The sequence below is a fragment of the Oceanobacillus arenosus genome, assembly GCF_003369575.1.
GTDB classification, from domain to species: Bacteria; Bacillota; Bacilli; order Bacillales; family Amphibacillaceae; genus Oceanobacillus; species Oceanobacillus arenosus.
Genome location: NZ_PIOC01000033.1, coordinates 1 through 57,671 on the forward strand (window position 1 = coordinate 1; position 57,671 = coordinate 57,671).

The 57,671-nt window shown below is 38.9% G+C and carries 49 protein-coding genes and 1 pseudogene; 21 read left to right on the forward strand and 29 right to left on the reverse strand.

Annotation, left to right across the window (positions count from 1 at the left end; genetic code table 11):
- Positions 1 to 599 precede the first annotated feature (599 nt).
- From CWR48_RS19255 to CWR48_RS19270, 4 genes are all read right to left on the reverse strand, one after another.
- Complete coding sequence (locus CWR48_RS19255; protein ID WP_115774916.1) at positions 600 to 1,928, reverse strand: GntT/GntP/DsdX family permease; 1,329 nt, start codon at positions 1,926 to 1,928, stop codon at positions 600 to 602.
- A 245-nt stretch (positions 1,929 to 2,173) separates the two neighbouring features.
- Positions 2,174 to 5,077, reverse strand: coding sequence for a DEAD/DEAH box helicase (locus tag CWR48_RS19260; protein ID WP_115774917.1), 2,904 nt, complete (start codon positions 5,075 to 5,077; stop codon positions 2,174 to 2,176).
- A gap of 119 nt (positions 5,078 to 5,196) precedes the next feature.
- On the reverse strand, positions 5,197 to 5,595 hold the full coding sequence (locus tag CWR48_RS19265; protein WP_115774918.1) for a (deoxy)nucleoside triphosphate pyrophosphohydrolase: 399 nt from the start codon (positions 5,593 to 5,595) through the stop codon (positions 5,197 to 5,199).
- 300 nt (positions 5,596 to 5,895) lie between these two features.
- A complete protein-coding gene (locus CWR48_RS19270; protein ID WP_170140817.1) occupies positions 5,896 to 7,257 on the reverse strand; it encodes an MFS transporter in 1,362 nt (453 codons plus the stop codon).
- A 412-nt stretch (positions 7,258 to 7,669) separates the two neighbouring features.
- Between CWR48_RS19270 and CWR48_RS19275 the strand changes: the two genes are divergently transcribed.
- The gene (locus tag CWR48_RS19275; RefSeq protein WP_115774920.1) at positions 7,670 to 8,851 is read left to right on the forward strand and encodes a NupC/NupG family nucleoside CNT transporter; all 1,182 of its coding nucleotides are present in this window, start codon (positions 7,670 to 7,672) and stop codon (positions 8,849 to 8,851) included.
- Positions 8,852 to 9,047: 196 nt separating this feature from the next.
- On the opposite strand, the gene CWR48_RS19280 is transcribed toward CWR48_RS19275, so the two are convergent.
- Positions 9,048 to 9,896, reverse strand: a complete 849-nt coding sequence (locus CWR48_RS19280; protein ID WP_115774921.1) for an MBL fold metallo-hydrolase — start codon at positions 9,894 to 9,896, stop codon at positions 9,048 to 9,050.
- A 707-nt stretch (positions 9,897 to 10,603) separates the two neighbouring features.
- Between CWR48_RS19280 and CWR48_RS19285 the strand changes: the two genes are divergently transcribed.
- Positions 10,604 to 11,095, forward strand: coding sequence for a hypothetical protein (locus CWR48_RS19285; RefSeq protein WP_115774922.1), 492 nt, complete (start codon positions 10,604 to 10,606; stop codon positions 11,093 to 11,095).
- A gap of 431 nt (positions 11,096 to 11,526) precedes the next feature.
- Here the strand turns inward: CWR48_RS19285 and CWR48_RS19290 are convergent, their stop codons facing one another.
- Entirely contained in the window at positions 11,527 to 12,213 is a 687-nt protein-coding gene (locus tag CWR48_RS19290) for a DUF4386 domain-containing protein (protein WP_245976871.1), read from the reverse strand.
- A gap of 98 nt (positions 12,214 to 12,311) precedes the next feature.
- Here CWR48_RS19290 and CWR48_RS19295 point away from each other — a divergent pair, with 98 nt between their 5' ends.
- Entirely contained in the window at positions 12,312 to 13,181 is an 870-nt protein-coding gene (locus tag CWR48_RS19295; protein WP_115774924.1) for a helix-turn-helix transcriptional regulator, read from the forward strand.
- A 282-nt stretch (positions 13,182 to 13,463) separates the two neighbouring features.
- Here the strand turns inward: CWR48_RS19295 and CWR48_RS19300 are convergent, their stop codons facing one another.
- The gene (locus CWR48_RS19300; protein WP_115774925.1) at positions 13,464 to 14,066 is read right to left on the reverse strand and encodes a TetR/AcrR family transcriptional regulator; all 603 of its coding nucleotides are present in this window, start codon (positions 14,064 to 14,066) and stop codon (positions 13,464 to 13,466) included.
- Between the two features lie 184 nt (positions 14,067 to 14,250).
- Here CWR48_RS19300 and CWR48_RS19305 point away from each other — a divergent pair, with 184 nt between their 5' ends.
- A complete protein-coding gene (locus CWR48_RS19305) occupies positions 14,251 to 15,264 on the forward strand; it encodes a serine hydrolase domain-containing protein (protein ID WP_245976872.1) in 1,014 nt (337 codons plus the stop codon).
- Positions 15,265 to 15,320: 56 nt separating this feature from the next.
- Positions 15,321 to 15,611 carry a hypothetical protein gene (locus tag CWR48_RS20955; protein ID WP_245976873.1) on the forward strand — a complete coding sequence of 97 codons (291 nt, stop codon included), beginning with the start codon at positions 15,321 to 15,323 and terminating at the stop codon, positions 15,609 to 15,611.
- A gap of 101 nt (positions 15,612 to 15,712) precedes the next feature.
- Here the strand turns inward: CWR48_RS20955 and CWR48_RS19310 are convergent, their stop codons facing one another.
- The 7 genes and pseudogenes from CWR48_RS19310 to CWR48_RS19340 form a co-directional block, all read right to left on the reverse strand.
- Positions 15,713 to 17,380, reverse strand: coding sequence for a glycoside hydrolase family 13 protein (locus tag CWR48_RS19310; protein ID WP_115774926.1), 1,668 nt, complete (start codon positions 17,378 to 17,380; stop codon positions 15,713 to 15,715).
- A gap of 120 nt (positions 17,381 to 17,500) precedes the next feature.
- Positions 17,501 to 18,865 (reverse strand): SLC45 family MFS transporter, encoded by a 1,365-nt coding sequence (locus CWR48_RS19315; RefSeq protein WP_115774927.1) that lies wholly within the window; start codon positions 18,863 to 18,865, stop codon positions 17,501 to 17,503.
- Between the two features lie 369 nt (positions 18,866 to 19,234).
- Positions 19,235 to 19,717 (reverse strand): methylated-DNA--[protein]-cysteine S-methyltransferase, encoded by a 483-nt coding sequence (locus tag CWR48_RS19320; RefSeq protein ID WP_115774928.1) that lies wholly within the window; start codon positions 19,715 to 19,717, stop codon positions 19,235 to 19,237.
- Positions 19,701 to 20,618, reverse strand: a complete 918-nt coding sequence (locus CWR48_RS19325) for a DNA-3-methyladenine glycosylase family protein (RefSeq protein ID WP_115774929.1) — start codon at positions 20,616 to 20,618, stop codon at positions 19,701 to 19,703. Before CWR48_RS19325 ends, CWR48_RS19320 begins: the two co-directional genes overlap by 17 nt.
- Positions 20,605 to 20,865, reverse strand: a pseudogene (locus CWR48_RS19330) (helix-turn-helix domain-containing protein); the annotation flags it as partial. The gene CWR48_RS19325 and the pseudogene CWR48_RS19330, both read right to left, overlap by 14 nt.
- Entirely contained in the window at positions 20,816 to 21,163 is a 348-nt protein-coding gene (locus tag CWR48_RS19335) for a virulence RhuM family protein (protein ID WP_342772482.1), read from the reverse strand. The gene CWR48_RS19335 and the pseudogene CWR48_RS19330, both read right to left, overlap by 50 nt.
- Before the next feature lie 315 nt (positions 21,164 to 21,478).
- On the reverse strand, positions 21,479 to 22,441 hold the full coding sequence (locus CWR48_RS19340) for a helix-turn-helix transcriptional regulator (RefSeq protein WP_115774932.1): 963 nt from the start codon (positions 22,439 to 22,441) through the stop codon (positions 21,479 to 21,481).
- A 110-nt stretch (positions 22,442 to 22,551) separates the two neighbouring features.
- Here CWR48_RS19340 and CWR48_RS19345 point away from each other — a divergent pair, with 110 nt between their 5' ends.
- Both CWR48_RS19345 and CWR48_RS19350 read left to right on the forward strand, forming a co-directional pair.
- Positions 22,552 to 23,031, forward strand: coding sequence for a GyrI-like domain-containing protein (locus tag CWR48_RS19345; RefSeq protein ID WP_115774933.1), 480 nt, complete (start codon positions 22,552 to 22,554; stop codon positions 23,029 to 23,031).
- A 23-nt stretch (positions 23,032 to 23,054) separates the two neighbouring features.
- Complete coding sequence (locus tag CWR48_RS19350; RefSeq protein ID WP_115774934.1) at positions 23,055 to 23,519, forward strand: phage tail protein; 465 nt, start codon at positions 23,055 to 23,057, stop codon at positions 23,517 to 23,519.
- A gap of 83 nt (positions 23,520 to 23,602) precedes the next feature.
- On the opposite strand, the gene CWR48_RS19355 is transcribed toward CWR48_RS19350, so the two are convergent.
- A complete protein-coding gene (locus tag CWR48_RS19355) occupies positions 23,603 to 23,953 on the reverse strand; it encodes a DoxX family protein (RefSeq protein ID WP_115774935.1) in 351 nt (116 codons plus the stop codon).
- A 168-nt stretch (positions 23,954 to 24,121) separates the two neighbouring features.
- Here CWR48_RS19355 and CWR48_RS21060 point away from each other — a divergent pair, with 168 nt between their 5' ends.
- Positions 24,122 to 24,295 (forward strand): winged helix-turn-helix transcriptional regulator, encoded by a 174-nt coding sequence (locus CWR48_RS21060; RefSeq protein WP_342772484.1) that lies wholly within the window; start codon positions 24,122 to 24,124, stop codon positions 24,293 to 24,295.
- A 324-nt stretch (positions 24,296 to 24,619) separates the two neighbouring features.
- Here the strand turns inward: CWR48_RS21060 and CWR48_RS19365 are convergent, their stop codons facing one another.
- Together CWR48_RS19365 and CWR48_RS19370 are read right to left on the reverse strand one after the other, a co-directional pair.
- Complete coding sequence (locus tag CWR48_RS19365) at positions 24,620 to 25,504, reverse strand: VOC family protein (RefSeq protein ID WP_115774937.1); 885 nt, start codon at positions 25,502 to 25,504, stop codon at positions 24,620 to 24,622.
- Positions 25,505 to 25,596: 92 nt separating this feature from the next.
- Complete coding sequence (locus CWR48_RS19370) at positions 25,597 to 26,025, reverse strand: SRPBCC family protein (protein WP_115774938.1); 429 nt, start codon at positions 26,023 to 26,025, stop codon at positions 25,597 to 25,599.
- A 1,073-nt stretch (positions 26,026 to 27,098) separates the two neighbouring features.
- Between CWR48_RS19370 and CWR48_RS19380 the strand changes: the two genes are divergently transcribed.
- The 3 genes from CWR48_RS19380 to CWR48_RS19390 all read left to right on the forward strand — a co-directional run bounded on the left by CWR48_RS19380 (position 27,099) and on the right by CWR48_RS19390 (position 29,908).
- Positions 27,099 to 27,836 carry a lysozyme inhibitor LprI family protein gene (locus tag CWR48_RS19380; RefSeq protein ID WP_115774940.1) on the forward strand — a complete coding sequence of 246 codons (738 nt, stop codon included), beginning with the start codon at positions 27,099 to 27,101 and terminating at the stop codon, positions 27,834 to 27,836.
- A 143-nt stretch (positions 27,837 to 27,979) separates the two neighbouring features.
- The gene (locus CWR48_RS19385; protein ID WP_115774941.1) at positions 27,980 to 29,665 is read left to right on the forward strand and encodes a DUF2207 domain-containing protein; all 1,686 of its coding nucleotides are present in this window, start codon (positions 27,980 to 27,982) and stop codon (positions 29,663 to 29,665) included.
- Between the two features lie 18 nt (positions 29,666 to 29,683).
- The gene (locus tag CWR48_RS19390; protein ID WP_115774942.1) at positions 29,684 to 29,908 is read left to right on the forward strand and encodes a hypothetical protein; all 225 of its coding nucleotides are present in this window, start codon (positions 29,684 to 29,686) and stop codon (positions 29,906 to 29,908) included.
- Between the two features lie 11 nt (positions 29,909 to 29,919).
- Here CWR48_RS19390 and CWR48_RS19395 read toward each other — a convergent pair whose 3' ends face one another.
- From CWR48_RS19395 to CWR48_RS19405, 3 genes are all read right to left on the reverse strand, one after another.
- A complete protein-coding gene (locus tag CWR48_RS19395; protein WP_115774943.1) occupies positions 29,920 to 31,068 on the reverse strand; it encodes an ArgE/DapE family deacylase in 1,149 nt (382 codons plus the stop codon).
- A gap of 114 nt (positions 31,069 to 31,182) precedes the next feature.
- Positions 31,183 to 31,662, reverse strand: coding sequence for a CBS domain-containing protein (locus CWR48_RS19400; protein WP_115774944.1), 480 nt, complete (start codon positions 31,660 to 31,662; stop codon positions 31,183 to 31,185).
- Positions 31,663 to 31,752: 90 nt separating this feature from the next.
- Positions 31,753 to 32,955, reverse strand: coding sequence for an MFS transporter (locus CWR48_RS19405; RefSeq protein ID WP_115774945.1), 1,203 nt, complete (start codon positions 32,953 to 32,955; stop codon positions 31,753 to 31,755).
- Between the two features lie 172 nt (positions 32,956 to 33,127).
- On the opposite strand from CWR48_RS19405, the gene CWR48_RS19410 reads away from it, so the two are divergent.
- Entirely contained in the window at positions 33,128 to 34,030 is a 903-nt protein-coding gene (locus CWR48_RS19410; protein ID WP_115774946.1) for a LysR family transcriptional regulator, read from the forward strand.
- A gap of 568 nt (positions 34,031 to 34,598) precedes the next feature.
- Here the strand turns inward: CWR48_RS19410 and CWR48_RS19415 are convergent.
- The 3 genes from CWR48_RS19415 to CWR48_RS19425 all read right to left on the reverse strand — a co-directional run bounded on the left by CWR48_RS19415 (position 34,599) and on the right by CWR48_RS19425 (position 39,730).
- Positions 34,599 to 36,257: a right-handed parallel beta-helix repeat-containing protein gene (locus CWR48_RS19415; RefSeq protein WP_115774947.1), complete on the reverse strand. Its 1,659-nt coding sequence runs from the start codon at positions 36,255 to 36,257 to the stop codon at positions 34,599 to 34,601.
- 153 nt (positions 36,258 to 36,410) lie between these two features.
- Complete coding sequence (locus tag CWR48_RS19420; protein WP_115774948.1) at positions 36,411 to 38,972, reverse strand: beta-glucosidase family protein; 2,562 nt, start codon at positions 38,970 to 38,972, stop codon at positions 36,411 to 36,413.
- A gap of 503 nt (positions 38,973 to 39,475) precedes the next feature.
- On the reverse strand, positions 39,476 to 39,730 hold the full coding sequence (locus CWR48_RS19425; protein WP_115774949.1) for a zinc ribbon domain-containing protein: 255 nt from the start codon (positions 39,728 to 39,730) through the stop codon (positions 39,476 to 39,478).
- A gap of 269 nt (positions 39,731 to 39,999) precedes the next feature.
- Between CWR48_RS19425 and CWR48_RS19430 the strand changes: the two genes are divergently transcribed.
- From CWR48_RS19430 to CWR48_RS19440, 3 genes are all read left to right on the forward strand, one after another.
- Complete coding sequence (locus tag CWR48_RS19430) at positions 40,000 to 40,413, forward strand: RrF2 family transcriptional regulator (RefSeq protein ID WP_115774950.1); 414 nt, start codon at positions 40,000 to 40,002, stop codon at positions 40,411 to 40,413.
- Positions 40,414 to 40,437: 24 nt separating this feature from the next.
- Positions 40,438 to 41,340 (forward strand): NAD(P)/FAD-dependent oxidoreductase, encoded by a 903-nt coding sequence (locus CWR48_RS19435; protein ID WP_115774951.1) that lies wholly within the window; start codon positions 40,438 to 40,440, stop codon positions 41,338 to 41,340.
- Between the two features lie 202 nt (positions 41,341 to 41,542).
- Positions 41,543 to 41,956, forward strand: coding sequence for a class I SAM-dependent methyltransferase (locus CWR48_RS19440; protein ID WP_245976879.1), 414 nt, complete (start codon positions 41,543 to 41,545; stop codon positions 41,954 to 41,956).
- 289 nt (positions 41,957 to 42,245) lie between these two features.
- Here CWR48_RS19440 and CWR48_RS19445 read toward each other — a convergent pair whose 3' ends face one another.
- The 3 genes from CWR48_RS19445 to CWR48_RS19455 all read right to left on the reverse strand — a co-directional run bounded on the left by CWR48_RS19445 (position 42,246) and on the right by CWR48_RS19455 (position 48,424).
- Positions 42,246 to 43,382 carry an ArgE/DapE family deacylase gene (locus CWR48_RS19445; protein WP_115774952.1) on the reverse strand — a complete coding sequence of 379 codons (1,137 nt, stop codon included), beginning with the start codon at positions 43,380 to 43,382 and terminating at the stop codon, positions 42,246 to 42,248.
- Between the two features lie 580 nt (positions 43,383 to 43,962).
- Positions 43,963 to 46,011: a methyl-accepting chemotaxis protein gene (locus tag CWR48_RS19450; protein ID WP_115774953.1), complete on the reverse strand. Its 2,049-nt coding sequence runs from the start codon at positions 46,009 to 46,011 to the stop codon at positions 43,963 to 43,965.
- An 820-nt stretch (positions 46,012 to 46,831) separates the two neighbouring features.
- Positions 46,832 to 48,424 carry a long-chain-fatty-acid--CoA ligase gene (locus tag CWR48_RS19455; RefSeq protein ID WP_115774954.1) on the reverse strand — a complete coding sequence of 531 codons (1,593 nt, stop codon included), beginning with the start codon at positions 48,422 to 48,424 and terminating at the stop codon, positions 46,832 to 46,834.
- A gap of 851 nt (positions 48,425 to 49,275) precedes the next feature.
- Between CWR48_RS19455 and CWR48_RS19460 the strand changes: the two genes are divergently transcribed.
- Positions 49,276 to 50,181: an SDR family NAD(P)-dependent oxidoreductase gene (locus CWR48_RS19460; RefSeq protein WP_425453920.1), complete on the forward strand. Its 906-nt coding sequence runs from the start codon at positions 49,276 to 49,278 to the stop codon at positions 50,179 to 50,181.
- A 50-nt stretch (positions 50,182 to 50,231) separates the two neighbouring features.
- Positions 50,232 to 50,825, forward strand: coding sequence for a TetR/AcrR family transcriptional regulator (locus tag CWR48_RS19465; RefSeq protein ID WP_115774955.1), 594 nt, complete (start codon positions 50,232 to 50,234; stop codon positions 50,823 to 50,825).
- A gap of 203 nt (positions 50,826 to 51,028) precedes the next feature.
- Here CWR48_RS19465 and rlmH read toward each other — a convergent pair whose 3' ends face one another.
- Positions 51,029 to 51,508, reverse strand: a complete 480-nt coding sequence (gene rlmH / locus CWR48_RS19470) for a 23S rRNA (pseudouridine(1915)-N(3))-methyltransferase RlmH (protein ID WP_115774956.1) — start codon at positions 51,506 to 51,508, stop codon at positions 51,029 to 51,031.
- Between the two features lie 269 nt (positions 51,509 to 51,777).
- Between rlmH and CWR48_RS19475 the strand changes: the two genes are divergently transcribed.
- Complete coding sequence (locus CWR48_RS19475; RefSeq protein ID WP_425453921.1) at positions 51,778 to 51,942, forward strand: aspartyl-phosphate phosphatase Spo0E family protein; 165 nt, start codon at positions 51,778 to 51,780, stop codon at positions 51,940 to 51,942.
- A gap of 46 nt (positions 51,943 to 51,988) precedes the next feature.
- Here CWR48_RS19475 and CWR48_RS19480 read toward each other — a convergent pair whose 3' ends face one another.
- Together CWR48_RS19480 and CWR48_RS19485 are read right to left on the reverse strand one after the other, a co-directional pair.
- Complete coding sequence (locus CWR48_RS19480) at positions 51,989 to 53,242, reverse strand: MFS transporter (protein ID WP_115774957.1); 1,254 nt, start codon at positions 53,240 to 53,242, stop codon at positions 51,989 to 51,991.
- Between the two features lie 174 nt (positions 53,243 to 53,416).
- Complete coding sequence (locus CWR48_RS19485; protein WP_147294902.1) at positions 53,417 to 54,184, reverse strand: IclR family transcriptional regulator; 768 nt, start codon at positions 54,182 to 54,184, stop codon at positions 53,417 to 53,419.
- 414 nt (positions 54,185 to 54,598) lie between these two features.
- Between CWR48_RS19485 and CWR48_RS19490 the strand changes: the two genes are divergently transcribed.
- The 3 genes from CWR48_RS19490 (at position 54,599) to CWR48_RS19500 (ending at position 57,594) form a co-directional block, all read left to right on the forward strand.
- Positions 54,599 to 55,762 carry a Gfo/Idh/MocA family protein gene (locus tag CWR48_RS19490; RefSeq protein ID WP_115774959.1) on the forward strand — a complete coding sequence of 388 codons (1,164 nt, stop codon included), beginning with the start codon at positions 54,599 to 54,601 and terminating at the stop codon, positions 55,760 to 55,762.
- A 135-nt stretch (positions 55,763 to 55,897) separates the two neighbouring features.
- The gene (locus CWR48_RS19495; RefSeq protein WP_115774960.1) at positions 55,898 to 57,124 is read left to right on the forward strand and encodes an MFS transporter; all 1,227 of its coding nucleotides are present in this window, start codon (positions 55,898 to 55,900) and stop codon (positions 57,122 to 57,124) included.
- Positions 57,125 to 57,315: 191 nt separating this feature from the next.
- The gene (locus CWR48_RS19500; protein ID WP_115774961.1) at positions 57,316 to 57,594 is read left to right on the forward strand and encodes an ArsR/SmtB family transcription factor; all 279 of its coding nucleotides are present in this window, start codon (positions 57,316 to 57,318) and stop codon (positions 57,592 to 57,594) included.
- The last annotated feature ends 77 nt before the right edge of the window (positions 57,595 to 57,671 follow it).

Genomic DNA, 57,671 nt, shown 5'->3' on the forward strand with positions numbered 1-57,671 from the left:
ATGATAAAGATGTTGCGTTTTGGGATACTTTGGCGACTCAAACTACTAGAGCATCTGAGTAAAGTATTTGTTACTTAGGAAAGTATTAATACGAACCACAGGAGATTATTGACACTGCATTATTTGTTTCTTCTGATGAATATGGATATCATCATCATATTGCTGGGAATGTCTGGAACGGTTTAAACAATCCACATCCACCCCAAGATGCAACTGGGTTAAGCTATTTTACACTAGAACTAAAAGACTTCGAAGATTTAGAGAAAATAGAGGCTATTTTACGACAATATGACATTTCCTTTGAGCAGAAGGATAAAAGGTCGATTCAATTAAAAGACCCAAGCGAAAATCCAATTATTATTACAGTAATATAGAAATAGAGACAGTCTTGAATGATTTAAGCCTGTCTCTGTTTCATTATTTGTTTCGTTTGCATTTGCTCCTGTTGCTATCTTAGCTATGGTGTCAGTCCCAATACGCGAAGCAATTTCCTTAACAAAACTATAAATTAAATATAAAAAAAAAAAGGGGTTTTCCCTAAATCAGTGCTTTGGTTTAGGGAGCCCCTTTTACTTATTACTTAAATATAGGTTTTATCATCATACAAAAATGTCTAAAATAAGCACACCGATAAAGGTTGCAAAGGATAGGATTGTTTCTAGTGCTGTCCAAGTCTTGAATGTTTCTTTAACCGATAAGCCTAGATATTCTTTTACCATCCAGAAACCAGCATCATTAACATGTGAGAACATTAATGAACCAGCTCCAGTAGCAATAACTAGCAATTCTAAGTTAACACCAGTCATTCCTGCAATAATTGGTGAAACAATACCAGCAGCTGTTGTTAAAGCAACAGTTGCTGAACCGGTTGCAATTCGGATTAAACCTGCTATGGCAAAAGCCATGATGATAGGAGATAGGTTTAAATCTTGTGACATACCCCCTATGACATCACCGATACCGCTATCAATCAATACTTGTTTGAATCCTCCGCCAGCTCCAATTATTAAAATAATGGATGCAACCGGAAGTATACATTCATCAACGTATTTTTTAATGATATTTTTATCCATGCCATTCCGGAAACCAAGAAGCCAAAAAGCTATGAAGACGGAAAGAAACATGGCAATTAATGGACTACCGATAAATTCAAGAAAACTAATGACACCTTCACTTGCTGGAATATAAGGTGCAAAAGTACCGAATAACATTAAAATAACTGGTAGTAAGATAGATAAGAAAGAAACACCAACACTTGGCATTTGTTTATTGTCTTTTTCTTCTACTTTAACTAATGTTGGTTCGCCTTGCGGAACTATTCTTTTAGAAATCCAGTTTCCAAAAAGTGGTCCACCAATAAGTCCAGCAGGAATGGCGATAATTAGTGAATATAAAAGAACCGTACCTAAATTTGCCCCATAAATTCCAATTGCCGCAACTGCACCTGGATGCGGAGGAACAATTCCATGGACAATAGAAAGACCGGCAATGGCTGGTAAACCAATACGTAAAATATTTTGCTTTGACGCCTTTGCTATAGAAATAACAAGCGGTAATAGGATTAAAATACCAACTTCAAAGAAAACTGGTATACCAATAATAAATCCAGAGATAAACATTGCCCATGGTAATCTCTTCTCACCAAATACTTTGATAAAATAGTTAGCGATTACAAGTCCAGCACCTGATTCAGCTAACATTTTCCCTAGAATCGTACCAAGTGCGATTATACCAATTAAGTGACCAAGAGTACCGCCAACGCCAGTTTCATAAGCGCCTACAATTTCACCCCATTCCATCCCGGAGAAAATCGCTAAGAATAAACTTGCTACTAGTAAACTAATAAAAGCATGCCATTTAAAATAAGAAACACCAACGACAACAATCACGATTGCTAGTAGTGTAATTACTAATAAATATGAATCCATAAAAGTAAACCACCCTTCATTAGAGTTATTTGGAAATAACTCCCATATTATTATAGGAAAGAATATTTCACAAGTAAACCTTTTTAATTTAAAAAAATTTTCTATAGTTAAGGTGTTTTACACTAGAACTACAAGACTTCGAGGATTTGGAAGTGGGGGACTGACCCCCTTCTGACTAGTTTAATTGGATGATATTTAGATAGCCAACAAAGAAAATATCTATATTACCAGTCATTAAGTGAATACTAACCATCCACTCCATCCACAATATAACGATACAACTTACTATCAATCGGCTGCTCCATCACCATATTCATATGTACAACTGGAATTTCCTTACCTTTTTTATCCTTCATCTTATCTTGTTGAACAGTCTGTTTATCAGGAATTGCTTCTCCTAAATAATAAAATCCACTACCTTCGTCATCATCCTTTTTCATAAAGATATGAATATCACTGTCGTTCTCTCCTGCATTTATTATCTTTTGAACCTCTCCTGATTCCAAAGTTCTGTTACTTCTCGTATACCATTTAAGAATCTCTGGACTGATAAATTCATCCCCATAGTCTACACTCGCTTCTACCTCGTCATTTTTATGATAGGTAACAAATATAGGGCATGTTTGGTGTTTTGGCTTGTAGCCGTACATCGTTGAACTTTCGTCATTATGCCAGTTCAACAATTTACAAGCATCTTTTCTGGAATACTTCTCATAAAGTGTAAGTGGCTTATTCGATTGATAGGTTTTACTCTTTTCCATTGCACTTTGTAAGACATCATTCACTAAATGCTTGAAGAATTGAATTGAATTTAGACTATCTTTTATCTTGTTATTGAACGCACAATACTTTTTATCTTCAAGCCAGATTACAATTGGCTCGCCTCCATATTTTACCTGGTCTGCTTGAGTAAAAAATGTTAAGTTGAGTACGCGATGCACCGAATTTAATGTAGCATCATCTACTAGACAATTTGATTTCTTTAATTCCTCCAGGTAATCCTCATATTTCACTTTTTCATTTTGCAATAACAAATTCAGCAAAATGAGTTCATGTTTTCTCTTTCCATCTAATATTTCGGTTGAAAGCATTGTTAGCACACTATTTCCGTATACATTTATTACGGGAATTTCTTCTTTCATTTTTAACAGAAATTGATAGTAGTTCTTATATTTTTCTGCAATAACAACTGGATCAATAGAATGATTCGTTACAAAGTCATAAAAATATGGAATCTTACCAATTCTATTTTTTAATTCAACATACGCATCTTTTATAATCTTCATTGCTGTTAAATTACTATTATTAATAGACTTAAAGATTTGCTTTTTGGCAATTTCTTCAAAGTTCACTGTCGAAACTCCTTTAATATAGCTAGTTTCTGATGTGTGTCTGCGGATATTATCTTTGTTCTGTGACTTATCTCCTGACAACGCTACAGGGATTAAATAGTTGTTCTTATAGTTACCAATAAAATCAATGATCGTAACAAAGTCCTTTGTATTATGTTTACGGAGTCCTCGTCCTAGTTGTTGAATAAAAATGATACTTGATTGTGTTTGTCTTAACATCACAACTTGATTTATGCTTGGGATATCTATTCCTTCATTAAAAATATCCACCGTTAATATGTAATCAATTGCGCCATTTTCCAGTCTATCTACTTGATGTATTCTCTCTTCCTGAGAATTGTCACCAGTCAACGCAACAGTAAGGAATCCTTTTTCATTTAATGCTGCAGATAGTTTAATCGCTTCTTCCTTTCTGCTACAAAACATCAATCCTCGTACACTATCACCCGAAAATCCATAGTAATTAATCTTATCAATAATATGATTTACACGCTCTTCTGTAACTAGGTTTGACAAAATAGTCGCATCGTCAATAATCTCTCCGTCATATTCCAAATCTGTCACACCAAAATAATGAAATGGACAAAGCATGTCTTCTTCCAACGCTTCCTGTAAACGAATTTCATAAGCAATATGGTAATCAAATAGCTCATAAATATTGAAATCATCTGTACGTTCTGGTGTAGCTGTCATCCCCATTAAAAATTGCGGCTGGAAGTACTCGATTACACTAAGATATGATTTCGCACCAGCTTTATGGACCTCATCTATAAGAATATAATCAAATTCCTCTGGGTCAAATTGATTTAGCGTTTCTGTTTTAGAGATCGTTTGTATTGTAGCAAATAAATACCTAGCACTCGTTTGCTTGTTAGAGCCTGATAGGACTCCGAAATCTTGCGTTGGTCCTCCCATAATTCGCTGAAAGTCTGATTTTGCTTTATTAAGTATCTGCTCACGGTGGACAATAAATAGCATTTTCTTTGGTCTAAATCTTCTTACGTCAAATGCTGAAAGATATGTCTTGCCTGTTCCTGTTGCTGAAATAACCAACCCTTTATCATAGCCAGCGTCTCGAACAGCCTGGATCTGTTTAAGTGCTGCTTGTTGCATTTTATTTGGCTTAATTTGCAGCGCTTCCTCGAGAGGATTAACATTATATTGTGCAGGTAATTCGATTACCTTTTCTGCCTTACTATATTCTACAGGAGTATATGTACTTTCATATTTTGATATCCACGAGTCGGTTAACACTTGTGAATCTTTCCATACCTCTTCAAATTGATTTTTGAAATGATAAATTACCTCACCATCTTCATGAGAAGTAAGTTTTACATTCCATTCATGATTTACCTTTAAGGCATGGGCAGTTAAGTTTGAACTTCCAACAACTAAAGAATAATAGTCTTCATGACTAAATATATAACCCTTTGAGTGAAATCCTTCTATATCCGTCAATCTCACTTCAACATTTGAAATCTTCATTAATTCCTTAAATACTTTTGGTTGATTGAAATTTAGAAAGGTAGAGGTTAAGATACGGCCATTTATTCCTTTTCTCTTGAGATCTAGTAAATATGATTTAAGAGTAGCGAGTCCGCTTTCCGTAATAAAAGCAACAGAGAAGATAAAAGAGTTACAGCTCTCTAGTTCTTCGAGTAATGAGGTTAGTACGTTTTCATTTTGTTTCGAATTATTTACTAAAAGCTTAGGTGTATATCGGCTTGATTTAGCGTACCCTTTATCAATGAATCCTTTATGTAACGATGTCTTTAAATTTTGTATAAAATTCTCCATAGTAACCACCATTCATTACCTTATTTATAGGATAATTGTACTATTCCATATACTTAATCGCAAATATATTCAAAAATATTCAAAAAGCTATTCATGAATTATGAATAGCTTTGTATTTATTATAAGGAATACTCATTTGCTAACTTCTCAATAGCCGGTATATCTGCGGGAGCCCAATCCAATGATTCAAGTTCATTCGGAGCTAACCATTTTATTTCAGCATGCTCTGTTAATACTGGTTCACCCTCAATAAGTTTACATACATATGTAGTTAAATGGACAATACCAAAATCATATTCATAATCGGTATGTTCCACCTTTCCACCAATTTCTATTTGGCAATGCATTTCTTCATTTATTTCCCTTTTTAGTGCTCCTTGCGGTGTCTCGCCTGCTTCAATTTTCCCTCCAGGAAATTCCCATTTATAAGGTAATGATTTATCTGGACCTCTTTGGGCACATAGTATTTTTCCATTTTTAATGATTACCGCTCCAACAACATGTATATCTTTCTTCATAGTGTCCTCCTTTTGATGAAAGTAGCTTATATTCTTTGGATTATTAATATATTATAGACGAAACCTTTGAGCAGAAGGAAATATTTAATTTCGGATCTCTATAACCCGAGAGACGGAGTGACAGGGATTTTTCCCTTTTAAAGGCAAATCGTAATATAGGGGGAATATTCCTGTTTACAACAAAAGATATACTAGTGTTGCTTGGTATAAAAATGCCCTTTTTCGTTTACTTTTCGGCATTACTTATAGTCATCACCGTCTTGTTAGATTGCCTAGCACTTTTCCCATATAAAATATATATCACCGTTCTCTTCCACCCGCTCTTCCATAACTAGTCACATAAATCATTCCCGGAAGCAATACAACCGCAACAACGACTAGCACAATCACCATCGTGTTCATATTCCCATCATTCATTCCAGTTGCAAATGCCAGACCATAGATGCTCGATGCCAGGATGTTTCCTATAAACCTTGATGTCATCAGGAGGCCCGAAGCAATTCCGCTTTCCGATGCATGGATGAAAGAATACAACAGGTTTTGTAATCCGATATTTTGGACACCATTGCTGATTCCAAAAATAGCTAACACGACTGCAACCCAATATAACGGAGAGTCATATTGTATGGTGAATAACAAGGTAACGCCAATTAAGCCTGTAAGCCCACTGAATAGTAGAGGAATTCGGAATCCCGCTTTTTCCATCCATCTTGTAGCAATAGGTGTTGTTACCATAGCAAAGATGGATAAGGAAAGCATGGTAAGACCCGCAGAATCCGAACCTACCCCAATTATACTTTGCAGATATGTAGGCAGACTCAATAAGATAGCAAAGAAAATCACCGTTGATAAAATATACTGAACATAAATCAGTGTGATATTCGAATTTTTTTGGAAGAAGTTCACATTAATAAATGGATCTTCTTTCTTCTTTTCAAATACAAAAAACAGGACAGTAAGCACTATAGCAAGAATGAATATGCCAATTTGCAGACCATCTTCTAGTGATAGTAAAAACACCATCCAGCACGTGATGAGTAAGCTGAATAAAATAATGCCGCCGAAATCCCATTTGAATTTTTTCCCAGTATTTTTCTCATCCTTTGGTATAAATAAGATAGCTAAGACAATGCCAACTGCGAGAACCGGCAGATTCACATAGAAGATCACTGGCCAACCGCCAAACTGGATCAATAAACCACTAATCGTTGGCCCAAATGCAGCTGATGTTGTCGCGAACACAGACAATGTGCCAATAACCCGGTTTTGTTTGTTCTGGATTGTATTTCGGATAATCCCTATTCCGGCTGGTAAAAGTGCGGATGTTCCAATCGCCTGGATGCCCCGCATCGCAAGCAATACAGGCATATTCGGAGATAATGGTGCCAGAATAGATGATATGACAACCAAAGCCATTCCAATTAAATAAATGTTCTTCCGGCCATAGGTATCGCTTAATTTACCTATCAGTGGTGTGAAAATTGCACTAATTATAAAATAAGATGCGATAAGCCAGGAAATATCCGTTGTATTCAGTTGAAATTCCTTCTGTATCGATGGTAAGGCAACCGTGATCATCGTTGTATTTAATGGGTTCAAAATAACGCCTAACGCAATGGCTAATATAATCCATTTCTCTTGTTTTTTATTTCCTTTGATCATTCTGTTTTCTCCATTCATTTACTCGGTGATTATGTACTTTTGTCGTTTTAACAATGATATCATATCCTAATAATTACTTCTTCTGTTTGAATGTTATCTTTTATTCTTTCAACTCTATTTGGTAGCGCCTTAATCTGTTGAATAAGGGTTTCCATATTAATCCTCCCTTAACGATGAAACATTTGTTGTAGCAAAGAACAATCTAATGTAGGCATAGCATTCCATTTTCAACACCTTGGGATTTAAGGTTAAACTCACTTTAGATAGTTTTACTTGGATAAACGGATGTCTGGTTCCTTTCTATAAATTGGGGGAAAATATTTATTGCATTGTAAAAAACTATTCTCGTAACTTTAATAATGTTAATATACTAGAGGTCCATAGATTAATTAAATTCATCAGGAGGTTATATATGAAATATGGTATTGCGATTATAGGTATTCTTGTCGTATTGCTTTTGGCCTGGCTAGTAAGCTCCAATCGAAAAGAGATAAAATATAAACCAATTATCACGATGATTGTCATTCAAATCGTTTTCTCAGTAGTACTGCTAAATACGGAATATGGCTACATCATCATTCAGGGAATTTCTTCTTTTTTTAATAAATTGCTCGAATACGCAAGCGAAGGAATAAACTTTGTATTTGGCGGCTTGGCGAATAAAGGAGAGGCTCCATTCTTCTTGACTGTATTGCTGCCAATCGTATTTATTTCTGTATTAATTGGTATACTCCAGTACCTGAGAATTCTGCCGTTTCTTATGAAGGGAATTGGATGGCTATTAAGCAAAGTGAATGGAATGGGTACAATTGAATCATATAATGCAGTTGCTTCGTTAATGGTCGGACAATCCGAGGTTTTCATCACGTTAAAGAAACAACTCGGCCTGCTTCCGAAACAGCGTATGTATACGCTATGTGCTTCGGCAATGTCGACTGTATCGATGTCCATCGTTGCTGCTTATATGACAATGCTTGAACCAAGATATGTTGTCACAGCATTAGTTTTAAATTTATTTGGTGGTTTTATTATCGCCTCGATTATTAATCCTTATGAGGTAAAGCCTGATGAGGATATGTTAGAAATAAAGGATCAAAGAAAGCAATCGTTTTTTGAAATGCTTGGGGAGTATATCCTTGATGGTTTTAAGGTTGCAGTTATTGTCGGTGCCATGCTGATTGGGTTCATTGCTTTAATGGCGGCAATCAATCACGTGTTTGAACTAATATTCAGCATTTCTTTCCAGCATCTATTAGGTTATCTTTTTGCTCCAGTTGCACTGATAATGGGGATTCCTTTATCAGAGGCTATTAGTGCCGGGGAGATTATGGCAACTAAATTAGTGACCAATGAATTTGTCGCAATGTTGGATTTGTCCGGTAGCAGCCATGAATTCAGTTCACGTACACTTGGGATTCTTTCTGTGTTCCTTGTATCGTTCGCCAACTTCTCATCGATTGGCATTATTACTGGAGCTGTTAAAAGTCTGAACGCGGAGCAAGGGAATGTCGTCGCAAGTTTTGGATTGAAGCTATTATATGGTGCCACACTTGTAAGCATCCTTTCAGGTATTATCGTTAGTCTCGTTTTATAAAGTGAAACTTCATTCAGTGGGGGTATTATAGCCTGTTAATGCGTGATAAAACCACTGGTTAAAGGTAGAGAAAAAGAAAAATCCATATTATCATAATTACTTAAAAAAGGCAGTGGGACAAACCACTGCCTTTTGCTAATATAGCAGACCTTTTATACACACCGAATAATAATTTCCCGCAAAACACGAATTTAATTTAATAACCATTTACAAAGTCGGTGATTGTTACCATTTCGTCTTCTGTCAGTTCTCTGTCTACGTATTTTCCGTACTCCTCTATTATGTTCTGTTTATTACCACCGAAACTATCTGTATATTTGGCAATGGTTCTAAGTTTGGCTGCTTCCTGAATAAATTCCTCTTTGGATATCGGCTTTTGATGCGAAGGTATATATGTATCTGCATCAAATGATTCTAATTCATCTAATAGCCGCAGTGTTTCCTTGATTGTATAGTTTTCTTTTTCGGCATACATATTCGGGTAAATACAGTCCGCAAGAAAGAGAATTTTATCTTCTTTAATATATACGATTACTGAATCTGCAGCGTGATCCCCTCCAACGTACTGTACGATACAGGTTACTCCGCCAAGGTCTATTTCCACCCGTTTTTCAAAAGTTAAATCTGGCAAGACAATCGAAATATCGCGATGATCCTTGTATTCCTCCTTAATTGCATTCGCACAAAATTCTATTTCTACTCCTTCATTCACTCGTTCATCCAATGCTTCGTCTGACCAGGAAAATGGGATCAGCTTTTCCATTGCTTTTTTTGTTTCGGTGGACGCTATCGAAACTGTATGAGGCAATGCTGCAAGTCCAAAGATGTGATCCCAATGCCAATGCGTAAGAACAACCATATCAGGATTTGGGACCTCCTTTTTTGATAGTTCGTTTAGAAAATATTTCGCATGGTCTTCTGAGTTACCTGCGTCAATCATTAGTGTCTTGTTATTTCCAACCACCATTCCGAGAATGGGCCGGTCGGTCACCGATATTGCAGTGATATACCAAAAATGCTGCCCTATTTTGTTAATGGAGTGCATAAATTGCTGCCACCTTTCTTTTATTATATTTTTAATCAAATAGCTGTGGTTTACTCATAATCTTTACCTAACGTTTGAGGGAAAATAATGATGGGATTTCTTATAAAAAGAACCTCACAGCGTCTTAACTCCTACTGCACATGGGCAATATAAAGATAATCTCTCGTATCACTTCTAATATCTCTTGTGGCATTTCCTTGGTATGGACATCCTTGCCTTGGAAAAGCACTCAATTTGTTATTACGCCCAATTCTTCGCCATTATCAACATAGATACATAAGACATTATTGTATGTTCTTCTTTGATAATAATCAATAAATAGCGATCCAATATAAAGAGAATAGGGGACTGACCCTTTGACTTGGATACACCTGCTCCACCTATAACAAACGTAACCTTGCTTTTCCCATATGTTGCGAGTGTTTATTCCTGTTTAACAGACATTGGTACTCGATACCCAGTTACATAACAAAACAACGCTTAGATGATTTATATTAGTCATAGAATAATAGTTATACATAGCATACTCCTTTTCATGATCAACATTTTCTAATAGTCTTGCTAGCCTTAACTAATGAACATCTAATCCTCTTCATCATAATATTTATTAGGCCAGCTAATTTCCATTAAATATTGGACATTCCGCGCTCTCGAATTTTCCAGGTTATTGAATTACATTAACGGTTGATCAAAATGGAGGGGAAAAAATGAAAAAATACGCTTCTTTTTCTGGTACAGTTACCTCGATTCAAAATTATTCAGTAGGGTCAGATGAGGAATTACAAGGGTGTTTTAAATTAATGTCTTTATTAAGTGAAGATGGTTCAATAGTAAATTTCGTGATTAGTCCAACGACCTATTTTCTGGACCATGTTATAGTTTCAGTTGGAGACCGTGTAACCGGTTTTTATGATGTCAATGTCCCTGTCATTCTTATTTACCCGCCACAATATCAAGCCCTCATAATCGTAAAAGAAAACGATTATCAAAGCGTAAAGGTAGACTATTTTAACAGCCAGCTGGTGAGTAGTGATGGTCAACTACAATTGAATATTTCTAGTTATACTCCGATATTATTACAAAACGATCAACCCTTCACGCTGAATCCTGCAAACCGAAACTTGCTTGTTGTATATGGTACTGCCACTTTTAGCATTCCAGCTCAAACCACTCCCTATAAGATCATTGCTTTGTGTTGATAAATGTATGATACCGTTTCATAACTCATCTATTTTTGATTCGTAACGTTTGAAGAAGTCTATATTTGTTGGACAGAAGTGGAAAATATTACAAAAGTAATATTAACAAGCCAAAATGCCAAGTTTTTATACAAAACTTGTTGTTTTGGCTTGTTATCTGTTTATAATTTTTATAAGTGCGGATTCTAGATAATAACTGTGTTTTAATAACAATTGAAACTTCCGTCTATTTCCCAATGGTTTTGCTTACTTTCTAGAGTCACTTCAATGCATTGGGCACTAGTATTATTGCCAATCGATATTTATTCACTAGTAATCTTCTTGTCGTGGGAGCTTCTTGAGAAACGATAAATTGTTTTATTCCTTAAAAGGAGTCAAGAGGTCAGGTTCCTTGTCCCACAACCTCTTCACTCGACTGGTGAATTATGCTTTTAATTCCTCAATCTTCCCCTGCGAAACCCCTTCACAATCAGCCAAACTGCCAAACTCATCTCATAAACGCCCACAGGTAGCGCGGTAAGTCCTTTTACTGCAGACGCAGGTTCTACAATACCAAACATATCCAATACCCCGGATATGAATACCATAATCGCTGTCACCATCCCAAATATCGCTAGCGGCTTCGGTACTAAACCGGTCCTAAAGAGTAAATAACTATACATCATCGTATTGATGCCCAGCATCAGATTTGGACCCAAAACGAACGTCCAGCGATGAAAGGATTGCAGCATGAAACCTGTGGCCTGTAAATTTTCACCTGCAATGCTGCCTGCTTCATAATGCATGCTTAACTGCACTAAGCCTAATATGCTTACCAAGCCGATTGCAATAAAAACAGCCTCCATAAATCGAAAACAAAGATAGCCTAATGCAATATGCTCATTCCAATGGCGAAGATAAGGAAACATTATTATCGCTGTCCCAACTGCCGATACAACAAGCAAAAGGTCATTCAGTACGCCAATCAACACCTTCGTTTCAAATCCATTTACCGCAGACATATACCACTCCTCTGACAATACCGACTGATAGAAAACCACCGCAATAATGGAAGAAGCCGCTGCCACGATATAGAAAATACCGATAATAATTCCATTCCTTCTATCCTGTGTCATCATCTTTTCCTCCTTGGAATAATTATTTAGTCACCTATCTACACACAATATGTTATACTGATTTTGAAACATTCAAAAAATATTCGTTATGAGGGGTTACTATGGAACATTATGAAGTTATTGAGGATGCTTTGACCTATATTGAAAAAAATATCCAACAGCCTTTATCCGTCACTTCTGTTGCTAATGCCTTCAACACGTCCAAATACTATTTTCATAGACTTTTTTCCGCCATGATGGGTTGTTCATTAAACAGCTACATCCTCTCCAGAAGATTAAATGCATCGCTAACATTAATACAAAATGAAAACTTATCGCTAACGGATATTGCATACCAGCTGAACTTCGGAACGCAGGCATCCTTTACCCGTGCCTTCAAACGCCAGTATGGTATTGCTCCAAGTGCTTTAAGAGCAGAAAGCAATTCATTAGCTCCATCACAAATACCCTCTGTTGTAAAACGACCGATTAAAAATATCAATGGCGATATTGTCACTGATTTCACCTTAACCGAATTCCATACGACCCGAATAAGTGGTATCGCCTTTGAAGTTGATTTGGCAACGGAAGATTACAAGATGAAAATTCACTCCCATTCAAAAATGCTGTTAAATAACATTGATGAAACGATAAATGGTTCCTGTTATGTCATCTATTCGGACTGTGAGCCAAATTCAAGCAGGTTTAAGGTTCTCGTTGGGATTGCCCATGATATTCAGATAGATAAACCTTATTATTTCACGGTTGATGTTCCCGAGATTTTTTGTGCCAAGTTCAACTATTTCGGTGATCTGCTTGATATCGGTGATGTCCTCAAAACAGATTATGCGCGGTTTTTAAAAATCTCAAAGCTCGATACAGGGAATTCAAATATTGAACTCATTCAAGTTTTTGATAATATTCACAACCTTGATTCCGGCTATCACATCTATACACCTATCAAAAAGCTTCCTGCAGATGCAGACTTGTAATATCAGCAATGATGCTCCTTTCCATTTCATAAAGTTGTATGACTAAGATTAAGATAGCATGGTATGGGAAGGTTCGACTTTCCAAATCTTGCTGTAAATGTGGATTTCTTTAGTACAATACTTATGCAATAGTTTATTCTAAAATCGCGGTTTATAGAGAAACAAAAAAGCCAATCTCTCACTATTAACTGAGGAATTGGCTTTTAATATTCAAATTTCCTTATCATTGTAAATCCCCATTTTCCTCACGCTGCCCCATTAGGAAGAGACCATTATTAGTAATTAGGAAGGCTTAATAATACTTTGCAACGCTTTCCCATACAAGTTAAGGGGGGCACGCCCTTCGGAAATATAATGAAGAATAGCCATACCATTTCCTAAAGATAGAATGGTCCATGCAAATTCTTCGGCCGATAGAGTACTCACACGGTTCTCCTGTTCCATCATTTTTTCAATAACACCAGAAATTTGTCCTACTGATTCCTCTATCATGGCAGTCCACTTTTGACGCACCGATTCCTGACGCATGGCATATAAGAGAAATTCCATGTTAAGTATGCTCCAAACTCTGTTAGTCTGTCTATCTAAGTCAAAATAATAATCCATTTTTTCTATAAAATGATCAATGGAATGTTGTTGTTTCATGATTTGGTGAATAGTATCTAAATCTCTTTTCATTTTCTGTTCTAATAAAGCCAGAAACAGTTCTTCCTTCGAATTAAAGTTAGCGTATACGGCTCCTTTACTGTATCCTGCAAATTCTGCAATTTTATCAACCGATGCCCCATGAAACCCTAGTTGAGCAAAAATCTCTGCAGCTGAATCCAGAAGCATTTTCCGTGTTTCTTGTTTTCGCTCCTCCTGCGTCATTCTTTTTCTATTCATTATCCTTCCTCCTCTTGACAATCGTATTATATCACATTAATATACTAATTAGAACTTAAATACCAACCGGTCACTTTTTAATTTTTTATTGAAAAGGGTCAAATAAATTTAGGTTTTCAAAGTTATTCAATAAAGCATGGATTAAAGGGAAGCTCTAAGACGACATTTAAATGGAGGCGTTAATTTGAATAAAGATATCTACGAAGGGTTCGCTGAATCACTTATAAACACCCATCAAACCCCAGGGGCAATCATCGCGTTGAACAGACAACGTTACGAAAAAGGCTTCGGCTACCGAGATCAAGAAAATCAGTTACCTGTTACAGCTGACACCATCTTTGGCATTGGCAGTATTACAAAGTCAATGACAAGTATAGCGATACTTCAGCTGCAAGAAGCTGGTAAACTATCTGTCCATGACACCATTAAAACATACATACCCGAGATTACGTTCGAAGGAAGTGATGATATAACACTTCATCACTTGATGACACATACATCTGGTATTCCCCCATTGAATACGCTCTTTTACGCGAATAAGCAATCAATGGAGAGGGATGGTTCATTCGATTTGCAGATCAAGCTCGGTGTACCCCTTGATAGAGAGCAAGATAGCATTGATACTTATGACGATCTTATAGACTATTTAAATACGATTCAATTCACCTCGCTTGATCAACCCGGCCGATCATTCAGCTATTCAAACGATAGCTACGCTCTGCTGGGCATTATTATTGAACGTGTTAGTGGACTGCCGTATGAACACTATATAGAGAAAAACATCTTTCAACCTCTCGGGATGAAAAACAGTTTCTTCCAACTAGATCGCATCAATGAGCGGGCATCACGCCTGTACAGCATCGATCCAACTTCCGCTAAGCCAGCGGTTGAATACTCACCTGAATGGTGGGATGCTCCTGCGATGCGGCCAGCCGGTTATGTAAAATCGACTGCCAATGATATGCTCCGTTTCGGAGATATCTTTTTGAACAACGGTAAGGCTATTTTAACTCCAGAAAGTCTTGATGTGTTAACTTCCAAACATATTGAAGTGGAGCCGGATGTGCATTATGGTTATGGCCTCTTTGTCATACCTGATTTTTTGGCACAACGCTCATTCAACATGGTGGAAGTATTAAAGGCGCGTCAGCACATTTTGCAGTATTACCTGAGAAAGACATTGCTGGCATTTGTTTAACGAACATTGCAGGTGCACCTGCTGAAGCTCTTTTAAAAGGGGCTGTACAGAGCGAAATGGATATTGAACCTGATAAAGCAGCAATGAAATATGACGATTATGTGCTCACTAAAACGGACCGCCAGGCAATCATTGGTACATATCAGTCTAGTGAGGGTCTAACAATCAAGGTCTATGAAAGAGATGCTACCATTTTTGTTGAATACCAAGGAATTGAAATTCCAAACCGTACAGTGGGCAAAAGGGCTGTCATAATTACAATGCAAGGGACAGAGTACTTGCTACAGTTTTCAGATAATCGTCTTCATTTTGCGTTTAGGCAACTCTTAAAAAGTAATAATGAATAAATAACTAAAACTTCCCAGGCTGTTGAGCAAGTAGAATTCTCAACAGCCTTTTCCTATGCAATGAAAAAAGGACGCCTCAATGCTCAGCGCCCATTCATACTCTAATTTAACTTATATACCCGTGCTTCATAAGGCCTTAACGTAAATGCTTTAACACTTTCTTTTAAATCTACCGCATAGTTTGAAAGACATAGCTCATATGAAAGCTCCCCTAATTCTGACGGTAGGATGAACGTTGTTTCATTAGGGAATAGATTCGTGATTATCAGCATCATGTCATCATCCTGTGACCTTGTGTAAGCAAATATCTTATCATGTTTAGGCAGGATTAAGTTATAATGCCCATAAACAAGTACATTGTATTGTTTTCTTAAATCAATCAGCTTTTTATAGTAAGCATAAACGGAATTCGGGTCCTTTAATGCCTCTGCTACATTAATATCCTTATAATTTGGATTCATTTTTATCCAAGGTGTTCCTGTTGTAAATCCTGCATTTTCCTTGTCATTCCATTGCATCGGAGTTCTCGAATTGTCGCGTCCATTTTTCCAGATAATCTCCATGATTTCCTGGTGCGTTTTCCCAGCTTCCGATTCATTTTGATAGAGATTTTTTGATGATACATCTCGATAATCCTCAATTGAATCGAATTGGACATTTGTCATGCCTATTTCCTGTCCTTGATAAATAAAAGGTGTACCCTGCATCAGGAAGTACATTGTCGCTAGGCATTTCGCCGATTCCACTCTATATTTATGATCATCTGCCCATGAGGACACGGAACGGGGCTGATCATGATTCTCAAGGAATAGGGCATTCCAGCCAACACCATCCAGCCCGTTTTGCCATTTTGTCAGTGTTTCTTTTAATGAATGAATATCAAGTCCGCCTGTGCTGCTTTTACCCCAAAGATCAAGATGCTCGAATTGGAAGACCATATTAAACTTGCCTTTTTCCTCGCCTACCCATTCATCTGCATCATCCACACTAACACCATTCGCTTCTCCAACGGTCATAATATCGTACTTATCAAATGTTTCCTCTTTCAGTTCTTCTAAAAATTCCTGGATGCCATCCTGATTCATATGCCCATCAAAGGATGGCACATATTTTAGTTTGTTTGGATTCGGCAAATCAGGGAAATTAGGCGCTTTTTTAATATGAGAGATTGCGTCGACACGGAAGCCATCAATCCCTTTATCCAGCCACCAATTCACCATTTCATATAAATCCTTGCGTACACGCGGGTTTTCCCAATTTAAATCCGGCTGCTTTCTTGAGAAGACATGGAGGAAGTATTCATCTGTCTGCACATCATATTCCCAGGCGGATCCGCCGAAGATGGATTCCCAATTATTTGGCTCCTTTCCGTTCTTCCCTGGTCGCCAAATATAATAATCCCGGTATGGATTATCTTTTGAAGCTCTTGATTCAATGAACCATTGATGTTCATCAGATGTATGGTTAATCACAAGGTCCATGATCAGCTTCATCCCACGGGAATGTGTTCCCTCTAATAGCTCGTTGAAGTCATCCATTGTTCCAAATTCGCTCATAATGTCTTTATAGTCGCTAATGTCATACCCATTATCATCATTTGGGGATTTATAAATCGGACTAATCCATATAACATCGATGCCAAGCTCTTCTAGATAATCAAGCTTGGAAATAATGCCTTGAATATCGCCAATCCCATCTCCATTCGAATCCATGAAGCTCCGTGGATAAACCTGATATGCTACCGCTTCTTTCCACCATTTTCTTTCCATTTATTTACCTCCTTGTCAGACAAAATTATCTATTAAAACAAAGACTTGCCAATGTAATTAACCGTTTTCCCTGCTGTTGAGTGGGAGCGTTGAGTTTCTTTCCACAATAATCGTTCTCTATTAATTGGCACTTGTTTCTTTAATGATTGAAACAGATAGTGCACCAATGATAAGCAGAATACCTGAAATTAAAATCATCGCAGGCATTGATGACCCCATTACAGGGAATAGGATAAAGCTTAAGCAAGAAGCAACGATTTGCGGTAAACAGATACTGCCGTTAAACAGTCCAAGATATGTCCCCATTTTTTTGCCTGATAGAGCATTTGTAAGAATTGTAAAAGGAAAAGTCATCATTGCCGCCCAAGCTATTCCAATCAGGACAAATGAAACAATCAGTACCCATTGATTATGAATAAAAAATACAGAACCGAAGCCTATTCCCCCAAGAATCAGACTTAATGCATAAGCAGGTTTGCGCTTGTCACTCTGTACACGGGACAAGGCAAGTGACCACAATACCGCTCCAATTGCCTGCACAGCGGACAGCACACCAAACCAGTTACCAGCATGCTGGTATGCAGCCGTAGATGGATCACCCGTATTCCAAACATTTGCAGAAATCGCGCCTGTTCCATACGTCCATAAGTACTGGAATCCCATCCAGCAGAAGAATTGCACAACCGTAATTGTCCAAAATACCTTTGGAGCATGACGAAGTAATTCCAGCATACCTACTTTCTCTTTATTCGACTCCTCTGTAATCCCATGATATGCAGCATATTCAGCTGGCGGATATTCCTTAACCTTAAAGATTGTAAACACACTGCAAATTATCAGAATGATTGCCCCTGCATAAAAAGAAATAACAACAGACGGCGGTACAACCCCTTTTGGCGCACTGTTAGCAACACCCATCATCGTTAGAATAAAAGGGAAAATACTTGCTAAAACAGCACCACTGTTTGAGAGAAAGCTTTGAATCGAATATGCAAAGCCTTTCTGCTTTTCATTCACCATGTCACCAACCATCATTTTGAATGGCTGCATCGCAACATTTGATGATAAGTCCATAAATAGAATTGCAACTGCACCAAAGGTCAGAGCCAATACTGAACCGAAACCAAAGCCAAAACTACCGGCATTCGGGAGCAGAAACATAACAATTACCGCAACAATGGTACCTACAATGAGATATGGAATACGGCGCCCTAGTTTTGGCATCCATGTACGATCAGATAAATACCCGACGATTGGCTGGACAACTAAACCTGCCAGTGGTGGCAGAATAAAGAAGAAACCTAATTGTGTTGGGTCGGCACCAAGGGTCTGGAAGATACGCCCCATATTTGAACTTTGCAATGAGAATGCCATTTGCACTCCTAAAAACCCAAAACTAATCATCCATATCGTACTTATTGGTAAATTAGGCAGTGATTGTTTAGGCTTATTTTCATGATTGTCTACCGATTTTGCTTCAAGCATAATACTTTCCTCCTGTAACCTGTAGAATATGTAAACCCTTTGCTATTGCACGCCTTTTGTTAATTATCATTGCCACATTTAGCAGGAGACGCACCTGCAAATTAACCGCTTTAAAAGCTACTATGCAGCTCTGTAACATCATTGAAAATCTACAACTCATAGTGCAATCGTTTGCAATAAGGCTTGAGATCTTCCATTAAATTGACACAAAGATAGATTATATAAATAACCATGCTTTGCGAATCAAATCGTTTACATTTGAACAATAAGTATTATATATCAGTTATCAAAATAGCGCAATCGTTTGCACAAATTGCATATAAAATGAAAAATTGCACCTCTCCATCAAAGAGAAGTGCTGTTATTAAACTATTCTTTTTCAAAGGTTTTCTCATGTTCAAGCAGCCATTCTTTTCTCCACAGTCCGCCTGCATAACCAGTTAATTTCCCATTTGAGCCAATTATTCTGTGACAAGGAATAACGATGCTTAGCTTGTTTCTCCCATTTGCACTCCCGACCGCTCTAATCGCTTTTTCATTCCCTATGGAAATGGCAATATCCTTATAGGAGCCTGTTTTCGCATAGGGAACATCCGTTAAGGCTTTCCATACGCCTTTCTGAAAGTCCGTCCCTTCTACTTCATAGGGGATGGAAAAGTCCCTGCGTTTGCCTTGGAAATATTCATCAAGCTGGTGATAGCATTCTTGTAAAACTAAGGAAGTGTCAGCATGTAAATAATTTTCCGGTTTTTCCTTTTCAGAAAATAAAATGGAGTGGATTGCCTCATGATTGCCGCTTATTTCTATTATGCCAATTGGCGATTGATAATCTAATTTACTTATTGTTGTCATATAAAGACCTCCAAAGATAAAAGGTAGCATATGCCTGCCAGCCTTCCCAGTCTGCAGCGTATGCTTCTAATTCTGCAATTGTCGGTTTCCTCTCAAGCCCTAATTGATGCTTTAGCGCATTTTGCAGGCCAACATCGGCAACTGGGAAGGAAGAGGTACAGTGCAGACATCTCATCATCGCGTAATCAGCCGTCCATGCTCCGACACCTCTTAATGCCATTAGGGACTTCCGCATTTGCTGATAATCCTTTTTCGCTAGTAATAACTCTTTTGTTAATTCACCATTTTTCATAGCTTGCGCGATGCCAATAATATATTCAGCTTTCCTGATAGTAAACTGTTGTTTCCTTAAATCATCCACATTCAGTGCTGCTACTTTTTCAAACGTGGGGAATAGCCAAAACGTTTCTCCTTGGGATGTTAGACTTTCACCATATTGTTCGACAAAGCGTTTCTTTAATGTGTAAGCAAATGTTAAATTAATTTGCTGCCCCATAATGGCCCACACTAGCGCTTCGAATAAATCAGGAATGCCTATAATCCGCAACCCATAATATTTATCGACAATTGGCTGTAACACTTTATCTTGACCTGCCATTTGGTAAAACCCCACTAAATCCTGGTCCAAATCAAACCATTCCCAAATATATGCTGCGACCTGTTCACGAGCGTCAATAGATGGGATGTTTAAGGGAAATTCAACCTTTATGCAATCATCGATATATCCAATTTTACATAATATCAATGATTCATCCACTTTTATTAGTTTATATACAAATTCCGCTTTCATTCGATGGAGTACTTCTAAATCCGATCTTCCTAAAAAAATGAGACACTCCTCAAAATTAAATTCCTTTGGAGGATAAAGCTCAATATATGATTCATGGTCAGACCAATTCATTTTGAAGTTCCTTTCGATATTCACTTGGCGAACAGTTTTTTATGTTGCGAAACACTTTATAAAAATTCGATGGACTCCGGAACCCGACTTCATAGCAAATCTCTAAGTTTGTCATCGTTGTAAACTTAAGAAGATGCGCTGCTTTGTCGATTCGTATGTTTACTAAATAGGCACGTGGAGTCTCCGAGGTTTCCTGTTTAAATAACCGTTCCAGATAAAAGGGACTTAAGCCAACCTGAGCCGCGATGGGAACGAACACGATAACCTATGGCGAGAATCATTTCGAGATTGTAGTGCTTTGTATTATAATTCTTACCATCCTTGGCAGTTGTCAAGTAAAACTTTACAACTGAATCCTCATCTAATTCCTTTTCTTCAAATATATTCTTTATATGAAGGCTTATATTCTGCTTTGTGGATTGATATAATTCGGCAATTGCTTTTTGCGTCATCCAAACTGTTTCATTTTCTAACCTAACATCTATTTTTGTGCTTCCGTCCTCTGTTTGATAGATTAAAATATCTGTTTCATTTTGCATTCCCATCACTCCCTTTTAATAAAAATAGATTATCTACCTTTCAAACCTTCTGTTATGAACTATTATACCATTTAATCATTGTATAGTTGAATAAAAAGGAACACTTATTCCCCTCATACAAAACAAAGCCCCTCAAACTTGGTTAAGAGTTTGAGCAGGCAGTAATTTATTATTTAGTTTGTGCTAAATGGGTTTTTTCTTAATCAATTTTCACCCCTAGTTTTACTACTATTTTATGATACGGCTCCCCGAAGTAAATCTAAATCAAACGAACTATCAACTACCCAAATTCAAAAATAAATCCGTTCTAACTAACACTACTTATGGGCAGAATAATCGTAATCTCTCTTGTAAACCTTCCAAGATTTTTTCTGGCATTTTCCTGACCATGATATCCTCACCTAGGAAAAGGAGCCAATTTGATATTTCGCCCATTTCCTCGGGATTATTAACATTGATAGAAGTCTTTAGAATGGCTGTGGTTTGGTAGGGACTCGTATAGGAAATGGAAATCCTCAATGGATGATATTTTTTGAACTGCTTAATCGCCTTTGGACCAAGTTCAAGGACAAGGTTGATCTCTTCTTCCTGCTTCCTTTGTACTTCTAAAATCTGTTTCTTACTTAATCGTTGTTTCTTAGGGTATGGTTTAACATTGGTGAGATTGTCCACGGGGAAAATCTTGTTCTTTTCTTCCTTTAAGTCAAAGCCTTCAATCAGCCAGGTGCTTTTTTCACGATAAAGATGCAAGAGATAAATGGGATACGATTTTACTTCCTTTGCTTCTATAATGGTAATCAATAAATAGCGATCCAAGAGCATGTTTTGGATAAGCTGTTCTAACATGGGATGGGGCAGGTCTGACAGATCAAGCAGGTCGGGATTATCGGGGTTGGTCCCTTCAAAAAGCAAGATTTGATTTAAAAGCACAAGAGTATCTTGCTGGTTTGCTGAGATGAGGCCAAGCAACTTCTCAGCTAAAGACTGTCGACTCTTTAAATAAGGAAGTTGTTGATTTCTTGTAGCCATAAAGGCAATAAATAGCGCTTTAATTTCATTATCGGTAAAGCGAACAGTAGGCAGGACCGCGTTGTTCATGACAGAATATCCCCCATCCCTGCCAGCTTCAGCGACTAGCGGCATCCCCATTGCTTCGATTTCTCTAATATCTCGGATTGCTGTTGAGCGAGAGATGTTAAATTCCCGCATAATTTCTGAAATTGTAAAGTGGGCGCGGTTGTTGATATACCGCATGATAATGTTAATCCGTTCAACTTTTTTCATCGGGGTCTCCTAAATAGTATCAATTTTTGACATGATTTAAGGTTATTATAAACCTATCAAGTGAATAGACCAATCATTTGATACATCTTATTAAAAGGAAGGTATTAAATATGGCAAATTACACAATAGAAGAAAAAGACGGCTTTACTGTTTTAGGTATTGGAACGGAGCTTAAGAGTGATTACACAGACTTTGCAGGCATAAACAAGGAAAAATCAGACTTTTGGCAAGCGGTCAAACAAGATGGTGGGCTCGATGCTTTAAAAGCAGTTGCCACAAACAGCTATATTTTTGCCGTGAATGAAGCGTTCAACAACAAGATGATGCATTATGCTGGTGTTATGACAGAAGAAACACTACCAGAAGCAACTAGAGTGATCCAATTTCCTAAAGGGGAATACTTAGTTGTTAAAGGGGAAGCGAATACGTCTGAAGAGTTGAGCAATATGCTTACTGGCATTGCCTTTGGCGAAGCCTTGGGAGAAATAAGCGATTTTGCCTATGTTGGCGGGCCGAATGCATCGGTTGAGATGGGCGAGCAGGGCGGCCTCTTATTTGGCGAAATGTGGATTCCGCTTGTTAAGAAATAATAAGATAAAAGGAAGCGATGAAAATGTCCTATATCGTGGATTTTAAAGATGTGTCAACTGCAGGTTTGGAATCTTCACCTGTAGCAGAAACGCTTGCTGGTTTGCGTGCGAATGAGGCACGTTACTTTATGAACAAATATAAACATGAATTTACGGTTGTAGCCGCTAGCGAAAGTCAGGAAACCCTTGATTATGTGAACAATATTTTGAAGGTAGAACGTGATATTGCGTTTGCAGCTAAACCCTTAGAAACGTCGCGCTTTCAAGTGGAAAACATCAAATTTGCTTACGTTTTTTACGAAGACGGTTTAGCGTTGAATGTTATGTATACAGTGGATGGCTCTAAGAAGCGGGCCGTTGGTTTTAAGCTTTCTGAGGGTATGGAGGTACCAAAGGAGTTGGAAGGAAAGTTTAAGTTTGCTAGGCAGAAGTCTAAGCTAGCTGGAACGATTCGAGGCTCGTTTTTTGTGATTAAAGGAGAGTATTAGAAAACTAAGGCTGTCACCAAACCTTTCGGTGACAGCCTTAGTTGCATTTATATTGTAAGAAAGTCGTTATGCTTTCTCACAAACTAAAAACGTCCAATTGTAACAAATAAAGCTAAGACAATAACCACAATATTTGAACCAATCATTTTATATTCCCCTCGTTTACCATGGAAGATAGCAGCAAATACCATAATTAATAGCAGGCCAATAGCTGCAAGTGGCGTTAAAATTGGAGCTATACCTAAAGCAAGTGGAAGAATTAATCCAATTCCCCCAAGAACCTCTACAATCCCAATAAATGCAACAAAGCCCTTCGAGTAATCACTTGCCCATGGGAGTGATTTTTTTGCTCTTTCATATTGTAACTTCGTTGCTCCTGTACCAATAAACATCAGAGCTAACAAACCTTGAATAATCCATAGTGCAATGTTCATACTGTTTCCTCCTTGTTTCAATTTAATTCCTAAAATTATAATATTCGATGGGGGAAATAATTAGAAGTAGACACTTTTATTTGTCATAGTATACAAAAGATACCTAAGATACAAGGAGAAAAATTTATGACTAACAATTGTAACGGATGAATTGAAACCGCTATCAATATTCTTGTCGGAAAATGGAAGCCAGTTATTCTTTATCATCTTTTCGAAAATGAAACATTGCGATTTAGTGAACTACAACGTTCCATTCCAATGCCAATGCCTGAATGGGGTGTAAAACATTTACAGCATCTGGATGAGTTATACGGTGAAAAGCAAATATCCCAAAGAGATTAATTTGGCAAGGCCTTCTCTTTGGTGCTCGTATATCGGATGATAAAGTTCCGCAATCGCCCTATGTGTCATCCAGACAGTTTCATTCTCCAATTATATTCCTTGCAAAGCAAAGCCACTAATTACCACCAAAACAAACAGAGCTCTATATGTATGAAAATAAACCATAACTCTCTATCTACTCAAGAGTTATGGCTTTGATTTAATATTTAGTCATAAAACCATTCGGCTTCTCTTATCAATCGTCCTGCCAGCAGATCGCGCAGTTTTGTCACGAGCTGGCCCCATTACAAGGAAAGGATGCCGGATCTTGCCAAGCTGCATATATCATTTCTCCAAGCGAGCCTTTTCCAACACGCTAATATCGATCTTCTTCATCTTCGATAGCGCCTCAGAAACTCTGCGGGATTCATCCTTTGATCCTTTAAACAAAATTTCTTCCATGTTATCTGGAACGATCTGCCAGGAAACGCCAAATTTATCTTTTACCCAACCGCATTGCTCCGATTCTGGTACGGCAGAAAGCTTGTCCCAGTAATAATCAATCTCTTCCTGGTCTTTACAATTTACAATGAAAGAAAATGCCTCATTAAAGTTAATATCGCCAGCCATTCCATTATCCATCGCAGAGAAATTCATTCCGAAAAGATTGAAATCAGCATATTTCACTTTTGCCTTCGATGATTGGGCTTCACCAGGTTCATATTTGCTGATTACACCTTTTTGAGCGCCCTCAAACACTTCGGTATAGAATGCTACTGCGTCTTCAGTCATTCCACATGAGTCACCAGAGAACAGCACGTTTGGAGTAATTTTTTGTAATGCCTTCCCTTCGTCTACAAGCATCAACTGCCAGGACAAACCGTATCGATCCTGCACCCAGCCATACCGCTTATTAAACGGATATTCCCCAAGTGGCATTAATTCCATTCCACCGTCTACTAATGCCTCCCATTTCGAATTTACTTCTTCTATGGTCTCGCAGGCTACCATTAGCGAGATGCTCGAATTCAATTTAAAATAGGGACCTGCACTTATTGCTTGAAATTCCTGTCCAGCCAGTTCAAAGCTTACCAATTCTGAATCACCAGATGGAGTATCTTCAAGTACTGCCACATTCAATAGCTTGGACTGACCAAATAAACCGATGTAAAACAACGCAGCTTCTTTTGCTTCCTTGTCATACCATAAATGCGGAATTACTTTTTGCATAAAAATCCCTCCAAATGCACTTTTTTAAACGCCGTATCATTCCACACAGAAATGCCGATGTTCCCTAACAATGATGGATACAGCTTCTAAACCTATTGGATAGTTTCAGCATATTCCTTAAAGTTATCAAGTATCGCTTGCCATCCCGCTTCCTGCATTTCAATGGAATTGGTACTTTCAGCTTCAAATGTTTCCACTACCTTTGTGCCGCTTCCCTGGCCAATAAAGGTAATTTCAACCCTTCTTCCGTCCGCTAACGTGTAAGAAATAAACGCATGTAGCTTCACTTCATCATAAACGCCAGTAAGATCAAATCCAAAACTACCGTCTTTCGCTTCCATTCGCGTAAGAAATTTTCCACCTACTCTTAAATCGTTCTCCGCATGCGGTGCATGCCAGTCATCAGATGCCTTTGACCATTGTGTGATGTGCTGTGGAGCCGTCCAACATTCCCATACTTTTTCAACTGATTTCTGGACTGTAGTTTCAACCGTAATTGTTTCTTTCTTACCTGATTCCATTGTTAACACCTCGCAATATAATATTTACGTTAATAATAACTGCTATCGTTTTAATGTTCAATCTGGACTTCGGGTGATTTTTATAAAGTGAAACTTCACTCAGTGGGGGGTTTTCTTTATCCCCCACTGAATGTTAGTTGAACAGAATCGGGATTTTATTGGCTGTTGATCCCCCACTTACAATTCTTGGTTTTCCTCGAATTATTTAAGTGGGGTCTTACAGCCAGTTAATTCGGGGGAAAACTTTGTTGCACTTAATAGGACAGATACTGCCACATTAGATTGATCCCTAATCGGCGTCTTCGCCACGACGGAATAGCGGGACTGAACAGTGGGAGAATGTCCAAGTCCCTTGGAAACCAGGTGCTGCGCCAAAATCTGGAGCGTTGAGCCTATCGACTCAACTCAATCCCGTCAGCAACCCTAAGCTTGGCTCCATCGATGCCTTCGATGATGTTTTCAACCACGCTTAGCTTCTCCCCAGCATCGATTCTGATACCGTTGGCGGTCTGTCGAATGACGTTGTGCTCGTTCCTGATGTCCGTGGGAATTCCTTTGCCTCGTCCGTCAGTGCCTTTGTCCTCACGGAGCCGGTTAGCCCAGAACGCGTTTGTACCTCCAGTAATGTGGCTTCCTTGCAACTCTGTGCCCGGCGCATTGTGGATCTCGATGCCGGTCTCTGAGCCTTCCCCAGGGGTAATTCTGCTGCCCTCGATGAGTGTATCAGGAGTTCCCAGGATATCAAGAACTCTAGGAAGGAAAAGAATCTAATTAAACTCCTTTAAAATGATATTTCTATTAAGGTAAATATATTAGTCTATTAGAAAGCAGGTTGCAAAAAGAGAAGAATCAAATTGTGTAATAAATGCAATAAGGAAACTAAAACAACCTCTGCAAAATATCATTATTTTGCGTCTGTATAATGAATTGAAATTCAAAGAAGTTGGAGAAATATTTAATCAGTCTGATACATGGGCAAGAGTTCATTTTTATAGAGCCCAAAGTATACTATCTCCTGTTATGTTAAAATAATTCATGTGCTGTGTTTTCTAAAATAGATTGGAGCTGTTAAAATGAGGAAAAGAAGAAGTTTAATTACAGTAACCTTACTAATTATTTTATTTGCCGGAATGTCTGCTTGCAGCAATTCATCTAATGATGCTGCATCAAGCAAAACCCAGCCAGATCCTGAAAGTATATCAAAGAGAACAGATAATTCATCTCAATCAAAAGACTCGCCTTCTGAGAGTACGTCACAAACTGAAAATAACGGTAATGAACATTCGGAAGTAACAGCAAGTGAAAATAGCAACGAGCAAGCCGATGATAATCAAGAGCAAGCTAACAATATCGACAATAGCAATTCAACAGATAGCACAATTGAAACAAAAGAAGATGGAATTCAAGAAGCTAATACAACAGACACAGTAACAAAAATAGAAGGAAGAAAAACAGCGTTTATAGAAAAATTAGACTCCATCCAAAAGGAACTTGATGCCTTACCAGAAAAGAATGATTCAGATAAAGGTGTAACAAATGCTATGAAAAACTATTATGGACGTTCTTACGAAATGTATGACAAAGAATTAAATGAGATTTATGCTTTACTAAAAAAAGAGTTGTCGCCGGAGACAATGAAGGGGTTAAAAACGGAACAAATTAAATGGATAGAACAGAAAGAAAAGACAGCGAATGAAGAAAGACTAAAATATAATGGAGGGACTTTTGAAAACGTTGCATTATATATATCTTTATACGAATCAACAAAGGAAAGATGTTATAAATTGGTTAACGAATATATGACAGATTGAAGGTTAGAATAATTAATCTACCATACAAATATAGTGAAACTTCATTAAGTGGGGGTCTTACAGCCCGTTAATTCGGAATAAATCTATTGAATCTTTTTACGAGTTCCCTTCGTATACATATTAAATGAAAGTGAGGGATTCGTATGAAAAAATCAGCTGGTCTTTTTGTTATAGCATTATTTACAATTTTAATGTTTCCTTTGCATGCATTAGCAGTCGATTTTACCATTAATGAGACGAAAATTGACGCGTATCTGGGGGAGAATGGTAATGTCCAAGTGAAGGAAACTCATACTTATGAGTTTGATAGGAAATTTAATGGGATTACTCGCAGCATCCTTCCAAAAGACGGAACCTCCATCACCGATTTTAAAGCTGCTGAAAACGGAGCCCCCTTAGAAGTTGAACTCGAGGACGAAACGTACAAGATCTTTCGCGGTGGAAATGATGAAACTGTTACCATTGAACTTTCCTATTTGATTCATCATGGGGTCGAGGTTTATGCAGATATGGCACAATTTTATTGGCCTTTTTTCGATTCAAACAATGAAAATGACTATGAAAATCTCACCGTTTCTATCCACCCTCCTCAACCGACCACGGATGTAATTGCGTATGGATTTGATGCGGCATATGGAGCAGAGACGATTCAGAATAATGGGGTAGTCACTTTTCGAATGGGACTTGTTGACAGTGGGAAAAATGGGGATATCCGTGTAGCATATAATCATGCATTATTTTCTGCAGCAGCTGTGAGCCAAAATAAACCGATTCGTGATGAACTGATCCGTGAACAGCAGAAACTCGCAGATAAGCAGAAAAACTTTCTCAGCCGGCAGGAATCACTCGGTAAAATAGCGCCTTACGTAACAGGTGGATTCGCGCTGCTTTTGCTGCTTTTACTTGTATATGGTTGGAGAAAAAGGCAAACAGCGAAGCTTGAAGCCGAACGGTTATACAATAGAAACTCTATTGTTCCTAAAGAAGTCATGAGCATGCCGGCAACCATCTATTATTTCCGTGGCTATATGTCGGAATTCAATGAAATGTTGACGACCGGGATGATGGATTTAGTGCGAAAAGGGAATATTGAAGCTTTGGAAAATGAAACATATCATCTTGTAGACAGTAATACGGATGTTAAGCATGAGGCACAGCTTATTCATCTTTTATTTAAAAAGATCGGTAAGAACGGTTTGTTTTCATTTGAACTCCTGAAAAAGTATTTGAAAGTGACCGTAAATCAGATGACCTTTAATAACGATTTAAATATATATCGAAAGGCAATCATCGAGGAAGTTGATTCACATCATTTATTCGATAAGCAAGTAAAACTACGCTTAGGCACAGGATTTATCAGTCTATTATTGATTCCGCTCATGATTATGTTTGGGATTCATCAATTATTCATGTGGCTCTTCATCTGTTTGATTTTGATGTTCAGTCTTCTGCTATTTTCCTTCTTATTCAAACCAAGAACAGGAAAGGGACTGCTCATTAAACATCAATGGCAGCAATTCAGGGGGAATTTCACTGGTATGAAATCGAACAGCTGGTATACCTTGCCAAAAGCTGATAAGGAACGTGCACTCATTTTTTCAACTGGGCTAAAGGATCAAAAACTAACAGAAAAAAGTAAAACCTTCGCCGAAATGGATGCAGTGGCAAGCGATGACACTTCCTATAATTTATTATTGCTATTATCACTTTTCACGATTGCAAATACAAACTTTGGATCGGCAACGGAAATATCCGCCCAATCTTCCAATACTACTTCATATACAGGGACAGGTGTGGGCGGCGGTGGCGGTGGATCTGGTGCTTTCTAAGCTTATGTGGCATCTGCTATGGCAGGTGCAGCATATGATTTGAGTTCGGGAAAAGGGGCCGGAAAGCCACCTCTGCTCTTTAATCGCATTTTATTAATGACCGATTATATTTACCGGGAAAAGAAAAACAGACTAGGCGAATTACCTAGTCTGTTTAAAATTTTCTCATCAACCTTCTTTGACGAAGAACCAAAGCAAAAAGAGATGACCACCAAAAATGGCTGTCATCTCTATATTATTTAAAAAACCCCTTGTTATTTCAATAACCCTAAAATTAACTGTTTATAAATATCGAAAAATGCAAAGTAGTAATCTTTGTAGACATATTCATCTGTTTTGTGTGCCATTTTTGTTTCGCCTGGACCAAACATCATGAATGGAAAGTTACCATCTTTATCCAGTAATAAGTTGGATGCATCCGTCACCCCTGGCGAACCTTTGACGGAAATTTCCAAATCCAAATATTTTTTACCGAGTTCTTTAGCAAGTTCAACCATCTCAGACTGCCCTGTAGTGAAAACACTTGGCAATGACATTGTCACTTCAACATCAATATTAGCGCCTGCTTTATTGTAAATGCTCGCTGTTGTGTTGAATAAGTCAATCACTTCATCGTTATCAAATTCTGGAATAGTACGTACGTTTATTTCAGCTGTAGCTTTTTCTGGAACTGAGTTTACTTGGTTTCCAGCATTAAAAATAGTTGTACTCATAACTAATTTACCCAGAACTTCATTTTTACGGTCATCGCCATTCAATTTTTCGTCTAATTCCAAGAGATATTCCATCAATGGATTAATCGCGTTATAACCTTGGTCAGGCATAGAACTGTGTGCTGCTTCACCAATAGACATTAAACGCAGGTTAAGAGATCCTTTGTGCGAGTAAATAATCGTGTCATGAGAAGGTTCAGCTACCCATAGATATTCTACATCATTCATATAGCCTTCTTCGTATAATTTTTTAGAACCTGCACCGCCAACCTCTTCACCAGTCGTTGCCATAAAACGGACAGTACCATTTTTTAGTTCATTATTTTCTTTGAGTTCAATCATCACTAGAGCAAGGTTTACTATGCCTGCTTTCATGTCATTTGTTCCACGTCCGTATAATTTTCCGTCTCTTTCCGTCAATGTGAACGGATCCGTTGTCCACTCTTTTTTCTCACCAGGAGAAACGACATCCATGTGACCAGAAACGCCAATGACTGGACTCCCGCTTCCAATTTCAGCAACTAAGTTAACACGAGTGTCTGTAACCGGAACAATTTTAGATTCAATGCCGTATTCAGCAAATAAATTCTTCAAGTAATTTGCCACTTCGATTTCGTTCTCATTAATAGATTTAATCGCTATAATGTCAGACAGAATCTTTATCTTTTCTTCTTCTGTAAATTGTTTCATGCTAAATCCCTCCAACATTTTATCTGTCTAACCCTAGGTGAGAATATAACCGTATTTTCCCGGAAAGTCCATAAATTATACATGGGACAATGCGCACCTGTCCCTCTATACAACTCACGGGTGTGTGGGCGTTATATCATCAAATATTGTTTTTGATAAATTATGGATAATATCTCCTCGACTTATAATCCCAATCACTCTACCTGCACCATTCACTACAGGAATCTTTTTAAAATGATGATTGGATATTTCACGTATGGCACTTTCAAAGTCATCGTCAGGTGCTAATGTTTTAATATTTTTCTTTACCATAATATTCTCAATCGTGGTATTCATTTTTTCTCTTAGTACATCTTCTATTTTTTCTGCTTCATCTACATATGAAATATAGTATGATAAATATATTTTCTCTTTGTGTGGGGAAAGAAAACGTACGATATCCCCATCGGAAATGATGCCAATTAAATTTTCTTTATCATCAACGACTGGTACACTACCAATTCTATTTGTCTCTAATATGGAAATTAATTCTTTTATAGTTGTAGACTGCTTAACGGTAACTACTTGATGAATCATAAAATCACGTACTTGCATTTTGATCTTTCTCCCTTCGCCTGTGTTCTATCCATATCCTTTTCCTTTATTAGATGCTAGTTTAAGGATACTCCATATTTATCCTTTCTTTTACTTAGACATCGCCTCAGCCGCTTGACGATTTTCTTTTTTCTTTCTGCTTGCTAAAGCGAAGTAGGCAAAACCTCCTACAACAACAAGCACAATACCAGAGATATAAATACTGCTAAAACCGAATGAATTTGCTGCTATTCCTAGCACAAATGCACCGATAGCCATCCCTAAATCCATTGAATTAAAGAACAATGAATTGGCGATTCCGACACGATGTTTGTCAACAGAACTAATAATCTGTGTTTGGAGGATCGGTGTAACAGAGCCATACCCGATTCCAACAAGCGCACCTGCCGCAATCATAATGACTGCTGTTTGGGGCAGTGAAAGCATAACCATTCCGATTGCAAATAAAACAATACATGGATAAACAATTTTGCTTGCCCCATATCGATCAGCCCAAACACCTACAAATGGTCTAAAGACAAACATTAAGCCTGCATAAACAACAAAGAATGTACTAGCTGCTTTTACTAAGTTAATTTCTTGCGCATACAAAGCTAAGAATGATGCAATACCTGAGTAAGCAAAGGCTAAAATAAATATGACAAGCGCAAATGGTGCCGCTTTTTTATCAACCAAATCATTGAGTTCAAACCTTTTCTTTGTTTTTGAAGTTACTTCTGGCTGCTCTTGCTCTGGAACATGAATAACGATTGATAGGAAGATATTTACTGCTGAAACCACAATACAAAGAACGTATGCTGTGGTGTATGAGCCAATATTAGCAAGGTTAAGACCGATAACCGGACCAATTACCATTGCGAGTCCCATTGCTAATGAGAACCAGCTCAATCCCTCCCCACGTCTTGAATCCGGTATGACTTCAGCACTGATGGTTCCTTTTACAGTGGTTATTATCCCAAAAGTGAATCCATGAAGAATTCTTAAGGCATATAATGCCCAAATATTGGTCACAAATGGATAAAATAATGTGCCAATAAAAAATGCTACTGCAGAATAAATCAGTATTTTCTTTTGAGATCCTGTACTTACCCACTTACCAGCAAACGGCCTAATAACAATCGCTGCAATTAAAAACAAGGTTAATAATAAACCAGCCTGATCCGCACCCCCTCCGAATTCTTTTGTTAATTGGATTGGAAGTGCTGTTAATAGGATATAAAATGCCAAAAAGATAAAAAAGCTAATCGTCGTGATATTTATAAAATCTTTTGTCCATAATTTTGGCTTATCCATATCATGTTTCCTCCTTAAATTTTCTATCTTGTCAATTGATTATTAATCATGATTTTTTTGAAATAAAGGTCACTTATCTATTATACGACTATTTGTTATGCATACATAATTGTATTTTTTATAGTACACATGCATAATAGTAATATCACTAATTAATAAAGGAGAATAAAGAATGGATTTTGACCAGCTTTATTATTTTCAAATGGTTGCCAAACACGAAAGCTTTACAAAGTCGTCCGAAGAATTAAACCTTTCGCAGCCAGCGTTAAGTCGTTCTATTTTGCGTCTTGAAGAAGAGATTGGTGTCCCTTTATTCGAAAGAAAGAGTCGTGGGGTCGTTTTAAACCAATATGGGAACGTTTTTCTAAAGTATACAAACCAAGTATTATCAGAAATGAAAGAAGCAAAACAAAAAATCCAGGATATGGTCAACCCATACCATGGGGTCATTTCGCTTGCATTTATCCAAACACTCGGTTCCAGCTTTGTACCTGATTTAATCAGTGATTTTCAAAATGAATTTCCGAACATACAATTTCACTTATCACAAAATATCTCAAGTAAAATCTTAAAAGAAATAGATGATGCTAACATTGACATTGGTTTCTGTTCCTCGATAGATTCGCATGAAAGTTTGTACTCCATTCCAGTTTTGACCGAAGAATTATTTCTAATTGTTCCTGCTACCCACAGATTGGCTGGAAAAGAGCGAGTCAATTTAAGTGAAGTAGCTGATGATGCCTTTATTTTTTTCAAACCTAAAACAGCCTTACATGATTTAATAGAAAATCTCTGCAATGAGGCTGGATTCCGCCCAAGAAAGGTTTTTGAGGGATTTGAGGAAAGGACAGTCTCTGACTTAGTAGGTGCCAATTTGGGTGTTGCCGTTGTCCCGCACATACCTGACCTAGACAAAAGTAAAATTTCAATGATCCGAATACAATCACCAGAATGCTTTCGGGTAATCCAAATGGTATGGAGAATAAATGGATATATGTCTCCAGCCGTAACAAATTTTAAAGAATTTGTAGAGAAGAGGGCTATAGATACCAAAAGAATAGACATAAAACGATAGAATTTTAGGCACAATCATTATTTATAACTGGACGACATCATGGGTGGAAGGGCAGCGAAAGCATGAGTCAAGCCTCTATGTCATGAAGGAAAGGCTCAATAAATAGCTAGTGCCTTCTTTAATTCGCTTTGTTTTCTATTCCTTCCAAGAGGCCTCTATCTAATACTAATTCAGCCCTTTGATTTACCATTATTTATGATAAGACTCACCGTAGCGAACCCTTCCAAAGGCGTGTCGTTGATTCTTATAAGTTACCAACAGTAGCTGCAAATCCCTTTATATAAAAGGATTTGCACTTTTTAACTCAAATAATACTAAATAATTATTATCGATTATTTTTAATTTCATGCCATTATTCATGCCACGGAGATGCCATCGCTGTTAAACATTTTGTCGATTAGGAACAATCTAATATGCCTATTTCATGTTGAGGCAAATATTGAATAAGTAGTAAGGGAATATATTGAATATCGTTTATGTGAAAATTGAGTGAACTTATTAGAAAGAACCCAGCCCTCTTTTTGTCGAAGGCTGGGTTAATTATAGAAGTTAAAATAAGATTTACTAGTTACTCAACTTTCGCACTGTTGATCCCGTCGGCCACCCTCAGCTTGGCACCGTCTATGCCGTAGACGTCGTTATCCACCAAGTTGAGGTCCTCCCCGTCATCAATCCTGATGCCGTTGGCGGCCTGTCGAATAACGTTGGACTCGATCCTGATGCCTGAGGGGATTCCTTTACCCCGTCCGTCTGTACCGCTATCCTTTTTAAGACGGATGGCCCAGAACCCGTCAGTCCCTCCAGTGATATGGTTACCGCGCAATTCCGTGCCCGGCGCATTACGGACCTCGATGCCGGTCTTCGAATCCTCCCCGGCGGTGATTCTGTTGTCCACGACGAGGGTGTCAGGAGTTCCCAGAATGACGAGGACTCCTTGACGGTTTCCAATCAGGTCGTTGGAGTGCACCCAGTTTCCAGGTCCTGAGGCGTCGTGCTTGTTCTTGGCCCCGCCGGAATTGCCTAGCGCGATGCCCGCCCGATGCCCACCAACGACCGTGTTATCACGGACCTCGTTCAGGTATTCACCCTCTCCGTGCAGGTCGATGGCGTCAAGGTGGCTGCCAAAAATGGTGTTTTCTGCCACGAGATTGTTATGCGTGGGGAACTGCAGCAGAATAGCGTGCCGCAGATTCTTGCCATCCAAGGTGTTGCCGATTACTACATTGTGCCGAGAATCGTTGGTGGCATTCGGATCATGCTGGTCCGCTGATCCCTCGATTGCAATGCCGTAGCCCTGTCCACCGGGACCAACGGCGGTTGCCTCACTGATATAGTTTCCAGAGATGGTCACCTCACGGCTGCCCTTGATCGAGATGCCGTGACGCTCGAACCTGCGGATATCCAGGTTCTTTACAAGGACCTGGGAGCTTGCCTGCCCTTTCTTGGCCCCAATGTTGACCCCGTACATCGGACCACCACCCGCGTCGCCGTCGTCAGTGTCATCACCGAGTGGACCCTCATGACGGGAGGTGATGGTGAAGTCAGCAACGATGACGTCATGGACGCCCAAGCCACGGATTACTCGGCTGTCATCCTCACCGTCAAAGGAGGTCAGCAGCACGGTGCTCTCCCAACCTTCACCGCGCAGGTCCACGCCACTTTTCAACACGATGTTCGCCAACTTGTCGTCCGGGTCAGTGGAGCGCAAGTCATACGTGCCCGCCGGCAGCAGCACTTCATCACCCGGTTCAGCCGCGTCCAAGGCAGCCCGAATGGCTGCTGCGTCGTCGTGAGAGTCCGGATCCGGATCTGCCCCAAAGTCCGTAACATCTAGGGTCCTGCCAGTGGCCGGACCTGGTGTCGGTACCTCGATTGGCGCGCCGGACCGGTCCACCAAACCGGGAAGCTGCCAGTCGCCTTGCTCGGATGAAGCAGGCTCCACAGCTTCATCACTCTCGGACGGTGCGGGTTCTACAGCTTCATTACTCTCAGATGGTGCGGGCTCTACGACTTCATTACTCTCAGATGGTGCGAGTTCTACGGCTTCATCACTCTCAGATGGTGCGAGTTCTACGGCTTCATCACTCTCGACAGGCCCGTCGGATTCCCCGACGGTGCATGCGGTCAAGAGGACCGACAGTACAAGGATCACCCACCATGTATGCGCCAGCCCTAGCCGGCTTTTCTGAACAGATTCCTTTATCAAACTTCTCACTTCTTTCTGCACTCTTTTCGTCCCTCCCGTCGCACATGAAGGGGACAAGAAAGGCGGTGAGCCAACTCGCTCACCGCCTTCGGGATGCCCCGACGTCCCTGACGGGTCGTCGATGTCATCCCTTAGCCAGGGACCTAATACCGATTAGAGCTTCCCTTGCCATTGCTATTGCCATTGGCTGTTGCCATGGTTGTTGCCTCGGTCATGGTTGTTACCTCGGTCATGGTTGTTGCCTTGGCCATGGTTGTTACCTTTGCCATAGCCATGGTTGTTGCCTTGGCCATGGTTGTTACCTTTGCCATAGCCATGGTTGTTGCCTTGGCCATGGTTGTTACCTTTGCCGTTGTCCTTGTTAAGTTTGAAGTTCAACGGGATGTCTTTTTCCAACGCAGTGTCTGCTGAGGAACCACCGACATGCACGCGGTATTTTCCTTTAGCAGTAGCCCACTCGCCATCAGCCCAGTTCGCCAAGTTGTCCGGATCTTCCGGAATGAAATAAGAGAACGGGTGGTTTGAGTCAGCATGGTTAATACGTACTGTCACACGCTCGCTCTTACCAGGCTCAAGGTAAACCTTCTCAAAGTTAACAAGACGCTTAGTCGGCTGCCCTGCCTCATTTGGTAGTGTCAGATAAACCTGTGCTGCTTCTTTACCGGCAACATCACCTGTGTTCGTGATCGTGAAGGACACATCAATACCTGTTATCGATCCTTTGTCTTGGACCTTCTTCACTTTAAGTTTGTCATATTCGAAAGTCGTGTACGACAAACCGTATCCGAATGGGAAGACCGGCTTCACGTCGTTGGCTTCGTACCAGCGGTAGCCCATCTCAAGGCCCTCTGTGTATTGGGCAATCAGTTGGTCGGAACCGTTACCGTACGCGCCAGGGCCACCTGCTTTGCCAGTGTCTTGACGAGTTCCAGGGTACTGTTCTTCGGTCGCGAAAGCTGCCTCACGCTCGGTAGCACCAAACGTCATAGGAAGCTTACCGGATGGATTGACCTTACCATAAAGAAGATTAGCAACGGCATTGCCATCCTCCATACCTGGGTACCAGGCAGATAAGACTGCAGGGACCTTATCCAACCACGGCATGATCACCGTACCGGAAGTCTTCAATACCACAACAGTGTTCTCCGCGTTGGCTTCCATAACCGCGTCGATTAACGGCTCCTGTTCAGCCAAGCCCGATTCGAGATTCAAGGCTGGGAATCCAAGGGTATCACGGTCCACAGTTTCATGTGGATTGTCTCCGATCATGAGAAGCACAACGTCGGACTCAGCGGCTAACTTGGCAGCAGCTTTCGGGTCGCGGCCATTGTTGTACGTCACTTCAGTGTTGTAGCCCAGCTCTTCGATAACATTCTCTAAGCCTTCTTGTGGCGTGACCGTATATGGAGTCACTACATAATCATTGTCGTCACGAACAGAGCGAGGGGACATCCTTGCTGTACCAGCAAACGTCTCAATGCCGATCAACGCGATCGACTGTGGCTCGCCGTCCAGTGGTAGGAAGCTGTTTTCGTTCTTCAACAGCACGGAGCCTTCTTCAGCCATCTTACGTGCGCTAGCGCCGTTAGCAATCGGATCAACGATCTCCGGCATGAACTTGTCGTAAGGCTCATCCATGTGGCCAAACTCGATCATCTTGATGTAACGCGGACGAAGTAGATTGTCGATGTCGTCCTCTGTCACCTGACCAGAGTCAAGTGCCTCTTGGATCTTCGCTTGAGTGTAGTACTGTGGTGCCCAGTCGAGCTCAACATTCATGCCCGCCTTGATGGCAGAAACCGTGTTGTGAATCGCGCGACGGTCACTCATGACGTAACCGTCGAAGCCCCAGTTTTTACGTAGAGCATCTTGAAGCAATTCAGAACTGTCACATGCATAAGTTCCGTTAACATCCGGGAACGAGCACATCACGGAGGCTGGGTCAGCATCCCTGACGGTCATCTCGAATGGTAACATGTACAACTCGTTCATGGCCCTTGAGGGAACCTGTACACCCATCGTCCAACGCTCAGTTTCCTGTTCGTTGCCTGCCATGTGCTTAAGTTGTACCTGAACCCCTTGATCCTGGATACCTTTGACTTGCTGAGACGCCAGGATACCCGTCAAGTATGGGTCCTCACTGAAGTACTCGTAGTTACGGCCACCGTACGGGTGACGAATTAGGTTCATACCTGGTCCGAGAAACACGTGATGCGCGAATGCTCGTGTCTCCTCACCAAGGATTCGGCCAGCCTCATAGTTTAGCTCGGAATCAAATGTAGCAGCCAAAGCTGGGGTAGACGGAAGGCCAGTCGCCTCTGGGTCATTGTGACACGATCCGCCTTTAACGCCCGTACCACCGTTGGTCATGCGGATTGTGGGGATTCCCAGATCCTCGATCCCACGGATCTGCCGACCAGTGTCCTGCCACTCACAACCAGGCAGTGTACCCTGTGGAGCGAATACTCCGTTCTGGTATTTACTACTACCTTTTTTGTTGATTACAACCGTCTCACCGGTGTCATTCTCATTGAATCGCGAGATAGCGATCTGCTGAATCTTCTGTTCCATCGTCATCCCATCGAGAAGCAACTCGGTGCGCTCCTCAGCAGAGAGCTTGGTGTTCATCCATGGGTTAGCCCCTTCCGTTCCACCGCTCATCGCATTAACTGGATTTACTAATGTAGACATAATGATAATTGCTATCAAAAAAATTGAACTAATTCTTTTTTTCATCCTGGTTTCTCCCTTAATATGTATTTATCTACTACTATCAAATAATTTTCGTTTTATCATCCCCCTTACTAACCGACTCTCTTAGTGTAAAGAAGAATCATTACGCTAGTATGAACGTTTGATTACAAAGTAGTAAATAAAACCGCGAAATTAGTAACGCTCCCAAAGTCCTGGAAACGGTGCCCAAACACTGTAGAAATCAATGATTTACCAGATATACAATCAAAATAAATAAGTTTAAACGAGCATTTTACTCAACTATTCTAAATATACTAAAAAGTGACGCAAGAACTTCTATTTATTAAATAAGCATTGTTACTATATTTGGAAATCCAATCGAAGGTGGCATGTAATGAATGAAATATGTATTGGCTCTTATTTACATGTACGTAAGGTAAAAAGCTTTGAGTAAAGAAAACTGCTACCTATTTGTGGTAAGGCTCACCGAAACATACTAAAATGAGATAATTTAAACATAATACTCTTTAAGCTTGGATTATTATCTATTTCCACCTCTCCAATTTATGAAGGTTTTTAACAAACATCCTTGCTAAAAACTTCGAAGACCCCATTTCGATGCATTTATCTTTTACAAGTTGTTTCATATCATCTAAAGAAATATCTTTTTGCGTAGATTCTCCTTCTTGATAACAATACTTACAATACATTGAACTTTTATCTAAATTCCTGTCGGTTCCGCGATCCTCAATTTTCTTCAATGGCATGGCACAGCTTTGGCATTTCCGATACTCCTTCATTCTATCACCTCGAATTATGAATTATGCTTCAATACCTTCTATAGATTTTTTCGACTCTTTTTAGTTGAAGGGCTAATAAATTCACCACTCCTACGAGCAAAATTCTTCCTTGCTCAGAGTTTTTTAATAGAGGAATCATCACATTAACGGAACAGTTTAGTCGAAGTTTAAAAACCCCCAAGTTGACTTCCTTCACGTCGAGTGATAAATTTATTTATATTACAGATATTAGGAGTCCTTAATATCTATTTAATATAAGGAGGCAAAGTATGAGGTATTCAAACGCGACAAACTACGCCCTGCATACGATGGTCCATTTAATGCTGCAGCCTGGGGGGAGCTCGGTGGGAGTGAAGGAATTAGCCGAAATGCAGCATCTTTCCCCGACGTATCTTTCTAAGATATTAACTAAACTAACGAAAGCCAGTTTGATCGAGTCGACGCCAGGCGCTAAGGGAGGCTATAAAATCTCCAGAACAAAACATGAAATATCTTTTTTGGATGTTATTAATGCGATTGAAGGAGATACTAGCTTATTCGACTGCTCCATTCATCATGAAGGCTGCTTGATTGAGAACGTCATGAGGCAGTCAGAGGAAAATATGAAATGTGAACTGGAATCAAAGCTTTTGATCGATATTGCTAAAGAAGCAGAATCCAAACAGAAAGAGAAAAAAAGTTAAATTTATTATTAAGGAGTGGACAAGGTGATATTAGACTGCGCTGTGATTGGTGGAGGACCGGCTGGACTGAACGCTACTTTAGTACTTGGAAGATCAAGACGTAAAACTATCCTGTTCGATGACAACAAACCGAGAAATGCTGTGACTTCCGAGTCCCATGGGTTTATCACAAGAGACGGTATAGATCCACAGGAATTCAAAAGGGTTGCCCAAGTAGAATTAAGCAGGTACCCTGACGTAAGGATCGAAAAGCAACGGGTGCATCGTATAAATAAAGAAAACTCCTTGTTTCAGGTTGAAACAGAAAATGGGGAAGTATACAACGCGAAGAAGATCATTCTCGCAACCGGCTTTAAGGAAGTCCTTCCAGATATCCCGGGGGTGAGAGAATTCTATGGCAGGAGCCTGTTCAGCTGTCCTTTCTGTGATGGCTGGGAATTGAGAGATCGGCCACTGGCAGTGATTGCTGATGACCAAAAGGCGTTTCATATGGCGAAAATGGTGTCCAACTGGACGAACGATTTAATTATTTTTACCAACGGCAGTAAAGTACTTTCGCTGGAAGAACAAGAATTGCTCAAAAGCAAAGGCATCAGTATTAATGAAAAGAAGATCGCCGCTTTCATTGGCGAAGAGGGAATGCTGGAAAAAATCCAGTTTGAAGATGATACAGCAGTTCTTCGCGAAGGAGGATTTATTGCTGCGGAATGGAAACAGGCTGCGTCTTTTGATTCTTCACTCGGATATACATTAAACGAGCATGGCGGGATTGTAACTGACAGTTGGCAACGCACGAATACGGAAGGGGTGTTTGCTTGCGGGGATACACGAATTGCCGGTCCATCCCAATTAATTATTGCAGCGGGGGAAGGCAGTATGGCTGCCATGGCTGTGAACGCAGCATTGATAGAAGAAAAATTTAACTAAAAGAAACAGCATGACTAAACAGCTGCTTAAAAAGGAGGATCTATATGCATCACTCGCATGGCAAGCCAAGCAAAGGAAAAGTATCGTACTTAGAAAGTCCTGAACGAAGAAAAGAATTCTCCCCGGAACAGCTGTTGAACATGATTCCTCTAAAAGAAACGGACAGCATGTTGGATTTGGTGCTGGAACCGGTTATTTTTCCATCCCTGCGGCGAAAAGGATCCAGGGCAACGTATACGCCCTGGATATCGACGATGCGATGCTGGAAATAATAAAAGAGAAAGCCTTGGAGGAGCGACTCACGAATATTGTCCCTGTGCAGGGAAGTATGGAGGCACTTTCTTTACCTGATGGCTCTATCGATATAATCATTGCTTCTCTGGTACTGCATGAAATTCAGCCGCTGTCACCACTGTTACAGCAAATGAAAAATGTACTGAAAATAGAAGGCTATCTAATTTGCCTGGAACTTGAAGCAAATGGAAGTTCCGAGAAAGTACCGAGAATCACCTTAGAAGAAGTGGAGCTGGAGATGAAAGAAGCGGGATTTCAGGTAATGGAGAAATTTTCTCCAGCTGAATCTCTATACTTGCTCGTTGCACAGAAGACCGATTAACCGAAATTAGTCCTAAACTAAAGGGTCACAATAAAGAAGTAAAATAAAAAGTCTAAAATATACAAGTCTTTATGCTCTTCTTGCGTATTTTAGGCTTTCTTATATAAATAACCGGGAAAATTCATATTTCCAATTTCATCCACCATATTCGTATTAAGAATGCTTCTATCGATCGGGTATCTAATACTACTTTATAAATGATTTCAGCTGCTAAGTTTAAAGATTCATTTACAAAAAACACCCCAATTACGGTTAAATGGGGTGTCGATGATCATCAAATGCTAACAACTTATTTTAAGTATTCTTTGTAAATTGCTTTGTAATTGTCAATCATTTCTAAGTAGTTTTCAATTGATACGTATTCGTCTACTTGGTGAGGTAAATCTGGAACGCCAGGGCCATAGATAACAAGGTCGAATTCATTGTCAGCTTTCGTAAATGCCGCTGCGTCTGTCGTTGGTGATATACCAGTTACAGGCAATTCTTGATTTGAAACTGCTTGGATAGCTTTAATGAGTTCAGAATCGGATTCATTCTCTACAGGGTAAATATCATAATCAACGATTAATTCTAAATTGAATCCTTCCTTTTTGTTCAAGTCATCAACAATACTTTGTAACAATGCTTTCACTTTGCTGTTATCAAATTCAGGAATGGTACGGATATTACCTTGTAATGTTGTAATAGCAGGAACACTGTTAACTTGATCCCCACCATTGATGATTGTAATAGAATGAGCAGTTTCGCCTAATACATCATTTTTGTATTTGTTAGTGATTTCTTGCATCTCTGCATTCGCACGAGTCACAAATTCATTAATATTTGCGATTGAGTTAATACCTTCTCTGGGCATTGAACTGTGCGCAGATTTGCCACGAGAAACAATGGTATAGTTCATTGAACCTTTGTGAGTATAAATCAATGCTGGGCCAGTTGGCTCACCAATAATCAATCCATCAAGATCATCTGCATAACCTGCTTTAGTCAATTGTTCAGAACCTAATTCACCGACTTCTTCACCAACAGTTCCCATGAATTTCAAAGTTCCATTGATGTCTGCGTTTTCTTCTTTAACTTCAATCATAGCGATTGCTAAGGCTACTAGACCAGATTTCATATCCGTTGAACCTCGGCCATATAATTTGTCACCATCGATTTCACCTGAAAATGGTGGGAATTTCCATTCACTTTCATCACCAGCTGCTACAACATCTTCGTGTCCGCTGATACCTAGAACTTTACCGTCACCTTTTTTGTAAGTGGCTACTAAGCTTTCACGGCCTTCACGATATTTTACCTTTTCAGATTCAATCCCATGTTTTTGGAATAGATCTGCTAAGTAATCCGCTACTTCTGATTCCTTATCGTTTACCGATTTTATTTTTACTACGTCTTGTAAAACTTTAATTCGTTCTTCTTTATTCAATGTATTCGTCCCCTTTCGTTTATATAATTGTCATAACATACAATACCCTATTTGGAAAAGAAGTATTTGAAAGCGGGTAAAAATTTATGATGCACATTATCTGCTGAATTACTTTCGGGACTTATTACAATATTAAAGGTGAAAGTGGGATTCAATATTGGAAATGTTTATTTTGTGTGCGGAGTGTATGTGAAATCATAGGAGATGTTGGTGGGTTTATTAACCACATAAGCTTCATTTAAAACATCACATTAATTTTCCCAACGACCCAATCCCATATGCTGCACCACCTACTTGTGAGAACAAAAGCGCAAGCGCCCGTTTAGCGACGTACGGACTGGACTGAACCGAAGGAGATAAAGGAAACACGATGAGCGTAAGCGGTTGACTTAGATTACGGAGGTGAGGGAAGTCTCGCTAGTTGCTGGGCGCTGGAGCTGGACGTGGCTATTCTCAGTAATTAAATTATCCACAGCATCCAATTTTATAGTTTCCTAAGCAATAAAAAAGCATCGAAATTAAATGATAGATTTTAACAAAACATTTAATTTCGATGATTATTAGACCTGATCATCTGTTTCTAATTTACTTTAAATTTTCGAACTAACTCTTTTAACTCAGATGCTAATTTTGCCATTGAGTTTGATGAAGCATTAATTTCCTCAAATGAAGCTAGGTGCTCCTCCATAGAAGCCGCCACTTCTTGCGTCTTTGAGGCAGTTTCTGTTGAAATAGAGTGGATTTGTTTCGTATTCAATTCTATTTGATCAATAGCAGCATCTATTTGGTTCGTAGCAGCTGCTACTTCTTGAGTTTGTCCTGATACCTCAATGATAGAATTTTGTATATCAAGGAAAGTTTCTTCTACAGATTTGATGGCTTCCATTCCTTTTAACGATTGTGCAACGGTTGTATCCATTGAGAGAACGGTTTGCTCAGTTCCTCCTAAAATTGTATCCACTAATTTTTTAATTTGAATAGATGATTCTTTTGATTGCACTGCTAATTTTCGAACTTCTTCAGCGACTACCGCAAAACCACTTCCATGCTCTCCAGCTCTTGCTGCTTCTATTGCTGCATTTAAAGCAAGTAGATTAGTTTGGTCTGCAATTTGTGTAATAACCCCAACAATCTGTCCAATTTCTGTAGAACTATCTCCCAGTTTCCTAATTTTAACTCCTACATCATGAATATTTTTATTTATATTTTCAATCTCTGAAATAGATGAATAGATTGCTTCAGCTCCAATATTTACTTTTTCCGATGCTATAGCTGCAGAAGATGCAACATGTTGCGTGTTCATTGATACTTGTCTTACTCGATCCGTAATTTCCCCCATCATAGCTGAATTATCCAATGTATTTTTCGATTGATCTTCTGCTCCAACTGCAACTTGATGAATAGCTTCCGCCACTTGCTTACTTACTAACGAAGATTGTTCTGATGTAGCAGAAAGTTCCTCTGCAGATGCTGCGACCTTTTCAGAACTGCTACCTAACTGCGTAACTATTTCTCTTAAAGATAAAAACATTGTGTTAAACGATTTTGCCAGTTCACCTATTTCATCTTTGCTTTTTATATTTAATAGGTCGGAAGTTAAATTACCTGCAGCAATTTGTTGAGCTGTTTCCGATACTATCTTAATAGGTTTTACAAGCCTTTTAACAATAAAGAAAACAACAAGACCAGCTAAGGCAATACTCAGAATAATAACTATTATTATACCAGATTCCAGTGCATCCACTTTTTCCATATACTGGCTAACCGGCATATATGATAAAATATAAAATCCATACTTGTCATGTTGTACATAAGAGGCAATATTTTCTACGCCATTTAACGTAAAATTACCGCTTCCTGAAGTGGTTTCACTCATATTCTTAAAGAAGCCTTTCACTTCATCATTTTTACTAAAATCCAGTTTTAACTCTAAGTCAGAATTATCTGCTGCAATCACGAGACCGGTTGGATCAAGAATCATTGTATGTGCGCTTTGCTCTCCATCTCCATCCACCAGTTGTTCTGTTAATCTATTCACGTCCACTGGGATAACCAAAGCAGAAAGCACTTGTTTGGTAGTCTCATTTATAATAGAATTAACGATTGGAAGTGTTGGTCTTCCAGTAATAGGAGAATACATATAATCACCTGTAGTTAACACGGGATTCTTTAATTGCTCATAATAATAAGATTCAAGCTCTTTATCCATTACATAACCAACAGATGCACCTCCTATTCCATCTGCCAATACTCTGTCATTATATGTAAAAAATATATTCTCATAGAGGCCTTGAGAAAGTTCGTGCCTTTTCTTTAGATATTGAGCTATTTGGTCTAATTTTATTTGGTCAACCTCACCAGTATTAGATATTTCATTAAAAAAATTAACCGTATAGAGTTCATTTACCAATGCTTCTGATATATCAAATTGAATATCAAAGACCAAATCAACCTGCTGCTCCTTTTCTAAGGCAATTCTAGACAATGAACTTCTCGCTTCATCTTCCAATGCGTTGGAGGCCGAATATGTTGTATAAAATAGATTTATGAGCATTGGGACTAAAATACAGATAAGAAAAACGGAAAAGATTTTTATAAATAGATTGTTCTTAAACTTTATCTTTTTCATTGCTAACTCCTCGCATATTTTTAATAGTTAAAAATTTTAGGTTACTTCTTGGATATTGATGATACCTATTATGTATATCAGAATCTTTAAATTTTCTAAATTATTTTATTATCCCTTCACAAACACTTTTACTGTATATTTTTTCAACTACCTTATGTATTTCATCATAAGTTTTATTTAAATTTCTTACAGACATCAATCTTACTCATTGTCGGTTAACGTGTTGTTAATGTTCTTATTAATTATTTCTGATTTAAAATCGAACACTCCATGTAATAAGAAGCACCTCCAATTTAAAGGAATTCGACAAACATCCACCAAATATCCCCTTATTTGTATCCTATATTCCATATTAACATAATCCATATATTACTAGTTTATACTATCAGCTTTAAATGACTAAAATCCATACTTTATACATTGATAAAGTGAAACTTCATTCAGTGGGGGTCTTACAGCTAGTTAATTCGGGATAAACAAATAGCATGTACACATCCAATCAAGACTTCATTTTCTTTCAAAAATTGCCCCTTTCTCAAAACGGAATTGTAAAAAATAGAACGTGGCGAAAATGGGTACGGATTGCTAGCTAAATGGGAAAGATTTGTTTACAACAAAGGGAAAAGCCTTATGAAAACAGCAAATTAACCTTTTATAATTTAACTGTTCCTTTTTGGGACAGTCTTTTTATGGCACTAAGAATTTACAGCATTTCACCAAAGAAAAAAGACACAGGAACACTATCTCCTGTGAAAGAATGTACTATTGAAAACTACACACTTTGTGGGTTTAGTTTATTAGAGAATCGCCACTCACCTTCTTAATTAACCAATTTGTCCTTGCTTTCCCAAAATTGGTTTCGCAAATGTGCCTTTTGTATTTTGCCTGAACCTGTTTTAGGCAGTTCTTTTACAAAGCTGACAGATGTTGGGGCTTTATAGTGGGCGACCCGCTCTCTTGCAAAAGCAATGATTTCCTCTTCCGTTACCGCTTCTCTATCGCGGACAACCACAACGGCATGTGGGGTCTCTCCCCATTTTTCGTGAGGGATGGAAATTACGGCCGCTTCGATTACCGCTGGATGTTCATACAGAATATTTTCCACCTCAATCGATGAAATATTTTCTCCACCGCTGATAATAACATCTTTTTTTCTGTCGACAATTTCGATATTTCCGTCACTGTCGACGACTCCCATATCGCCGGTATGAAACCAGCCATTCCTGATAACTTCTTTTGTCGCCTTTTCATTTTTCCAATAACCTTCCATCACACCGTTGCTCTGGATTACAATTTCTCCGATTTCCTTACCGTTAGGCGCAACCTCTTCACCTTCTTCATTGACTACTTTCACGTCAGTTAAGAACATTTGATAACCTGCCTTAGACTTCATCCGGTATTGGACTTCTTTGGGCTCATCCAAATGCTGGGCGCGGATAATGGATGTTAAGGTCAGCGGGGATGTTTCTGTCATTCCATACACCTGTATGAATTCCCAGCCCATTTTTTCCTCCACTTTAGCTATAAACGTGACAGGCGGTGCAGAACCACCGATGACAACCCTTACATTTTGTTGGTTTATATTCATTTTATTTTCATCATAATATTGGAGCAGTGAATTCAGCACGGTAGGAGCCATGTGCATAATCGTCACGTCATGCTTTTCTAGCTTTTCAAAAATGATATTTGGACGGGTTTTTCTTAACATGATCTGGGTAGCACCGTTCCCTGTATAATAAAATATCGAGCCCCATCCATTAACATGAAACATAGGCAAAACATGAAGCACTACGTCTTGATCACTTACACGTAAATGATGCATCACTTGAAGAGCTTGCAGGTAATTGTTTCGATGAGTAAGCATAACGCCTTTCGGGTCTCCTGTTGTGCCGCTTGTGTAAAGCAGGCTGGCAATATCCTTTTCATCCATTTCTGCACGGTCAAACGGCTTTACTGAAAATTGGGCCAGCCACGCTTCGTAGTCAAGATCGTTATTTTCAAGTTTAATTTTGCTGCCCCCGTGGACAATGATCTTTTCAACATTTAACTGATCTCGGACCGGGTCAATAAGACCGTATAATTCATAGTCCACAAATAAAATTTTGGTTTCACTATGGTTTAAAATAAACAAATAATCATTCGGCTTTAACCGAATATTTAGTGGGACGGTAACGGCTCCCAATTGAAATGCTCCGTAGAACCCTTCTAACATTTCCAACGTATTCGGTGCCAAGATAGCAACCCGATCACCTTTTTCGACCCCCTTTTCTTCCAGCCCATGGGAAAGCCTGTTTACTCTTTCATTCAGTTCAAAATAAGTAACAACCTTTTCGTCATCAATGACTGCCGTTTTATCGCCATATAGCTTAACAGCTCGATCTAAAAAATCTGTCAATAGTAATGGAATGTACATGTTAACCCCTCCAATTAAATGTCATATTATATTTTATTTTCCCTAAAAAATCCCCTCTGCTTTGTCCAATTTTTTGACTTGTCTTCATCCCTTTCTTGTTAACTAATTTGTGCCGCTCGCTGTTTATGACAAGTGAATCACTTTTCTATTTTTGATTATACTAAATTTTATAATAATTACAACATCTTTTCCAAGTTTTTAAAAATAAAAAATAGTAGACTTAGGAGAACCCTAAAAATATGAAGGCGCATACAAAATAAAAGGTGAAAATATCTGTCCACAAATACTGGACATAGCTACCAGCCCCTTTAAAGCCCGGTATATAAAAGGAAACCTTAATAGCACAGGGAAAGAATGGCTAGAAAAAAGTCTAGGGGAACAATTCTACCAGCAAGAGATCAAGCAAGTAGAAAGTGAGAGCACCATATAGATGTCAAAGATCCCTTAGCATGAAAGAACACTTAGATCCATTGTCACTAATTAATTTTGTAGAACTTGCGAAACTGGCTTTAGCAAGAAGTGGTTACACAAAAAAGGGTTTCTTCTTTCTTTTGCTATTTCATGCAGAAGGCCACATTTTGTGATCTTCCATTACATTAAAGTCTTATTCGCTACTGACATACCTCTTTATTTATAATAATTTTTGCCTCTACTTATGATTTGGCTCCCCGCACTATATCTAAATGAGGTTTTATTTACTGTCTTCCTTTAATAAGTCCATGGGAAATTCGAAACAAATCTTTATATTATTAAAACCATAAACGCAAATTTTTGTTGCATTTTTTAAAATACTAACATATGCTATTTTAAAATGAATGAACTATTCATTCATCACAAAGGAGTGCTGAAAAATGATTATGAAAGAAATAGAATGGATTCTTCCGGACAAATATACATTAATTACAGGCGCAACAAATGGAATTGGGCTTGCAGCAGCAAAGGCAATCGCTGCACGTGGAGCAAATATCGGAATCATTGCCAGAAATCAGGGAAGGGCAGAAGAAATATCTAATCAATTAAAGAAGCAAACAAGCAAACCGATTAAAGTGGATATTTTCATTGCTGATCTTTCCTCTCAAAGGTCCATTCGCCGAGTAGCTCAACAAATACTTGAAAGGTGCCCACAGATTGACATTTTAGTGAATAACGCCGGGGCTTTATTCGATACCTTTCAAATGACGGAGGAAGGTGTGGAAATGACATGGGCATTGAACCACTTGGCACCTTTTCTTCTCACTTCACTGCTTTTAGACCGTCTAAGGGAAAGTGACTCAGCTCGGGTTATCAATACCTCTTCACATGGGCACAAGATGGTGAAAAGCGGTTTGGATTTTGATAATATTAACGGTGAGCATCTCTATACGGGAATTAAAAAGTTAATGGGCGGTCCAACACTGCGCTATGCACAGACTAAGCTCGCTAATATTTTATTTACATCTGAATTGGCACGTCGTCTAGAGCCAACAAATATTACCGTTCATTGTTTTGATCCTGGACTCGTTGCCTCGAATTTTAATCAAAACAATGGAAGGATGGCCAAAGCAACAATGGCTGTGATGAAGTTCTTTTCACGTACACCGGAAGAGGGGGCGGATACATTAATATGGCTTGCGGAAATGAAGGATGTCTCCGGACTAAACGGCCAATACTGTGCTGACAGACAATTGAAGGAACTGACGGAAGTGGCTACTGACAGAGAATTGGCAAAAAGACTTTGGGAAATTAGTGAGGAACAAGTTGGGTTATCATTGAAATAATTGTTATAATTTATCGTGTGAAAAAGGCTTATAGAAGAGGATGATCGAAGGTGACTCCATTAAATAATGACCAACTGGACCAGCTCCGTGATGAGCGGAGAGAACAAATAAAGAAAGCGGCCCTAAAAGTATTTGCTCGGAGAGGACTCGTTGGAACTAAAATGAGCATGATTGCTAATGAAGCAGGCATTAGCCAAGGTCTATCCTATCGATACTACAGTTCCAAAGATGAGCTTTTTATCGCACTTGTTAAGGATGCGATGGAAGAAACAGCTAAGGCATTTGCAACATTAGGACTTATGCAAGGCTCCCCTTCAGAAAAAATCAGAGAATTTACCATAAGAATGCTGGATGCAAGCAATAGACATTCCTTTATGCTAGTACAGCAAGTACAAACATCAGATGAAGTACCTGACCAGGCTAAAGATATTGTACAGCAATATCCAACCAGTTCTTTTATTGAGCAAGTGTTCCCCATCTTTAAAGAGGGGCAAGAGAAAGGGGAATTTAGCAAAGGCGATCCATCTGAGCTTTTGATGCTCTATTTCTCAGTCATTTCTGGTCTGATGTTGCTGCCTCATGGATTAGATGGGATTAACTTAAATCATAATGTTGATAAATTAATGAAAATATTAAAGGAATGAAACAAATAAATTCAAGTCACCTTTCGTCATGGACTCTAACCGGATCGTATGACAATGGGTGACTTATTTTCTGAACATATTCGATCCTCATAAGTCAAACTAATCTCATAGTATTTGATAATATTATTATCTTGTTTTTTATGGAAATTTATTCGAGGATTATAACAGAAATATCTTTAAATATATTATTATTTTTTCCTCATTTACTTATGATATGGTTCATTTCTAATAATTCTAAATCCGCGATAAACCTGCTCCACCAATATCAATCGCATCAGCTGATGTGGAAACGTCATCTTAGAAAACGACAACGCCATATCGCTGCGCCTTTGTACGTCTTCACTAATCCCAAGCGATCCGCCGATCACAAACGCAATCTTGCTTTTCCCGTATGTCGCAAGCTCATCCATCTTCGCTGCCAGCTGCTCGGAGCTTAGCATTTTCCCGTTTATTTCTAACGTGATGACGTACGTGTCGTCGCTAATATGTCCTAAAATCCGTTCTCCTTCTTTCCGCTTCACTTCCAGCATTTCTGCCTCACTCATATTCTCTGGTGCCTTTTCATCCGCTACTTCGATGATGTCTACCTTTGCATAGGCAGTTAGTCGTTTTAAATATTCCTGTATTCCTTGTTTAAGGTATTTTTCCTTTAGTTTTCCGACAGTTACAATTGAAATTCTCATCTATTTTCCGATCCTTTTCTAATTGCTTTTGGCAATGATGTTTTATTGTTAGCACAAGCTTCTAATTAGAGTTTACCTTATAACACAAGTAAAATAAATGATTACTCAAACTTCCAAGCAACAGCCTTTCCTACAAAAAATTTTATCTTTTCCTTACCGTAAAATCAATCGGTTACTCTCATTCTCAAAAGTTAGGGAAATATTTACTAAAAGGTGTTTAATAATCTTCATTTCTGGAAATATAGAGTACTAAGGGTGTGATGATAAAATTGAAAGCCAGGCGAACATTAGAGCTTCAGATTGAGCAGCTACGATCTAAAATGTATCATGCCTTTGAAAAAGGAGAACATTACGATCAGATTATTACAATTTCTGAGGAATTAGATGAATTGCTTAATAAACTGGAGAATCTACATACCAAAACGAATGCTTAAAAAATGACTCCCCTACGTGAAAATAGGCGAGTCATTTTTATAGGCTTTATTCCGCAATCTTCTTATCTGGGACAAAAATAAGAATAATAAATCCAATCACAAACAAAATAACGAGACTAAATACGCCATAAGATGTATTTCCTGTCAGCTGTGCAGTGGCACCAACTAAGAAAGGACCAAGGATTGCAGCGAATTTTCCGAAAATATTATAGAATCCGAAGAACTCATTCGCTCTTTCTTTCGGTACAATTTGCGCGAAATACGAACGACTAAGCGCCTGAATACCACCTTGTGCTGTTGCGACAAGCATAGCCAGGACCCAAAAATCGGTAATCGTTTCTAAAAATATCGCGTAAATACAGATGACAATATAGATTAAAATACCGGTATAGAGCATTCGCTTCGCCCCGAATTTCTTGGCGAGGTATCCGAATAATATTGCAAATGGTGCGGCAACGATTTGTACAGCTAATAATGCAATAATCAAGTCGGTCGCTCCAAGCCCTAAATCCGTTCCATATGCTGTTGACATTGAAATAATCGTGCCAACACCATCAATATAGAAGAAATATGCTAATAAAAATAAGAAGATCGTTCGGTACTGCCTTATATCACGAAATGTTTGGCCGAGATGTTTGAAGCTACTTACAATAATTCTTGGTTCACGTTCAACATAATGAAGCTGATGGACGTTTTTAATCATTGGCATCGCAAAGCTTATCCACCATATCGCTGTGATTAGGAATGCGATCCGGCTCGCATTCGTTGCGGAGAGAGGAATGATTTCCATTTGTGCGAGCATAATGACAGCAATACTCACTACAAAGGGAATCGCACTTCCGATATAACCTAAAGCATATCCTCTTGCAGAAACATCATTCATCCGCTTCTTCGTTGTTACATCGACGATAAACGCATCATAGAAGACGACTGCACCTCTGGAACCGATCGATGTAAAGGTATAAATAGTTAATAATAAAATCCAATTATCACTTGGGACAAATAAAAGCATTATCGTGGCTAATGTACCCATCGTGAAAAAGAATAGGAAGAACTTTTTCTTCATGCCTTGATAATCGGCTATCGTCCCTAAAATCGGCCCGAGTAACGCTAATATTAATGTTGCAATTGAAATCGTATACCCTAAATATGCCGTTGAATCAACATCAGCAACCCCTGCATTTTCTGCGACTGCTTTATAATAGATTGGAAAAATAGCGGTTGTAATAATGATGGAATAGGCAGAATCCGCCCAATCATACATCATCCAGCTCTTCTCTATTTTAGTAAACTTCCCCAAGCACATTCCCTCCCCCAATAGACCTATATTCTATAGTACAACATCATGTAGCAGTTTACAGTTATAATATGTAAAACTTTACAATCTTAAAACAATTTGAATCAAAGGACTGGAGCTGGACGTTGCTCACGAGAATGTTGACGATGCAGTACCCCTTAACCCCTGTCAAAACATTTAAATATCAAAGTGCCGATTGATCCTTTCACAAGTTCTAAGAAGGGCGGTCACTAGTTTCTCCTCATTCCCATAGAAACGGGCTGCCGGTAGCGGAATGGAGACAGCATGGATATTTTTCATCTGATCAGTGACAATTGCACCTACCGCACAAATTCCGTGAATATGCTCTTCTTTGGCATATGCAATCCCTTCTTTACGAACTACCTCCAACTCCTTTAGCAGTTCATCACGATTGGTAATCGTCTGTTCTGTGTAATGTGTTAATGAATTTGGAAGTAGCCTTTCAACCTCAGAAACGGGCAACGCTGCGAGAATGGCCTTTCCATTTGCCGTGCAATGCAATGGAAAAGCAGTGCCGGGTTGTGAAGTCGCTTGTAATGGATGGGCTGCGATAATTTGATCTACAAATAGTACCTTGTCGTTATCCAAGACGGAAAGGTCGACGGTTTCGTTTACCTCATTAGATAACGCGGTAATAAATGGTCTTATTTCCTCCTTAAGATCGCGATGGACTGCATCAGCAAGCATTGTAATCTCTGGACCAAGGCGAATACCGCCGTATGTAGAGGCTTGGGTGACAAAATTTTCCTGTTCCAATGTATATACAATTCGTTGGACCGTTGATCGTGGTAATCCCACTTCTTTTGCAATCTGCGCTAGGCTAAGTCCCTTTGGGTGATCCCTAAGCGTCCTTAGAATATTAGCCGCACGTGAGATAACCTGTATGTTAGATGTTTTGTTTTGATCCTGTTTGTCGTTCTTCAAAAGTACGTACTCCTTCCACCTACAATATAACGCTATTATATCGAAAATTTGAGGCCACACATAGATTTGTCTTCTTTATCAAAGATAATTAGCCATTCGAACCGATATTTTTAATCATACCAGATGATTGTGTTAAGCGAATGAATGTAATTGACAAAGGGATGACATATTATTATACTGAAATTAACCAAATAACGATACAAGTGTACCGCATAGTGGTTAAATATTATTAAATCCTTTCAAACTATCTATTTTTAGAAACTATAATGGAAACAGAAGTATGAAGTATCCTGAATAAATCCAGAAGCACTTCCATAGTTATAAAGCGAGAATTCATACAAAGTAAAATTTTACCAAGGCAGAATCCTACAGCTTTGAGCTAGATCAAATGTTAACAATCAGAGGGGGATCAACATGAGCTTAATAAAAATTGGTGTTATCGGCGTTGGAAATATGGGCTCTGCACATGTAGAATTATTGGATAAAGGGCAAATTGAAGGTGCAACATTAACCGCTATTTGCAGCAGCAATGAAAGTAGAATTGAATGGGTTAAAAAGCATACACAAGGGAATGTACAGATTTTCCGAGATGTAACGTCCTTTTTTACTCAATCAGGAATCGATGCCGTACTAATTGCGACACCGCATTACAGTCATCCCGATTTGGCCAAAGAGGCGTTTGCTAATGGAATCCATGTCCTCATCGAAAAACCAGCAGGAGTTTATACAAAAAATGTGCTGGAAATGAATGAAGCAGCTAAAGCAAGTAATAAAGTATTTGCAATTATGTATAATCAACGGGCAAATCCCCTTTATCAAAAATTGCGAGACCTTATGCAATCGGGCGTGCTTGGGGAAATAAAGCGGATTAATTGGATTGTAACCGACACGTATCGTCCACAAAGTTATTATGATTCAAGTAAATGGAAAGCCACATGGAAGGGAGAAGGTGGCGGTGTCTTATTAAATCAAGCACTACACCACTTAGATATTTTACAGTGGACGACAGGACATATGCCAACACGGGTTCTTGCGGCCTCTCATTTCGGGAAGTATCATGAAATCGAAGTGGAAGATGATGTAACAGCATATGTTGAATATGAAAATGGGGCGACGGGTGTATTTATTACTTCAACAGGCGAAGCACCTGGTACAAATCGCTTTGAAATTGTCGGAAACTGTGGGAAAATTGTAGTTGAAAATGAGGAAATCACCTTTTATCAATTAACACAACCCGAACGTGAATTTAATAAATCATACAAAGGAGGTTTCGGTAAGCCTGAATGGAAGGAAATCCATATTCCTGTAAAAAGTGAAAATGGAAATCATGCGGTGATTATTCAAAACTGGATTGATTCGATTCGTAATGGTACGCCATTACTTTCACCAGGAGAGGATGGGGTAAAGGCTTTAGAAATCGCCAATGCCATTTATTTATCTTCTTGGTTAAATGAAGAAATGGAATTACCCGTCGATCCAGACCGTTATTTTGAAAAATTACAAGAGAAGATTGACACTTCTACATTTGTGAAAAAACATGTATCAAACACGACATTAAATGTAAAAGGGACCCATTAATAAAGTGAAACTCCATTAAGTGGGGGTTAATTTCCACCCCCACTTACAATTCTTGACTTTTCTCGAATTCTTTTCGTTAAGGGTCTTACAGCCAGTTAATTCGGGATAAATGAATCAGAAACGAGGATTATACTCTTGCAAAGACAATCGAATACTTCAGAAAAGTTATGGACAAAATACTATATTCTAACATTTGTATACGCTCTATTTACATCCACCGCGAACAATATGTTACTTACAGGACTGCCGCTATACGCGATACATCTTGGCGGGGATAATTCCATTTCAGGGCTGCTTTTCGGCCTTTTCATGCTTTTCGCTATTTTTTCCCGTCCGCTGTTTGGTAAATTAATCGACGAAAAGAGCAGAAGAATGGTGCTGATTATTGGTGGTATTATATCGGGCCTACTTAGCCTTTTCTATGTATTCTCCCTTTCTATCGGTCTACTGCTTCTAGTAAGAGCGTTACATGGATTCGGATTCGGTGCAACGACCAATTCCTCCGGCACAGTTGTTTCCGATATTGTTCCAAAAAGCAGATTAGCAGAAGGAATCGGTTATTTTGGGTTAGCGAATACACTCTCTACCGCTGTAGGTCCTGCTTTGAGCTTATTTATCATCATGAATTTTAATTATAATCTGCTGTTTATCGTTTCAGCTCTTCTAGGTTTCATCGCATTATTTTGTAGCCTTTTTATTAATTATGAGCGGAAGAATAAGGAGAGCGACCCTAAATTATTTAATCCTAAAGTAAAAAGAAAACTCACTGAGCTTATGTACGAAAAAACAGCATTGCCCACCGCCCTCGTTACGATATTTATTTATGTTGCGATGGGTGCAACCTTAACGTTTATACCGACATATGCACTGTCACTAGGGATAGAAGATATCGGGATATATTTTACTGTTTATTCATTCGCGTTATTGTTTACAAGAATTGCAGGCGGAAAATTGGCTGATAAATACGGGTATTCGTTCGTTGTCGTCCCAGGCTTAATTATGATTGTTCTATCATTTGTCGTTTTGGCATATGCAACATCATTACCCGTTTTTCTCATCTCAGCCGTTCTGTATGGCTTAGGCTTAGGATCTGTTGATCCAGCATTAAACGCAGTGATGATTCGACTTTGCCCATCAGATAGAAGAGGTGCAGGGAATTCTACCTTTTTTACTGCCAAAGATTTAGGTGGCGGTTTTGGCGCTGTCATCTTTGGGTTCATTTCACTAAGTCAAGGTTTTAGGCCTGTTTTTCTTTATTGCGCCCTAAGTGTTATCATCGCGTTTATTGCATATCATTTCATATTAAGGAAGCAGATTCGTCGGATTGAGAAAGCCGATGGTGGAGTAAGACAGAGTGCATAGAAAGATAGATGTCATTTACATCTTTATTCAAAGTAGGTCGCATTTCTTAAAAAGAGAATGCGCCTATTTTCATTTGGGGGCTTTCCTATATAGCATAATTTAAAAAACGCCATCCATACTATCCAACTGACATGCAACCATATCATTGCTTATACTTGACAGGCAACCAAACAGTTGCTTATAATCGATATATGAATTGGAACAAAGACGCTATATTTAAAGCACTCAGCGACTCGAATCGAAGGTTAATATTAGACGAACTATCCGAGCGAAACGAGCTAACATTGTATGAACTTACGACACGTCTCATTATGAAGCACGACCTTACCATTTCCAGACAAGCGATTGCTAAACATCTTGCTGTATTGGAAGATGCAGGGCTTGTAAAATCTAAACGGAAGGGGAAATATCGAGTACTTATGTACAATAATGAACCACTTAAAAACCTGCTAAAAAGGTGGATAGATTAATTTTAGAGAAACTTCTAAATAAATGTTTATATCTACTAAACCAAATGTTTGGCAGTGCAGCATAAATCACAACTATC

What these genes read in the sequence shown, in the direction of transcription:
- CWR48_RS19255 (WP_115774916.1), bottom strand. Translation starts at nt 1,928, where the DNA reads ATGGATTCATATTTATTAGTAATTACACTACTAGCAATCGTGATTGTT.
- CWR48_RS19260 (WP_115774917.1), bottom strand. Translation starts at nt 5,077, where the DNA reads ATGGAGAATTTTATACAAAATTTAAAGACATCGTTACATAAAGGATTC.
- CWR48_RS19265 (WP_115774918.1), bottom strand. Translation starts at nt 5,595, where the DNA reads ATGAAGAAAGATATACATGTTGTTGGAGCGGTAATCATTAAAAATGGA.
- CWR48_RS19270 (WP_170140817.1), bottom strand. Translation starts at nt 7,257, where the DNA reads ATGATCAAAGGAAATAAAAAACAAGAGAAATGGATTATATTAGCCATT.
- CWR48_RS19275 (WP_115774920.1), top strand. Translation starts at nt 7,670, where the DNA reads ATGAAATATGGTATTGCGATTATAGGTATTCTTGTCGTATTGCTTTTG.
- CWR48_RS19280 (WP_115774921.1), bottom strand. Translation starts at nt 9,896, where the DNA reads ATGCACTCCATTAACAAAATAGGGCAGCATTTTTGGTATATCACTGCA.
- CWR48_RS19285 (WP_115774922.1), top strand. Translation starts at nt 10,604, where the DNA reads ATGAAAAAATACGCTTCTTTTTCTGGTACAGTTACCTCGATTCAAAAT.
- CWR48_RS19290 (WP_245976871.1), bottom strand. Translation starts at nt 12,213, where the DNA reads ATGATGACACAGGATAGAAGGAATGGAATTATTATCGGTATTTTCTAT.
- CWR48_RS19295 (WP_115774924.1), top strand. Translation starts at nt 12,312, where the DNA reads ATGGAACATTATGAAGTTATTGAGGATGCTTTGACCTATATTGAAAAA.
- CWR48_RS19300 (WP_115774925.1), bottom strand. Translation starts at nt 14,066, where the DNA reads ATGAATAGAAAAAGAATGACGCAGGAGGAGCGAAAACAAGAAACACGG.
- CWR48_RS20955 (WP_245976873.1), top strand. Translation starts at nt 15,321, where the DNA reads ATGGATATTGAACCTGATAAAGCAGCAATGAAATATGACGATTATGTG.
- CWR48_RS19310 (WP_115774926.1), bottom strand. Translation starts at nt 17,380, where the DNA reads ATGGAAAGAAAATGGTGGAAAGAAGCGGTAGCATATCAGGTTTATCCA.
- CWR48_RS19315 (WP_115774927.1), bottom strand. Translation starts at nt 18,865, where the DNA reads ATGCTTGAAGCAAAATCGGTAGACAATCATGAAAATAAGCCTAAACAA.
- CWR48_RS19320 (WP_115774928.1), bottom strand. Translation starts at nt 19,717, where the DNA reads ATGACAACAATAAGTAAATTAGATTATCAATCGCCAATTGGCATAATA.
- CWR48_RS19325 (WP_115774929.1), bottom strand. Translation starts at nt 20,618, where the DNA reads ATGAATTGGTCTGACCATGAATCATATATTGAGCTTTATCCTCCAAAG.
- CWR48_RS19335 (WP_342772482.1), bottom strand. Translation starts at nt 21,163, where the DNA reads ATGGGAATGCAAAATGAAACAGATATTTTAATCTATCAAACAGAGGAC.
- CWR48_RS19340 (WP_115774932.1), bottom strand. Translation starts at nt 22,441, where the DNA reads ATGAAAAAAGTTGAACGGATTAACATTATCATGCGGTATATCAACAAC.
- CWR48_RS19345 (WP_115774933.1), top strand. Translation starts at nt 22,552, where the DNA reads ATGGCAAATTACACAATAGAAGAAAAAGACGGCTTTACTGTTTTAGGT.
- CWR48_RS19350 (WP_115774934.1), top strand. Translation starts at nt 23,055, where the DNA reads ATGTCCTATATCGTGGATTTTAAAGATGTGTCAACTGCAGGTTTGGAA.
- CWR48_RS19355 (WP_115774935.1), bottom strand. Translation starts at nt 23,953, where the DNA reads ATGAACATTGCACTATGGATTATTCAAGGTTTGTTAGCTCTGATGTTT.
- CWR48_RS19365 (WP_115774937.1), bottom strand. Translation starts at nt 25,504, where the DNA reads ATGCAAAAAGTAATTCCGCATTTATGGTATGACAAGGAAGCAAAAGAA.
- CWR48_RS19370 (WP_115774938.1), bottom strand. Translation starts at nt 26,025, where the DNA reads ATGGAATCAGGTAAGAAAGAAACAATTACGGTTGAAACTACAGTCCAG.
- CWR48_RS19380 (WP_115774940.1), top strand. Translation starts at nt 27,099, where the DNA reads ATGAGGAAAAGAAGAAGTTTAATTACAGTAACCTTACTAATTATTTTA.
- CWR48_RS19385 (WP_115774941.1), top strand. Translation starts at nt 27,980, where the DNA reads ATGAAAAAATCAGCTGGTCTTTTTGTTATAGCATTATTTACAATTTTA.
- CWR48_RS19390 (WP_115774942.1), top strand. Translation starts at nt 29,684, where the DNA reads ATGGCAGGTGCAGCATATGATTTGAGTTCGGGAAAAGGGGCCGGAAAG.
- CWR48_RS19395 (WP_115774943.1), bottom strand. Translation starts at nt 31,068, where the DNA reads ATGAAACAATTTACAGAAGAAGAAAAGATAAAGATTCTGTCTGACATT.
- CWR48_RS19400 (WP_115774944.1), bottom strand. Translation starts at nt 31,662, where the DNA reads ATGCAAGTACGTGATTTTATGATTCATCAAGTAGTTACCGTTAAGCAG.
- CWR48_RS19405 (WP_115774945.1), bottom strand. Translation starts at nt 32,955, where the DNA reads ATGGATAAGCCAAAATTATGGACAAAAGATTTTATAAATATCACGACG.
- CWR48_RS19410 (WP_115774946.1), top strand. Translation starts at nt 33,128, where the DNA reads ATGGATTTTGACCAGCTTTATTATTTTCAAATGGTTGCCAAACACGAA.
- CWR48_RS19420 (WP_115774948.1), bottom strand. Translation starts at nt 38,972, where the DNA reads ATGAAAAAAAGAATTAGTTCAATTTTTTTGATAGCAATTATCATTATG.
- CWR48_RS19425 (WP_115774949.1), bottom strand. Translation starts at nt 39,730, where the DNA reads ATGAAGGAGTATCGGAAATGCCAAAGCTGTGCCATGCCATTGAAGAAA.
- CWR48_RS19430 (WP_115774950.1), top strand. Translation starts at nt 40,000, where the DNA reads ATGAGGTATTCAAACGCGACAAACTACGCCCTGCATACGATGGTCCAT.
- CWR48_RS19450 (WP_115774953.1), bottom strand. Translation starts at nt 46,011, where the DNA reads ATGAAAAAGATAAAGTTTAAGAACAATCTATTTATAAAAATCTTTTCC.
- CWR48_RS19455 (WP_115774954.1), bottom strand. Translation starts at nt 48,424, where the DNA reads ATGTACATTCCATTACTATTGACAGATTTTTTAGATCGAGCTGTTAAG.
- CWR48_RS19460 (WP_425453920.1), top strand. Translation starts at nt 49,276, where the DNA reads ATGATTATGAAAGAAATAGAATGGATTCTTCCGGACAAATATACATTA.
- rlmH (WP_115774956.1), bottom strand. Translation starts at nt 51,508, where the DNA reads ATGAGAATTTCAATTGTAACTGTCGGAAAACTAAAGGAAAAATACCTT.
- CWR48_RS19490 (WP_115774959.1), top strand. Translation starts at nt 54,599, where the DNA reads ATGAGCTTAATAAAAATTGGTGTTATCGGCGTTGGAAATATGGGCTCT.
- CWR48_RS19500 (WP_115774961.1), top strand. Translation starts at nt 57,316, where the DNA reads ATGAATTGGAACAAAGACGCTATATTTAAAGCACTCAGCGACTCGAAT.